This window comes from Streptomyces sp. NPDC007929 (assembly GCF_042959065.1).
GTDB lineage: Bacteria > Actinomycetota > Actinomycetes > Streptomycetales > Streptomycetaceae > Streptomyces.
Genome location: NZ_JBIBKD010000001.1, coordinates 784,422 through 840,693, shown reverse-complemented (window position 1 = coordinate 840,693; position 56,272 = coordinate 784,422). Strand labels below are relative to the sequence as shown.

52 protein-coding genes and 1 pseudogene (2 of these 53 only partly in view) are annotated in these 56,272 nt (G+C 72.4%); 32 read left to right on the top strand and 21 right to left on the bottom strand.

Annotated features, from left to right (window positions below):
• Together ACFZDE_RS03850 and ACFZDE_RS03845 are read right to left on the bottom strand one after the other, a co-directional pair.
• Positions 1-881: the 5' portion of an NAD-dependent epimerase/dehydratase family protein gene (locus tag ACFZDE_RS03850; protein WP_391197082.1), read on the bottom strand. It extends 85 nt beyond the left edge of the window; the window shows 881 of its 966 coding nt (coding positions 1-881); the start codon lies at positions 879-881; its stop codon lies beyond the left edge, outside the window.
• Between the two features lie 184 nt (positions 882-1,065).
• Positions 1,066-1,593, bottom strand: coding sequence for a hypothetical protein (locus ACFZDE_RS03845; protein ID WP_391197080.1), 528 nt, complete (start codon positions 1,591-1,593; stop codon positions 1,066-1,068).
• Positions 1,594-2,701: 1,108 nt separating this feature from the next.
• On the opposite strand from ACFZDE_RS03845, the gene ACFZDE_RS03840 reads away from it, so the two are divergent.
• On the top strand, positions 2,702-3,325 hold the full coding sequence (locus tag ACFZDE_RS03840; RefSeq protein ID WP_391197464.1) for a hypothetical protein: 624 nt from the start codon (positions 2,702-2,704) through the stop codon (positions 3,323-3,325).
• Positions 3,322-3,855: a hypothetical protein gene (locus ACFZDE_RS03835; RefSeq protein ID WP_390990277.1), complete on the top strand. Its 534-nt coding sequence runs from the start codon at positions 3,322-3,324 to the stop codon at positions 3,853-3,855. Before ACFZDE_RS03840 ends, ACFZDE_RS03835 begins: the two co-directional genes overlap by 4 nt.
• 15 nt (positions 3,856-3,870) lie before the next feature.
• Here the strand turns inward: ACFZDE_RS03835 and ACFZDE_RS03830 are convergent, their stop codons facing one another.
• Positions 3,871-4,194 carry a hypothetical protein gene (locus tag ACFZDE_RS03830; protein ID WP_390990279.1) on the bottom strand — a complete coding sequence of 108 codons (324 nt, stop codon included), beginning with the start codon at positions 4,192-4,194 and terminating at the stop codon, positions 3,871-3,873.
• Positions 4,195-4,349: 155 nt separating this feature from the next.
• On the opposite strand from ACFZDE_RS03830, the gene ACFZDE_RS03825 reads away from it, so the two are divergent.
• Entirely contained in the window at positions 4,350-5,204 is an 855-nt protein-coding gene (locus ACFZDE_RS03825) for a fructosamine kinase family protein (RefSeq protein ID WP_391197078.1), read from the top strand.
• 4 nt (positions 5,205-5,208) lie between these two features.
• Here ACFZDE_RS03825 and ACFZDE_RS03820 read toward each other — a convergent pair whose 3' ends face one another.
• Complete coding sequence (locus ACFZDE_RS03820) at positions 5,209-6,867, bottom strand: catalase (RefSeq protein ID WP_391197076.1); 1,659 nt, start codon at positions 6,865-6,867, stop codon at positions 5,209-5,211.
• 146 nt (positions 6,868-7,013) lie between these two features.
• On the opposite strand from ACFZDE_RS03820, the gene ACFZDE_RS03815 reads away from it, so the two are divergent.
• The 7 genes from ACFZDE_RS03815 to ACFZDE_RS03785 all read left to right on the top strand — a co-directional run bounded on the left by ACFZDE_RS03815 (position 7,014) and on the right by ACFZDE_RS03785 (position 13,491).
• Positions 7,014-7,664 (top strand): hypothetical protein, encoded by a 651-nt coding sequence (locus ACFZDE_RS03815; RefSeq protein ID WP_391197073.1) that lies wholly within the window; start codon positions 7,014-7,016, stop codon positions 7,662-7,664.
• Between the two features lie 313 nt (positions 7,665-7,977).
• A complete protein-coding gene (locus ACFZDE_RS03810) occupies positions 7,978-9,657 on the top strand; it encodes an ATP-binding protein (protein WP_391197071.1) in 1,680 nt (559 codons plus the stop codon).
• Complete coding sequence (locus ACFZDE_RS03805; protein WP_142166142.1) at positions 9,654-10,076, top strand: roadblock/LC7 domain-containing protein; 423 nt, start codon at positions 9,654-9,656, stop codon at positions 10,074-10,076. Before ACFZDE_RS03810 ends, ACFZDE_RS03805 begins: the two co-directional genes overlap by 4 nt.
• On the top strand, positions 10,073-10,435 hold the full coding sequence (locus tag ACFZDE_RS03800) for a DUF742 domain-containing protein (protein ID WP_391197068.1): 363 nt from the start codon (positions 10,073-10,075) through the stop codon (positions 10,433-10,435). The genes ACFZDE_RS03805 and ACFZDE_RS03800 overlap by 4 nt, the downstream gene beginning before the upstream one ends.
• A complete protein-coding gene (locus ACFZDE_RS03795; RefSeq protein WP_391197067.1) occupies positions 10,407-11,033 on the top strand; it encodes an ATP/GTP-binding protein in 627 nt (208 codons plus the stop codon). The genes ACFZDE_RS03800 and ACFZDE_RS03795 overlap by 29 nt, the downstream gene beginning before the upstream one ends.
• Positions 11,030-12,268, top strand: a complete 1,239-nt coding sequence (locus ACFZDE_RS03790; protein ID WP_391197066.1) for a cytochrome P450 — start codon at positions 11,030-11,032, stop codon at positions 12,266-12,268. Before ACFZDE_RS03795 ends, ACFZDE_RS03790 begins: the two co-directional genes overlap by 4 nt.
• Complete coding sequence (locus ACFZDE_RS03785; protein ID WP_391197065.1) at positions 12,265-13,491, top strand: cytochrome P450; 1,227 nt, start codon at positions 12,265-12,267, stop codon at positions 13,489-13,491. Before ACFZDE_RS03790 ends, ACFZDE_RS03785 begins: the two co-directional genes overlap by 4 nt.
• Positions 13,492-13,722: 231 nt before the next feature.
• Here the strand turns inward: ACFZDE_RS03785 and ACFZDE_RS03780 are convergent, their stop codons facing one another.
• Entirely contained in the window at positions 13,723-15,216 is a 1,494-nt protein-coding gene (locus ACFZDE_RS03780) for a helix-turn-helix domain-containing protein (RefSeq protein ID WP_391197063.1), read from the bottom strand.
• Positions 15,217-15,388: 172 nt separating this feature from the next.
• On the opposite strand from ACFZDE_RS03780, the gene ACFZDE_RS03775 reads away from it, so the two are divergent.
• From ACFZDE_RS03775 to ACFZDE_RS03760, 4 genes are all read left to right on the top strand, one after another.
• The gene (locus ACFZDE_RS03775; RefSeq protein ID WP_189593455.1) at positions 15,389-16,009 is read left to right on the top strand and encodes an L-threonylcarbamoyladenylate synthase; all 621 of its coding nucleotides are present in this window, start codon (positions 15,389-15,391) and stop codon (positions 16,007-16,009) included.
• A gap of 156 nt (positions 16,010-16,165) precedes the next feature.
• Positions 16,166-16,921, top strand: a complete 756-nt coding sequence (locus ACFZDE_RS03770) for a dienelactone hydrolase family protein (protein ID WP_390992267.1) — start codon at positions 16,166-16,168, stop codon at positions 16,919-16,921.
• 121 nt (positions 16,922-17,042) lie between these two features.
• Complete coding sequence (locus tag ACFZDE_RS03765; RefSeq protein ID WP_390990319.1) at positions 17,043-17,876, top strand: MHYT domain-containing protein; 834 nt, start codon at positions 17,043-17,045, stop codon at positions 17,874-17,876.
• A gap of 46 nt (positions 17,877-17,922) precedes the next feature.
• Entirely contained in the window at positions 17,923-19,443 is a 1,521-nt protein-coding gene (locus tag ACFZDE_RS03760) for a metallophosphoesterase (RefSeq protein WP_391197062.1), read from the top strand.
• A gap of 46 nt (positions 19,444-19,489) precedes the next feature.
• On the opposite strand, the gene ACFZDE_RS03755 is transcribed toward ACFZDE_RS03760, so the two are convergent.
• Positions 19,490-20,464 carry a TauD/TfdA family dioxygenase gene (locus ACFZDE_RS03755; RefSeq protein WP_391197059.1) on the bottom strand — a complete coding sequence of 325 codons (975 nt, stop codon included), beginning with the start codon at positions 20,462-20,464 and terminating at the stop codon, positions 19,490-19,492.
• Between the two features lie 102 nt (positions 20,465-20,566).
• Positions 20,567-22,108: a GH32 C-terminal domain-containing protein gene (locus tag ACFZDE_RS03750; RefSeq protein ID WP_391197057.1), complete on the bottom strand. Its 1,542-nt coding sequence runs from the start codon at positions 22,106-22,108 to the stop codon at positions 20,567-20,569.
• Between the two features lie 163 nt (positions 22,109-22,271).
• Here ACFZDE_RS03750 and ACFZDE_RS03745 point away from each other — a divergent pair, with 163 nt between their 5' ends.
• The 4 genes from ACFZDE_RS03745 to ACFZDE_RS03730 are packed head-to-tail and all read left to right on the top strand — an operon-like array spanning position 22,272 to position 26,879.
• Positions 22,272-23,681 carry an extracellular solute-binding protein gene (locus tag ACFZDE_RS03745; protein ID WP_391197056.1) on the top strand — a complete coding sequence of 470 codons (1,410 nt, stop codon included), beginning with the start codon at positions 22,272-22,274 and terminating at the stop codon, positions 23,679-23,681.
• Positions 23,678-24,634, top strand: a complete 957-nt coding sequence (locus ACFZDE_RS03740) for an ABC transporter permease subunit (protein WP_391197054.1) — start codon at positions 23,678-23,680, stop codon at positions 24,632-24,634. The genes ACFZDE_RS03745 and ACFZDE_RS03740 overlap by 4 nt, the downstream gene beginning before the upstream one ends.
• A gap of 17 nt (positions 24,635-24,651) precedes the next feature.
• Positions 24,652-25,506: an ABC transporter permease subunit gene (locus tag ACFZDE_RS03735; RefSeq protein ID WP_390990337.1), complete on the top strand. Its 855-nt coding sequence runs from the start codon at positions 24,652-24,654 to the stop codon at positions 25,504-25,506.
• Positions 25,503-26,879 (top strand): GH32 C-terminal domain-containing protein, encoded by a 1,377-nt coding sequence (locus ACFZDE_RS03730; protein WP_391197051.1) that lies wholly within the window; start codon positions 25,503-25,505, stop codon positions 26,877-26,879. Before ACFZDE_RS03735 ends, ACFZDE_RS03730 begins: the two co-directional genes overlap by 4 nt.
• Here ACFZDE_RS03730 and ACFZDE_RS03725 read toward each other — a convergent pair.
• Positions 26,842-27,906 (bottom strand): substrate-binding domain-containing protein, encoded by a 1,065-nt coding sequence (locus ACFZDE_RS03725; protein WP_391197462.1) that lies wholly within the window; start codon positions 27,904-27,906, stop codon positions 26,842-26,844. The two genes, ACFZDE_RS03730 and ACFZDE_RS03725, sit on opposite strands and share 38 nt — an antisense overlap.
• Before the next feature lie 97 nt (positions 27,907-28,003).
• Between ACFZDE_RS03725 and ACFZDE_RS03720 the strand changes: the two genes are divergently transcribed.
• Positions 28,004-28,834 (top strand): aldo/keto reductase, encoded by an 831-nt coding sequence (locus ACFZDE_RS03720; RefSeq protein ID WP_391197049.1) that lies wholly within the window; start codon positions 28,004-28,006, stop codon positions 28,832-28,834.
• A gap of 40 nt (positions 28,835-28,874) precedes the next feature.
• Positions 28,875-29,489 (top strand): DNA polymerase ligase N-terminal domain-containing protein, encoded by a 615-nt coding sequence (locus ACFZDE_RS03715; RefSeq protein ID WP_391197046.1) that lies wholly within the window; start codon positions 28,875-28,877, stop codon positions 29,487-29,489.
• A gap of 9 nt (positions 29,490-29,498) precedes the next feature.
• On the opposite strand, the gene ACFZDE_RS03710 is transcribed toward ACFZDE_RS03715, so the two are convergent.
• Genes ACFZDE_RS03710 through ACFZDE_RS03700 form a run of 3 tightly spaced genes read right to left on the bottom strand, consistent with a single transcriptional unit; the run spans position 29,499 to position 32,746 of the window.
• Positions 29,499-31,841: a SpoIIE family protein phosphatase gene (locus ACFZDE_RS03710; protein ID WP_390990348.1), complete on the bottom strand. Its 2,343-nt coding sequence runs from the start codon at positions 31,839-31,841 to the stop codon at positions 29,499-29,501.
• Positions 31,842-31,901: 60 nt separating this feature from the next.
• Entirely contained in the window at positions 31,902-32,369 is a 468-nt protein-coding gene (locus ACFZDE_RS03705) for a redoxin domain-containing protein (RefSeq protein WP_391197044.1), read from the bottom strand.
• Complete coding sequence (locus ACFZDE_RS03700) at positions 32,366-32,746, bottom strand: DoxX family protein (protein ID WP_391197042.1); 381 nt, start codon at positions 32,744-32,746, stop codon at positions 32,366-32,368. The genes ACFZDE_RS03705 and ACFZDE_RS03700 overlap by 4 nt, the downstream gene beginning before the upstream one ends.
• Before the next feature lie 77 nt (positions 32,747-32,823).
• Here ACFZDE_RS03700 and ACFZDE_RS03695 point away from each other — a divergent pair.
• From ACFZDE_RS03695 to ACFZDE_RS03685, 3 genes and pseudogenes are all read left to right on the top strand, one after another.
• A pseudogene (locus tag ACFZDE_RS03695) lies at positions 32,824-33,123 on the top strand (MarR family transcriptional regulator); the annotation flags it as partial.
• Between the two features lie 205 nt (positions 33,124-33,328).
• Positions 33,329-34,309 carry a non-homologous end-joining DNA ligase gene (gene ligD / locus ACFZDE_RS03690; protein WP_391197460.1) on the top strand — a complete coding sequence of 327 codons (981 nt, stop codon included), beginning with the start codon at positions 33,329-33,331 and terminating at the stop codon, positions 34,307-34,309.
• A 142-nt stretch (positions 34,310-34,451) separates the two neighbouring features.
• Positions 34,452-35,228 carry an NPP1 family protein gene (locus ACFZDE_RS03685; protein WP_391197040.1) on the top strand — a complete coding sequence of 259 codons (777 nt, stop codon included), beginning with the start codon at positions 34,452-34,454 and terminating at the stop codon, positions 35,226-35,228.
• Positions 35,229-35,289: 61 nt separating this feature from the next.
• On the opposite strand, the gene ACFZDE_RS03680 is transcribed toward ACFZDE_RS03685, so the two are convergent.
• The 3 genes from ACFZDE_RS03680 to ACFZDE_RS03670 all read right to left on the bottom strand — a co-directional run bounded on the left by ACFZDE_RS03680 (position 35,290) and on the right by ACFZDE_RS03670 (position 37,803).
• Positions 35,290-35,901 (bottom strand): TetR family transcriptional regulator, encoded by a 612-nt coding sequence (locus tag ACFZDE_RS03680; protein WP_391197038.1) that lies wholly within the window; start codon positions 35,899-35,901, stop codon positions 35,290-35,292.
• A gap of 61 nt (positions 35,902-35,962) precedes the next feature.
• A complete protein-coding gene (locus ACFZDE_RS03675) occupies positions 35,963-36,679 on the bottom strand; it encodes an ATP-binding cassette domain-containing protein (protein ID WP_391197036.1) in 717 nt (238 codons plus the stop codon).
• Positions 36,676-37,803, bottom strand: coding sequence for an ABC transporter permease (locus tag ACFZDE_RS03670; protein ID WP_391197034.1), 1,128 nt, complete (start codon positions 37,801-37,803; stop codon positions 36,676-36,678). Before ACFZDE_RS03670 ends, ACFZDE_RS03675 begins: the two co-directional genes overlap by 4 nt.
• A gap of 289 nt (positions 37,804-38,092) precedes the next feature.
• Between ACFZDE_RS03670 and hemC the strand changes: the two genes are divergently transcribed.
• On the top strand, positions 38,093-39,028 hold the full coding sequence (gene hemC, locus ACFZDE_RS03665) for a hydroxymethylbilane synthase (RefSeq protein WP_391197032.1): 936 nt from the start codon (positions 38,093-38,095) through the stop codon (positions 39,026-39,028).
• Between the two features lie 24 nt (positions 39,029-39,052).
• On the opposite strand, the gene ACFZDE_RS03660 is transcribed toward hemC, so the two are convergent.
• The 4 genes from ACFZDE_RS03660 to ACFZDE_RS03645 form a co-directional block, all read right to left on the bottom strand.
• Positions 39,053-39,574, bottom strand: a complete 522-nt coding sequence (locus ACFZDE_RS03660; protein ID WP_390990366.1) for a hypothetical protein — start codon at positions 39,572-39,574, stop codon at positions 39,053-39,055.
• Between the two features lie 193 nt (positions 39,575-39,767).
• Positions 39,768-40,739: an ABC transporter permease gene (locus ACFZDE_RS03655; RefSeq protein ID WP_391197030.1), complete on the bottom strand. Its 972-nt coding sequence runs from the start codon at positions 40,737-40,739 to the stop codon at positions 39,768-39,770.
• The gene (locus ACFZDE_RS03650) at positions 40,699-41,580 is read right to left on the bottom strand and encodes an ATP-binding cassette domain-containing protein (protein ID WP_391197028.1); all 882 of its coding nucleotides are present in this window, start codon (positions 41,578-41,580) and stop codon (positions 40,699-40,701) included. Before ACFZDE_RS03650 ends, ACFZDE_RS03655 begins: the two co-directional genes overlap by 41 nt.
• Positions 41,577-42,032, bottom strand: coding sequence for a MarR family transcriptional regulator (locus ACFZDE_RS03645; RefSeq protein ID WP_391197025.1), 456 nt, complete (start codon positions 42,030-42,032; stop codon positions 41,577-41,579). Before ACFZDE_RS03645 ends, ACFZDE_RS03650 begins: the two co-directional genes overlap by 4 nt.
• A gap of 278 nt (positions 42,033-42,310) precedes the next feature.
• On the opposite strand from ACFZDE_RS03645, the gene ACFZDE_RS03640 reads away from it, so the two are divergent.
• A complete protein-coding gene (locus ACFZDE_RS03640; protein WP_097214716.1) occupies positions 42,311-43,102 on the top strand; it encodes an RNA polymerase sigma factor SigF in 792 nt (263 codons plus the stop codon).
• Between the two features lie 53 nt (positions 43,103-43,155).
• Here the strand turns inward: ACFZDE_RS03640 and ACFZDE_RS03635 are convergent, their stop codons facing one another.
• The gene (locus tag ACFZDE_RS03635; RefSeq protein ID WP_391197023.1) at positions 43,156-43,476 is read right to left on the bottom strand and encodes an ANTAR domain-containing protein; all 321 of its coding nucleotides are present in this window, start codon (positions 43,474-43,476) and stop codon (positions 43,156-43,158) included.
• A gap of 246 nt (positions 43,477-43,722) precedes the next feature.
• Between ACFZDE_RS03635 and ACFZDE_RS03630 the strand changes: the two genes are divergently transcribed.
• A complete protein-coding gene (locus ACFZDE_RS03630; RefSeq protein WP_390990377.1) occupies positions 43,723-44,526 on the top strand; it encodes a VOC family protein in 804 nt (267 codons plus the stop codon).
• A gap of 95 nt (positions 44,527-44,621) precedes the next feature.
• On the opposite strand, the gene glgX is transcribed toward ACFZDE_RS03630, so the two are convergent.
• Positions 44,622-46,775 (bottom strand): glycogen debranching protein GlgX, encoded by a 2,154-nt coding sequence (gene glgX, locus ACFZDE_RS03625; protein WP_391197022.1) that lies wholly within the window; start codon positions 46,773-46,775, stop codon positions 44,622-44,624.
• On the bottom strand, positions 46,772-47,284 hold the full coding sequence (locus ACFZDE_RS03620) for a pep a2 (RefSeq protein ID WP_391197018.1): 513 nt from the start codon (positions 47,282-47,284) through the stop codon (positions 46,772-46,774). Before ACFZDE_RS03620 ends, glgX begins: the two co-directional genes overlap by 4 nt.
• A 362-nt stretch (positions 47,285-47,646) precedes the next feature.
• On the opposite strand from ACFZDE_RS03620, the gene ACFZDE_RS03615 reads away from it, so the two are divergent.
• The 6 genes from ACFZDE_RS03615 to ACFZDE_RS03590 form a co-directional block, all read left to right on the top strand.
• Entirely contained in the window at positions 47,647-48,015 is a 369-nt protein-coding gene (locus ACFZDE_RS03615) for a DUF5133 domain-containing protein (RefSeq protein ID WP_390990385.1), read from the top strand.
• Positions 48,016-48,089: 74 nt separating this feature from the next.
• Complete coding sequence (locus ACFZDE_RS03610; RefSeq protein WP_391197016.1) at positions 48,090-50,087, top strand: maltotransferase domain-containing protein; 1,998 nt, start codon at positions 48,090-48,092, stop codon at positions 50,085-50,087.
• Entirely contained in the window at positions 50,084-51,802 is a 1,719-nt protein-coding gene (gene treS, locus ACFZDE_RS03605) for a maltose alpha-D-glucosyltransferase (RefSeq protein WP_184907016.1), read from the top strand. The genes ACFZDE_RS03610 and treS overlap by 4 nt, the downstream gene beginning before the upstream one ends.
• A 28-nt stretch (positions 51,803-51,830) precedes the next feature.
• The gene (locus ACFZDE_RS03600) at positions 51,831-53,201 is read left to right on the top strand and encodes a maltokinase (RefSeq protein WP_391197013.1); all 1,371 of its coding nucleotides are present in this window, start codon (positions 51,831-51,833) and stop codon (positions 53,199-53,201) included.
• A 3-nt stretch (positions 53,202-53,204) separates the two neighbouring features.
• Positions 53,205-55,412, top strand: coding sequence for a 1,4-alpha-glucan branching enzyme (gene glgB / locus ACFZDE_RS03595; protein ID WP_391197010.1), 2,208 nt, complete (start codon positions 53,205-53,207; stop codon positions 55,410-55,412).
• A gap of 111 nt (positions 55,413-55,523) precedes the next feature.
• On the top strand, positions 55,524-56,272 hold the 5' portion of the coding sequence (locus tag ACFZDE_RS03590) for a glutamate--cysteine ligase (protein WP_390990395.1). 340 nt of this gene lie beyond the right edge of the window; 749 of the gene's 1,089 nt are visible here — the first part of the coding sequence; the start codon lies at positions 55,524-55,526; its stop codon lies off the right edge, out of view.

Genomic DNA, 56,272 nt, shown 5'->3' with positions numbered 1-56,272 from the left:
TTGTCGCGGGCCAGCGTGATGTCCGGGCAGCACACGGCCGGGTCGTCCGCCGGGCGGTCGATGTGGCGGATCTCCGAGGAGGACTCGGCGAGTTCGACGACCAGGCGGGCCAGGTCGAGGATCGTGATCTCCGTCGGGCTGCCGATGTTGACGGGGCCGGGCATGCCGTGGGCGGCGGCGGCCAGGATGCCGCGCACGGCGTCGTCGACGTAGGCCAGCGACCGGGTCTGGCGGCCGTCGCCGGTCACGGTGAGCGGCTCACCGGCGAGGGCCTGCCGTACGAAGGTCGGCACCGCGCGTCCGTCCCGGCCGCGCATCCGGGGGCCGTAGGTGGTGAACAGCCGCACGATGCAGGTGTCGGTGCCCCGTGCGTCGGCGTGGGCGGTGGTCAGCGCCTCGCCGAAGCGCTTGGCCTCGTCGTGGACGCCGCGCGGGCCGACCGGGTCGGCGTTGCCCCGGTAGCGCTCGTCCTGGGGGTTCTGCTGCGGGTCGCCGTAGACCCCGGAGGACGAGGCGAGGACGAAGCGGGCGCCGGCGGCGTGCGCGAGGTTCAGGGCGTTGCGGGTGCCGGTGCTGCCGGTCTCCAGGGTGTGCAACGGCAGGCGCAGGTAGTCCGCCGGGGACTCGGGCGAGGCGAAGTGCAGGACGAGGTCCGGTGTTCGTTTGAGGCGCAGTTCTTCGGCGACGTCGGCCTGGACGAGGGTGAAGCCGGGCTGTTCGAGCAGCGGCGAGATGTTCTCGGGCCGTCCGCTGCTGAAGTCGTCCACACAGGTGACGGCCGCGCCCGCGCCCAGCAGCGCGGCGCACAGGTGGGAGCCGAGGAACCCGGCGCCGCCGGTGACGACGGCGTGTTCCCAGCTGTGCGAGGGGGCGGTGGTCATGTCGGCTCTCCTCCGTCGGCGGCGCGGCACGACTGCCGCCCCGGGCCGGCGAACACGGGCCCGAGGGCCGTCGAGCCACGCTCAGCCTCCGCCCGCCGCGCGGGCAGGGCACGGTCGCGTACGGCAAACCGGTGAGTCACGGAGGGTGAGAGGCGCCGGGTCGGGCGTGGTCGCGCGGTGGGAGTCAGGCGATCAGCGTGCGGCCCGGGTTCAGCCGGTCGAGGAGCTGGGCCTGGTGCAGATCGGCGACGGGGGCGAGCAGATCGGGGTGGCGCAGCAGGGCGGCGGCGTTCCGGTCGCTGTCGTCGGGGTCGACGAGCCGGCGGAACTCGGCCCGGGTGCCGGTGCTGTGGCTGCCGTCGGCGAGGGCGGCCACGGCCCGGGCCGCCAGCTCCGGGTCGGTGAGCAGGCAGGCCGCCCAGCTGGCCACGACCTCGTCCACCCAGGTGCGCCAGGCGTGCGCGTCCGGGTCGTCGCCGAGGGCCGCGTCGGCGCCGGTGACCCAGTCGAGCCGCCCGGAGCCGCCGGGACCGGAGACGCAGAGGAGCGCGGCGTCCATCGCCGTCGGGTACCTGAGCCAGGCCGCGACCGTCACGGCCTGCTGGGCCTGGACCTCGCACAGGGCGCAGGCCAGCGCACCGCCGGAGGCGGGGAAGGCGCGGGTCAGCCACTGGGCGGTCGCCGCGATGACAGGGGAGAGATCTGCGTGCACTGCCGGGCCGTCCGGGGGGAAAGGGGCGGGGATCTGGTCGTAGACGGTAACCGCCCCTTCCCGCCCCCGGACGTGACGAGGACCTCGTCCAGAACGTGGCCTCGGCCACATCGCCGCCCGGCTAGGACGGGCTCGGGCGCTCCCGACGGCCCCGGGCCGAGGCGGATCCCGGGTTCTCGACGCAACCGGACCGGGGACGCACCCCGGGGCTCTCACCGGAACCGCGCCGGAGACGGACCCCGGCATTCCCGACGCAGCCGGGCCGGGGACGCACCCCGGCTCCTTCGGCGCAGCCGGGCCGGGACGGATCCCGCACTCTGACCGGAACCGGACCGGGGACGGACCCGGGGCTCTCACCGCAACCGCGCCGGAGACGGACGGACCCCGGCACCCTCCACGAACCCCTGCCCGGGGACTGCCCCCAGCCCTCTCCACCAGCCAGGCCTGGAACCGGCCCCGCCGCTCTCGACGCAACCGGACCGCGACGCACCCCGGAGCACTCGCCGCAACCGGACGAGGGACGGACACCGGAGCACTCGACGCAACCGCGCCCCAGACGGACCCCGACACCTCCCATAGACCGCCGCCCGGGGACAGGCCCCAGCCCTCCCCACCAGCCAGGCCTGGAACCGGCCCCGGCGCTCTCGACGCAACCGGACCGGGACGCACCCCGGAGCACTCGACGCAACCGGACCGGGACGGACCCCGGGGCTCTCGACGCAACCGCGCCGGAGACGGACCCCGGCGCCCTCCACGGAACCCGGCCCGGGACAGGCCCCGGTCCTCTCCACCAGCCGGGCCTGGGGCCGGACCCGGCGTTTTCGGCGGAGCCGGGTCGGCGGCGTGCCGTGCCGTATCGCCTCGCCGAGAGCCGTCGGCCGTACGCCGACCCGGGCCGACCCGCGGGCGGCAGCACGGCGCCCCTCGGCCTCGGCCGCCCGGGGCCGCGAGCCCGTCCTCCTGGGCGGTGTCGCGGGTCGGCCCGGGTGCCTGCGCGCGGCGGCCGTTTCGCCGCAGGGGCGCCGGGCACCCGGCCCGCGTGCTCTCTCACCGACCCGAATCCGCAGGTCCGGCCGCGCGCGCGGACGGCCGGGCGCCAGTCCGGGCGCTGCGTTTCGACGGCTGGATCGCCGGGATCGGCACGGCGTCCGGCGTCCGTGTGGTGCTCGGCCACTGGCCGCGCTCGCCGCTCGGGCCGTTCAGCGACGTGATGGTCGAGGCGGCCGACGGACACCGGACGCTGCTGGCGCCGACGCGCGAGACGGCCGACTTCGTCGCCGGTACCTACGTCTTCGACGAGGTGCGCCTCGTACCGGTCGAGGTGCGGGTCTGCGGCCGCCGGTACTGGACGGTCACCGCCCCGCCGCTCCACCTGCGGTTCGCCACCGGCCGCCGGGGCCTGCCGGGCCTCGCGCTGCGGGCGGTCCCTGGCGCGCTCGCCGCCCGCCCGGGCTGGATCGCGCTGTGGGACCGGCCCGCCCGTCTGCTGCTGGGATCGCACACCCACGCCGGCGCCCGGGCCGGACGGCACCAGTGGTACGGCGCCCGGGACCTGCACCCGGTCACCTCGGCCACCGCCACCTACCGGGGCGACAGCCTCGGCGCCCTCGCCCCGGTCGAGCCCCCGGTGCGCTTCGGAACCGGCTCGACTCCCCGCCGTCCCTGCCTCGTACGGATCACCACGACGGTGGCCGTGGGGCAGGACCGGAGTACGACAGGAGCTGCGTCATGACGGAACAGCGAGCGGATTCCCCGGACGCCCGGCGTGCCCCGGCCACCGACACGTCCCTGCTCGGCATCTACCTCAACGACCATCTCGCCGGTGCCACCGCCGCGACCGCCCGGGTACGCCATCTGCTGCGGTCGTGCGGTGGTACGGCGCTCGCCGACGCGCTGGCCCCGGTCGCCGCCGGGATCGCCGAGGACCGGACGAGCCTGCTGCACATCATGCGGCGCCTGGACGTGCCGGTGCGCCGCTACAAGGTCTACGCGGGCCGCGCCGCCGAGCAGGTGGGACGGCTGAAGAGCAACGGCGCCCTGGTTCGGCGCTCTCCGCTGAGCACGCTGTGGGAGCTGGAGGCGCTGGCGCTGGGGGTGGAGGGCAAGCTGGCGGGCTGGGAGACGCTCCGCGACCTGGCCGCCACGGACACCCGGCTCGACCCGCGGCAGCTCGACGACCTCATCGAACGCGCCGGGCGGCAGCACGCCACGCTGGAGGGGTTGCGCCACAAGCAGGTCGTGGTCGCCTTCCGCGGAACCTGACGAACGGGCCCCGGCTCACCAGAACCTGCTGCTGAGGGCGGGTTGGTGGGCCAGTTGCACGGCGTCGCGCAGCCGCAGCGCGACGCTGATGGTGGCACGCAGGGCGGACGGGGGGACGCTCTGGGCGGTCTCGGTGGCGAGGACCAGCAGGCAGGCCGCCGCCTGCTCGACGACCGGGACGGGCAGGGTGAAGTCGTTGTCGGCGGCCGTGCGGAACGCCTTCAGGGGGATCGCGACGCCGTCGATGGCCCGGTGCGCGGCCTGCTCCAGATGCTGTGCGGCCTGTTCGCACACGGGGGCGGGCAGGGCGATGGTGCGCTGGAACGGTGAACTCGTCATGCCCCACTGCTTCCCCGGCGGTGACCGGTTCTGTCGGCCCTCGGCGGGATTTCACCGCCCCGCGTGACCGGCGCGTGGTGAACGTCCGCCGCAGCGGGAACCGGTCGCCGTCGTACGGTGGGTGCCGGTCGGCACGGCGCTGAGAGGGAGTGCGTATGACCGCCCGTGCGGAGGTCGTGGCCCGGCTCACCGGCCGGGCCGTCAGGGATGTCAGTGCGCTGTCGGGGGCGCTCGCCGAAGTCGCCCTGGACGACGGGCGGGTCGTGGTCGTGAAACGGTCCGGCACGCCGGGCGCCGCGCGGGCCGAGGCGGCCGGGCTGCGCTGGCTGGCCGCGGCGGGCAGCGTACGGGTGCCGGCGGTGCACGGCGTTGAGGAGGGCTGGCTCGTCATCGACCGGGTTGCGCCGGGGCGCCCGGACCCACGGGCGGCGGTGCGGTTCGGCCGGGAGCTCGCCGCGCTGCACGCCGCGGGGGCGCCCGCGTTCGGCGCGCCGCCGCCGGACGGGCCGGTGGACGCGTTCATCGGGCTCGCCCCGATGCGCAACGAGCCCGCTACCGACTGGCCGCACTGGTACGCCGAGCAGCGCGTGCTGCCCTATCTGCGGCGGGCCGTCGACCAGGGCGTCGTCCGGGCCGGTGAGGCGGTCGAGGTGGAGCGGCTGTGCGAGCGGCTGCCGGAGCTGGCGGGGCCCGCCGAGCCGCCGGCGCGGCTGCACGGCGACCTGTGGAGCGGCAATGTGCTGTGGGCGGCGGACGGGAGGGTGTGGCTGATCGACCCAGCCGCGCACGGCGGGCATCGCGAGACGGATCTGGCGATGCTGCGCCTCTTCGGCTGCCCGCATCTGGAGCGGGTGCTGGAGGGCTACCAGGAGGAGGCGCCGCTCGCCGGGGGCTGGACGGAGCGCGTCGGCGTGCACCAGCTCTTCCCGCTGCTGGTGCACGCCGTGCTGTTCGGCCGGGGCTACGCCGAACAGGCCCTCGCGGTGGCCCGTACGGCGTCGGCGGGGTGAGGGGTCAGCGCGTGACGACGTGCCGTGTGTCGGGGACGCAGTGGGTCATGGTGAGGCCCTCCACGTCGCGCGGCTTGTTGTTGCCCAGGTCGGCCAGGCGTTCCCGGTCGTCGTCCGTGAGGTCCTGGCTCGCCAGCGGTTGCAGGGAGGCGACGTCCTCCGGTGTGATGCCCAGACCCTCCCCGACCCGCAGGCCGAGGTCGTTGTCGGCCAGGAGGAAGTGCCAGACCATGCGCTCCTGGATCGGCCGGTCGCACCCGGAGAGTTGACCGATGAGGTTCCTCACCAGGTCTTCACGCTCCCAGTCCTCCAGCAGCTGGTAGCGCTGACCGGCCTGGAGGTAGTCGTTGGTGCGGGGGATGCGCGCACGGGTCAGCCGGCCGTGGATCTCGGGGCCCTGCTCGTCGAGGGTCGGGTAGCGGGCCTCGCGCAGGCCACCGTTGATGGACGGCTCGTAGTTGACCTGGGGGTTCTCGCCACCGCCGTCCACGTAGTGGGCCATCTGGCCGTCGCGCTGGTTGGTGCGCACGGCCGCGTTCCTGGCCTGGTTGACGGGGAGCTGGAGGTAGTTCGGGCCGACCCGGTAGCGCTGGGTGTCGCTGTAGGAGAAGGTGCGGCCGACGAGCATCTTGTCGTCGGAGAAGTCCAGGCCGTCGACGAGGACGCCGGTACCGAAGGAGATCTGCTCGTTCTCGGCGAAGAAGTCCTTCGGCATCCGGTCGAGCACCATCCGGCCCACAGGCAGGGGCGGGAAGTCCTGCTCGGGCCAGGTCTTGGTGTCGTCCAGCGGGTCGAAGTCGAGCTCGGGGTGGTCGTGGTCGTCCATCATCTGGACGAGCAGCTCCCACTCCGGGTGGTCACCGCGGGCGACGGCCTCGTACAGGTCCTTGGTGGCGTGGCCGAGGGTGTCGGCCTGGACGTTGGCCGCGTCCTCCTCGGTCATGCTGCGCACGCCCTGTTTGGGCATCCAGTGGTACTTGACCAGCTTGGTCTCGCCCTCGGCGTTCACCCATTTGTACGTGTTGACGCCGAAGCCCTGCATATGGCGGTAGTCGGCGGGGATGCCGCGCGGGCTGAACAGGTTGACCAGCATGTGCATGGCCTCGGGCGTCTGCGACATGAAGTCGAAGATGCGGTTCGGCTGCTGCTCGAAGGTCACCGGGTCCGGCTTGAGGGCGTGGATGACGTCCGGGAACTTGATGGCGTCGCGGATGAAGAAGACGCCCAGGTTGTTGCCGACGAGGTCCCAGTTGCCGTCCTCGGTGTAGAACTTGACGGCGAAACCACGCGGGTCGCGGGCGGCCTCCGAGGAGTCGCGGCCGCCGATCACGGTGGAGAAGCGGACGGCGACATCCGTTCGCTTGCCCCGTTCCTGGAACAGCTTCGCCCGGGTGTAGCGGCTGATCGGCTCGTCGCCCCAGGTGCCGTACGCCTCGAAGTGCCCGTATGCCAGGACACCGCGGGCGTGCACGACGCGTTCGGGGATGCGTTCCCGGTCGAAGTGGCTGATCTTCTCGAGGAACTGGTAGTTCTCCAGCGTGGCCGGGCCGCGGGCGCCGACGGTGCGCTGGTTCTGGTTGTCGTGGACCGGATGGCCCTGGCGGTTGGTCAGTACCTCGCGTTCGTCGCCCGGTGCGGGGCCGGTACCGGATACGTCCGTCATAGGGGTGGGCTCCTTCGGCTCGGGGCCGCTGCCGACCGGGGTCGGTGCCGCGCGCGGCGCCCGGCCGGTCCTGGCGGGACGGGCCGGGTACCCGGAGGCGCCGAGTCACTCACATGTCAGGGGATGGCAGGGTGAGAGCCGGCATCGTGGCATCCGGGAGCGATAACGGCAGGAGGAGCGCCATACGGAACGTCTACTGGATCGGCGGCGGCAGCGGCGCGGGCAAGTCCACGATCGCCCGCCGCCTGGCCGACCGGTACGGCTGGCGCCGCTACTCGACCGACGACGTGATGGCCGACCACGCGCGCCGGACCACCGCCGACGAGGCGCCGTTCCTGCACGCGTTCATGGCCATGGACATGGACGAACGGTGGGTCGACCGGTCGCCCGGGACCATGCTCGAGACGTTTCACTGGTTCCGGGGCGAGGCCTTCGAGCTGATCGTCGAGGATCTCGCGCGGATGCCGGGGCGGACGCCCGTCGTCGTCGAGGGGTTCCGCCTGCTGCCCCACCTGGTGGAGCCGCTGCTCGACGGCCCCGGGCACGCCGTCTGGTTGCTTCCCACCCCTCGATTCCGCCGGCTCGCGTTCACCAGCCGTGCCACTCCGGAGGGCGGGTTCACGCGGCGGACCCGTGACCCCGCGCGGGCCGATCGGAACCTCGCCGCACGGGACGCGCTGTTCACGCGGCGGCTGCGCGAGGAGACCGCGCGCCGGGGACTGCCGGCCATCACCGTGGACGGCACGATGACGACGGACGAACTCACCCGGCGGGTCGGCGAGGTCTTCCGCCTCTGAGACCAGCGGAAGGCCCGGATCCTTCACGCGTCCGGGCCTGTCGGGACGAGGCACACAGCCCGCGCCCATCCCATACGGCGACCACCCGTACGGCGCCGGACCGGGCGGTCAGACCCAGACGCACCGTCAAGTCCCGCCTCCTGTACGGCAATTCAGACAGTTGCCCCGGAAGCCCACAGACCCCGATCACTTTCGGAACGAAGTGGCACTCCACCGTGCGAGACCGGTCGATGACGGTGTGTACTGTGCTGCGGGTGGTTCGCCAGAGCCCCTCCGATCCCGCCCTGCCCGACTCCCTCCTGGAATCGACTCGATGATCGAAGTACCGGACCTGGCCGTCGGCGCCCTCGCCCTCGGCACACTGTCCGCGTTCGCCCTCGGCGGCGGGCTGTTGCGCTCACGACGGCACCTGGCCGCGCAGCGCGCCAAGACGGCCGCACTGCGGGCGCAACTCGACGGCACCTCACGGACGTTCACCTCCGAGGTCGAGCATCTGGCGGCGCGCCGACTGCCCGCCGCGGCCCGGCGGACCGCGCATCCCCACGTCACCGTGCCGGGCCCGCTGAACCCGCAACTGGCGGGCGCGCCCCTGGGTCTGGCCCTGGATCAGGTGCTGAACGGGCTGCACGCCGAGCTGGCCGCGCAGCGCACCCGGATCGACGCGGCGGCGCAGGCCGGGATGCGCGGGGCCACCCGGGAGATCCAGGCGGCCCTGTACCGGCTGCAGGACGCCCTGCGCGGACTGCAACAGCGCTACGACGATCCCGAGTTGGCGCAGACCCTGTTCGAGCTGGACCACGAGAACGAGCAGTCGCTGCGCCGTGCGCAGATCGCCGCCGTGGTGTGCGGGGCCTGGGTGGGACTCGCCCGGGAGGAGTCCCATCTGGTGGACGCGGTCACGGGCGGCCAGGCCCGGCTCGCGGGCTACCGGCGCGTCCGGGTCAGCAACCACCTGGACGCCGGTACGGCCCTGGTCTCCCACGCCGTCGAGCCGGTCGCCATCATCGTCGCCGAGCTGCTCGACAACGCGCTGCGGCACTCCGCGCCCGACACGGACGTCGTGGTCAATCTGGAGGCGGTCCACCACGGGGTCTGTGTCACCGTGGACGACGCCGGTCTGGGCATGACGCACGACGAACGGGCCCGGGCCCAGCGGATGGTCGCCGGTTCGGATCCGATCCTGCTGACCGAGCTCGGGGATCCGCCGCGCATGGGTCTCGCGGCGATCGGCCAGCTGACCCGGCAGTTCGATCTGTCCGTGGACGTGTCGTCCCCGTCGCCGTACGGCGGGGTGCGAGCGGTACTGCGGGTCGACAGCCACCTGCTCACCCGCATCGACCCCGAGGAACTGCCGCCGGCGGCCAGCGCCCCGCGTACCACCCGCAAGGCGATACGGGCCTCCGGCAGCGGCACCGGCCCGACCCGGGCACCCGACGCCGCGCCGCCGCACGAGCCCGCACCCGCCCCGGCCGCAGCCGCCGTCGCGTCCGACGGCTCCCAGCAGCCCGCCGAGCCCGGGAACCCCGACCCGCTCCCCACCCCCGCCACCACTCCCCCGAGCCACGAGCACGAGCAGCGCCACGAGGACGACCCGCGCCCCGGGCACGGCGACGACCACGACTACGGCTCCGAGCACGCGTCCGGCGACGACTCACCGCTCCCCGGTCACCACGGCCCGCGCGAGAGCGGCGGCCTCCCCCAGCGGCGGCGCCGAGGCCGCGCGACGAGCCCCGCCGGTCCCGCCCCGGCCGAACCCGCGACGCCGCACCGCCCCGCCGCCGACGCCGCGCCCCAGCGCCGCCCCCGCCGCCCCGAGGAGTCCGCCGCCGCCCTCGGCGCCCTCCAGTCCGGCACCGCCGCGGCCCGTACCGCCGCCGCACCGAACACCACAGCCGTCCCAGCCGTATCAGACGGTGCCCCGGTCGCGACCACGGCCGACGGGACGCCCGAGGACACCGACAGCAACGACCACGAAGGGGGAACGGCTCGATGACCAGCCGCGCAGCGGGGGACACGGCATGGGTGCTCGAACCGGTCCTGGAGGTGCCGCACGTCGTGGCCGCCGTCCTGCTCACCCGGGACGGGCTCGTCACGGGCTACACCGACGCGCTGTCCCGGCCGTCGGCCGAGCGGGTCGCGGCCATCACCAGCACCGTGCAGGGCGCCTGCCGTACCGCGGCGGCGGCGTTCGCCGACACCGACCGGGCCGACATCCGGCAGGTCGTCATCGAGTCGGACCACGGCTATGTGCTCATCGTGCCGACGGACCACGGCACCTGCGTCGCCGCCTACGGCGACCCCGAGGTGCGCCTGGACCTGCTCGCCCACCGGGTGCACTCGCAGGTGGCGCGGCTGGGCGAGAAGGCCATGGCCGCCGGGCCCCGAGGTGCCGACGGCGACACACCGGCATGACCGGCCGCCGAAGCGGCCGGCCCCTGGTTCCCGCGTACCTGTCGACCGGCGGGGTGGCGCGGCCCAGCCGTGCCCATCTGGAGCGGCTGTCGGTCCTCACCGGCAGCGGTGAACAGGCCCCGGCGGAACTGCCCGCCGCCCAGGCGGCGCTGCTGGAGGAGCTGGAGTACGGGTCGCTGACGGTGCAGGAGGCCGCGGCCCTGCTGCGGCTGCCGGTCTCCGCGGTGCTCGTGCTGGCCGCCGACCTCCTCGACCGCGATCTGGTACTGGCCCGCGCGCCGATCCCGCCCGCCCGGCGCTTCGACCCCGACCTGCTGAAGAGAGTGGCCAATGGCCTCCGCGACCTCAAGCACCGTTGACGACCTTCCCGGCGCAAGGGACGTCCATCTTCCCGACACCGCCCAGGACTTGGTGAAGATCCTGGTCACCGGGCCGTTCGGGGTGGGCAAGACCACCCTGATCCGCTCGGTCTCCGAGATCCGTCCGCTGCACACGGAGGAGCAGCTCACCGAGGCGTCCGCGCAGGTCGACGACCTCGCCGGTGTGCGGGACAAGTCGACCACCACGGTCGCCATCGACTTCGGCCGGATCAGCCTGCCGGGCGACGTCGTGCTGTACCTGTTCGGCACGCCCGGCCAGGAGCGGTTCCGGTCGCTGTGGGACGACATCGCCTACGGGGCGCTCGGCGCGCTCGTCCTGGTGGACGCCCGCCGGATCGACGCCTCGTTCGACGTGCTGGGGCTGGTGGAGGAGACGGGGCTGCCGTACGCGGTCGCCTTCAACACCTTCCCGGACGCGCCCCGCCACCACACGCCCGAGCAGTTGCGCGCCGCCCTCGACCTGGAGCCCACGACCCCGATGGTGATCTGCGACGCGCGGGAGGCGAACTCCTCGATCGACGCCCTGCTCGCGCTGGTGCAGCACCTGATCGACCACCACCCCCCGGAGCCCCGGTGACCCACCCGTCCCCCGCCGAGCAGGCCTTCTCCCTCGCGGCGCCCGTCCGCCTGTGGGAGGACGGCTTCGCCCGCGACCCGAACTCCTACTACGCCGCCCTGCGCGCCCACGGCCCGGTCGGCTGGGCGGAACTCGCCCCCGGCGTCCTGGCGTACGTCGTCACCGACCGGCGGGCGGCGCTGGAACTGCTGCACGACACGGAGACGTTCTCGCACGACCCCCGGCCGTGGCAGGCGACCGTGCCCGACGACTCACCGGTCCTGGGCATGATGCGCTGGCGGCCCAACACCCTGTTCGCGGACGGCGGCGCCCATCTGCGCTACCGCACCTCGCTGATCGACGCCTTCGACCTGGTCGAGCCGCATGATCTGCGGGCCCGCGTGCACCGGGCGGTGCACCTGCTGGTGAGCCGGATCGGGCCGCGCGGCGAGGCCGACCTGGTGGGCGACTTCACCCGGCCGCTGATGGCGCTGGTGTTCAACAGCCTGTTTGGGCTGCCGGACAGCGCGAGCGACCGGCTCGACGCCGCCCTGGGCAAGCTGATCGAGGGCGGCGCCCAGGCGGCCGAGGGCGAGGCCGAGTTCGGCGGGTACGTGCTGGAGCTGATCGCCGCCAAGAGCGAGCAGCGGGGCGAGGACCTGCCGAGCTGGCTGCTGGACCACCCGGCGGGGCTGACCCCCGAGGAGGTCACCTGGCAGGTGTTCCTCACCCTCGGCGCGGGCCACGAGCCGACGGCCAACCTGGTGTCCAACGCGCTCTCCCGGATCCTCGGCAACCCGGCCTACTACTCGACGCTGACCAGCGGCGCCCGCCCCGTGACGGACGCCGTGCTGGAGGTCCTGCACCACGAGACGCCGCTCGCCAACTACGGCATCCACTACGCCCGTACGCCCGTCACCTTCCACGGCGTGTGGATCAGGGCCGCGGTGCCGGTGGTGATCTCCTACGGGGCGCTCGCGCAGGCCGCCGAGCAGGAGCGCGGCGCGGACCGCCACCCGTCGGACGCCTCGCACCTGTCCTGGTCGGCGGGCCCGCACGCCTGTCCGGTCAAACAGCACACGTTGCTCATCGCCACCGAGGCGATCGAACGGCTCACCCAGTGGCTGCCCGACCTCGAACCCGTCCTGCCCCGCGAGCGCCTGACGTGGCGGCCCGGCCCGTTCCACCGCTCGCTGACGGCGCTGCCCGTCCGCTTCAGCCCCCGCTCCCCCGACCAGCCAGGAGGACGACCGTGACCGTCACCGACCGCATCGCTCTGGACCCGTTCGGCGCCGACATCGCCGCCGAGAGCGCCCGGTTGCGCGCTCTCGGCCCGATCGTGCCGGTGGAGCTGCCCGGGGGCATCCCCGCCTGGGCGGCCACGCGCTACGACACGCTCAAGGAGCTCATCCTCGACCCCCGGGTCAGCAAGGACCCGCGGCTGCACTGGCGGCTGTGGCCCGAGATCGGCACACACCCCTCCTGGGCCTGGATCCTCGGCTGGGTCGGCGTGGTCAACATGCTCTCCACCTACGGCCCGGACCACACCCGGCTGCGCAAGCTGGTCGCGCCCAGCTTCACGCACCGGCGCACCGAGGCGATGCGGCCCCGGGTGGAGGCGATCACCTCTGAGCTGCTGGCCGCGCTGGAGACCGCCGACGGCGAGGTCGTGGACGTGAAGGCGGGCCTGGCCCACCCGCTGCCGATGCGGATGATCTGCGAACTGATGGGTGTGCCGGACGCGTTGTGGGAGGACACCGCGCGGCTCATCGCGGACATCATGGACACCACCGACACCAGCCCGGAGCACGCGGAGTCGGTGCAACGGCAGATCGGGACGGTGCTGCCCGCGCTGATCGCCCACCGGGCCGAGCACCCGGGGGACGACATCACCACCGAGCTGATCCGGGTGCGCGACGAGGACGGAGACCGGCTGAGCGACGAGGAGCTGCTGTACACGCTGCTGCTGGTGATCGGCGCCGGGTTCGAGACGACCGTGAACCTCATAGGCAACGCGACCGTGGCCCTGTTGCGCCGCCCCGAGCAGCTGGCGGCGGTGCGCGCCGGGGAGATCGGCTGGGACGCCGTGGTGGACGAGACGCTGCGCGTCCACCCGTCGATCGCGTCGCTGCCGCTGCGGTTCGCCGTCGAGGACCTCACCGTCGGGGGCGTCACGATCCCGGCGGGCGACGCCATCATCACCACGTACGCCGCCGCCGGGCTCGACCCCGAGCACTACGGGCCGGACGCCGACCGGTTCGACGCCGCGCGCGCCCGCGAGGACCATCTGTCGTTCGGGATCGGCGTCCACCGCTGCATCGGGGCGCCGCTGGCCCGGCTGGAGGCCCTCACGGCGTTGCCCGCGCTGTTCGACCGGTTCCCCGGCCTGAGTCTGGCCGAGGGTGACGGGGGCCTGCGGCAGGTGCCGTCGTTCATCGCGTTCGGCTGGCAGGAGATCCCGGTGCGGCTGCGGGGCTGACGCCCCTGGGGGCGCGCCGCCCGGCAGAGCCGCGCGCGGGAGCGCGACCGGTCCCCCGTTCCGGTCGTGCCCCCGCGGTAGTTGAACTTACGTCCATGGCCGAGCCCTTGTGAACCGTGTCGGTGCCCGCTGCGCGCCCATCCGGACTCACCCGTGCACAGCTGCGTCCGGATGGCCCGCTTTCGTCCCGCCCGGAGCGGGGCAACCGGTTGTCCGGGAGGCAAAGCCGGCTCACGCGGGACGACGGAAATCCGGCACGTCGAGGTCGCCCACGGCCAGGTGGGCCAGCACGACCTCGTAGAGGTCGGTGCCCGCGGCGAGCAGCTGGCGCTCCAGAACGGGTTCGGCGCTGCGGACGTGTTCGCGCACGGTCTGGGCGTGCACGCCGAGGGCCTGCGCGGCCCGCTCGGCGTTTCCGCCGGCGGCGATCCAGGTGCGCAGCGTCCGGCGCGGGTTCCTGGCGTCGGCGTCCAGCCGGCCCAGCAGGTTTTGCGCCCAGGTGCGGACGCCGGGCCCGGACAGCAGGTCGGCGAGCCGCAGCCCCGGGTCGTCGGTGCCGTCGTCGAACCGGGCGTCGGCCAGGCCGATCTGGGTGTTGAGCGCCAGGTGGACGACGGCCCGGACGGTGAGGTCGGCGAAGTCGGTGCCGAGCAGCGTCTCGACGCGTTCCATGCGGGCGCGCACGGTGTTGCGGCTGACTCCGAGGACCTTGGCGGCGTTGACGGCGGTGAACTCCAGGCCGAGCCGGTTGGTGGCGAGGAGTTCGGCGCGGGTGTGGTGCGGCAGGTTGTCGAGCGGGCGCAGCACCCGGGACGTCCAGCCGCGCAGCGCCACGGGGTCCATCAGGCGTTCGGGGTGGGTGCGCTCGGCGTAGACGGCCGTCTTGTCGGGCCGGAAGTGGGCCACGGCCAGGGCGCTGACGGCCTGCCCGTAGGCGGTGGCGGTCCGGGCGAGGCTCTGCCGGACGCTGCCGCCGAGGAAGAGGTCCGGGTGCCGTCCCACCAGGGACCGCAGGGCGTCTGCCGTGGTCTCCCGGGGGCTGACGACGATCACGTGCCCGTCCATGGCGGGGCAGCGCACGACCAGGGCGTCCTCCCGGGTGCTGTCCAGGCATTCCTCTGCGATGCGGTCGCGTACGGCGGGGGCGGACTCCACGACGTACACGCACGCCGTCTCCGCGTCGAGCAGGCCGGGCCAGAGCCCGGCGGCGACGCGGCGGGCGGCGATGGTGTCCTCGACCATCAGCAGTTGCAGGATCGCCAGGCGCAGGTCGGCGGTGGCCCGGCGCAGCCGGTGCCCGGCCGCGGTCGACTCGCCCGCCGCCAGCAGCAGCTCGATCACCTGGGCGGTGCGCGTGACGATCTCGGAGGCCCGCCGGTCGAACGGGGTCTGCCGGGAGACGGCCAGCACGCAGGTGTGGGACGGGTGCTCCACCCTGACCAGCCGCAGGTGGCGTTCCCGGCTCTCCCAGGCCGCGGAGGCGAGCCGGCCGGCGGTGATGTCCCTGACCAGGTCCCCGTCCAGGGGGAGCCGGTTTCCGGCGACAAGGTTCCCGGCGGCGTCCTGGAGCGCCACGGTCGCGCCGACGGTGCCCGCCAGCCAGGCGACGACCCTGCGGACGTCGCGCCCTGCCGGACGCAGATGCTCCAGCAGCTCCGCCGCCCATGCCGGTTCCGTGCCGGCCCGCGTGTCCCGCTGCCTGCCGGCGTCCTCTCGGCCTGTCACCTCGGCCTTCCCCTCGCTCCTCGCGCCGCCTCCGGCGCACCGGTCGGGGACGTTACCTCACGTCCCCGGGGCCCTCACTCCGGCCGGACGCGGGAGAGGGCGGTGGCCCGCGCTCCGGGGGCCGGCCCCCTCCCTGCGCCGACGGCCCTGGCCGGCGGCATAAGCTCGGCGGATGGCGAAGTACTACGACGTGCACCCCGACAACCCCCAGCCCCGCACCATCGGCCAGATCGCCGACAGCATCCGTGCCGACGCTCTCGTCGCCTACCCCACGGATTCCTGCTACGCACTCGGCTGCCGCCTCGGCAGCCGCGACGGCATCGACCGCATCCGTACGATCCGCAAGCTGGACGACCGGCACCACTTCACCCTGGTGTGTCAGGACTTCGCCCAGCTCGGCCAGTTCGTACGGATCGACAATGACGTGTTCCGCGCGATCAAGGCGTCGACGCCCGGCAGCTACACGTTCATCCTGCCCGCGACGAAGGAGGTGCCGCGCATGCTGCAGCACCCCAAGAAGAAGACGGTCGGTGTGCGCATTCCCGACCATGTCGTCACCCAGGCCCTGCTGGCGGAGCTCGGTGAGCCGCTGCTGTCCAGCACCCTGCTGCTGCCCGGCGAGGAGGAGCCGATGACGCAGGGCTGGGAGATCAAGGACCTGCTCGACCATGTGCTGGACGGGGTGGTCGACTCCGGCGACTGCGGTACCGAGCCGACGACGGTCGTCGACTTCTCCGGCGGGGAGGCCGAGATCGTGCGGTACGGCGCGGGGGACGCCTCTCGGTTCGAGTAGACGGCAAAGCCGGAACCAAGGGTGGTTCATGATTCAACCAGGTGTCGCGGGTGGGGCGAAATGCCCTCGAACGGGCGTGTCACGATGAGCGTGATCCGCCCGGTCACGCACGCGGACGGGTTCCTGGCCCCCACCCCGCAGAGAGGCAGCCCCGCCATGACCGCCGTACAGGGAACCGCCGTCGACATCCCCACCGCGGACGGCACCGCCGACGCCTACCTGGCCCACCCCGGCGACGGGGCCGCCCACCCGGCGGTCCTGGTCTTCATGGACGCCTTCGGTCTGCGCCCGCAGCTGCGGTCCATGGCCGACCGGCTGGCCGCCGAGGGCTACACGGTGCTGGTGCCGAACGTGTTCCACCGGCACGGCCGCGCCCCGCTGTTCGACCTGCCCGAGTTCATCGACCCGGGGGCGCGCCCGGAGCTGTTCGAGCGCATCGTCCCGGTCATGCAGGCCCTGACGCCCGAGCTCGCGATGCGCGACGCCGGGGCGTACCTGGGCTGGCTGGACGGGCACCCGGCCGTGGCCGACGGCCCGGTCGCGCTGACCGGCTACTGCATGGGCGCCCGCCTCTCGCTGCTCACCGCCGGCACCTATCCGGAGCGGGTCGCCGCCGCGGCCGGATTCCACGGCGGGCGGCTGGCCACGGACACCCCGGACAGCCCGCACCTGGTGGCCGGCAAGATCGCCGCCGAGCTGTACTTCGGCCACGCCGACCAGGACCCCTCCCTGCCCGAGGAGCAGATCGAGCGCCTGGCGGACGCCCTGACGGCCGCCGGAGTCCGCCACCGGTGCGAGGTGTACACGGGCGCGCCCCACGGCTTCACGCAGGCCGACACCGCGTCGTACCACCGCGAGGGCGACGAGCGGCACTGGGCGGCGCTGCTCGACCTGCTGAAGCGCACATTCTGATCCCAATCGCCTCCCTGGGAACGTGAGTTGACGCCCTACCGACGGTAAGGGCTTGCTTTCCCGTGATCTGTGCGCGTAGACCTTGCTGGGAACTAGCCATGACTCTGGGGGGAGTTGGCTCATGGACGGCACGGTCGACGGGTTCCGCTACGGTGCGGTGACCCCGGTGGCGGCCTATCTGATGGCCTGTCTGGGAGGGGCGCTGGGGCTGCGGTGCATCGTGCGCTCGCTGCTCGACACGCAGTCGTGGAAGGCGGGCTGGCTGGCGTTAGGCGCCGCCTCCATCGGATGCGGCATCTGGACGATGCACTTCATCGCCATGATCGGCTTCCACGTGGAGGAGACCCGGGTCCGGTACGACGCGGCCACGACGGTGCTCAGTCTCGTCGTGGCCGTCGCCGTGGTGGGCGTCGGCGTGTTCATCGTCGGCCTGCGCGGCACCGGCGGTGGCACGCTGGCGGTGGCCGGCGCGATCACCGGACTGGGCGTGGCGGGCATGCACTACCTGGGCATGGCGGCGATGCGGCTGGACGGCGAGGTCGGCTACGACCCGGTCGGGGTCGCGCTGTCCGTGCTGATCGCCATCGGCGCCGCGACCGCCGCGCTGTGGTCGGCCGTCACCATCCGCGGCTTCCTGACGAGCCTGGGCGCGAGCCTGGTGATGGGCGTGGCGGTGTCCGGGATGCACTACACGGGCATGGCCGCCGTCAGCGTCCATGTGCACGACGCGACCGGCGGGACCTGGGAGGGCGACTCGCCCATGTCCCTGCTGCTGCCGATGCTGATCGGACCGGTGGTCTTCCTGCTGCTGGCCGGGGTCGTGGTGATGTTCGACCCCCTGCTGGTGCTGGGCGAGCGGCCGTCCACGTCCCGGCCGGACGCGCAGGACACCAACTCCCCGGCGGGCAAGCGCCCTTCGTGGCGTACGGCCGCCTCGTCCGCGCGGAAGCGGTGAACGGCCCGCCCGCCAAGGGTCATGAGCCGGTTGTTACGGTGCACCGGTGTCTGACTCCTCACGCGATACCGCCGAAGGCGCCGGCTGGGGCACCAGCGAACCGGGCGCGTACCGGAGGTTGATGCCGCCGAAGGCCGAGAAGATCTCCTGGCTGGACCCGAAGATGCTGTGGGTCGCGCGCAACGGCGTGCTGGCCTCCTGGTTCGGGGATCCGACCGGCCGCACGCGCAGCCGGTGGGTGGCGCGGCAGGCGGCCTGCGGCGCACCGGCGGACAAGGTGATCCGGCGCGAGGACCCGGACCGGTTCTCGTTCCTGGTGATCGGTGACACCGGTGAGGGCGACGACCCGCAGTACGCCGTGGTGCCGGGCCTGCTGAAGGTTGGTCAGGACACCCGGTTCGCCGTGCTGGCCAGTGACGTGATCTACCCGGTGGGCAGCGCGGACGACTACGACACCAAGTTCTTCCGCCCGTACCAGGACTACCGGGCGCCGATCTACGCGATACCCGGCAACCACGACTGGTACGAGGACCTCGACGGTTTCATGCGCGTCTTCTGCGACGACGCGCCGCCCCTGCCGCCCGAGCCCCGGCCGCGCCCGCTCACCCGGGCCTGGCTGCGCACCCTGCTGTGGCACCGGCCGCGCCCGGACGCCGGGCAGCACCTCGCCGAGGCACGCACATCGCGCTCCGCCCCCGAGCAACTGGCCGTCCAGCCGGGCCCGTACTGGGCGATCGACGCCGGTCCGATACGCGTCATCGGCATCGACACGGGTCTGCTCGGCACCGTCGACGCCGAGCAGGGCGCCTGGTTGCGCGAGGTCTCCCGGGGGTCCCGGCCGAAGATCCTGGTCACCGGCTCGCCCCTGTACGTGGACGGCCGGCGCGAGCCCTGCGCCATCGAAGGGGGCGGCACCGTCGACGACATCGTCCGCGACCCGGACCACCACTACGTGGCGGCGATCGGCGGCGACATCCACAACTACCAGCGCTATCCGGTGCGGTTGGAGGACGGGCGCACGCTCCAGTACGTCGTGGCGGGCGGGGGCGGCGCGTTCATGCACGCCACCCACACGATCCCCCGGGTCGACGTCGCGGGCGTCACCGAGCGGGACTTCCGCTGCTACCCGCTGCGCGGTGACTCCCTGGCCTTCTACAGCCGCCTCTACGGCCGACGGCTGCGCATGCCCCGCTTCTTCACGCTGACGGAGGCCGAGGCGACGGCCGTGATCGCCGAGCGCCTGGGCATCGGGCCCACCCGCGCGCCGGGCGCCCCGGCCCGTGTCACCCGGCGGGTCCGCCTGGTCGCCGGGCTGCTCGGCACCGGCCGCCGCCCCGACAGGGCCAGGCGCTTCCGGCTGCCGGTGCGGAAGATCTACACGTCCCTGTTCTCGCCGAGCTCGGCGACGTACAGCCCCCCGTTCTTCAAGTGCTTCCTGCGCCTGGACGTCTCCCCGGAGTCGGTCCGGCTGCGCTGCCACGCCGCCACCGGCAACCACGCCCAGGAGGTCGACCCGCCGATCGAGGACGAGGTGACGATCCCGCTGCGACGCCCCCGGGTCTCCTGACCATCGGGCTGTCCGGCGAGAGGGATCCACGCCGGTTCCCGTCAGGTCACCACTCCCCCGGGGCGGTCCCCGTGATCGGCTCCGACGGCGTGCCGTCCACCCCGACGGGCACGTCCCCCGCCAGCATCACCCGGTGCATGATGCGCGGGTGGTCGAGGTGGGCGGTGTCGCCGGGGGCCAGATGCATCGTGGCGCGGTTGTCCCAGAACGCCACGCTGCCCGGCTCCCAGCGGAAGCGGACCGTGTACTCGGGCCGGACCGCCTGCTCCAGCAGCATCTCCAGGATCGCGGCGCTCTCGGGCCGGGAGAGGCCTGCGATCTGCTCGACGTAGTAGCCGTTGACGTAGAGGATCCGTTCGCCGGTCTCGGGGTGGACGCGCACCAGCGGGTGCAGCGTGGCGACCTGACGGTTCAGCAGGTGCCGGACGTAGGCGTCGTCGCCGGGACGGGGCTGGTAGCCGACGCCGAGGCGGTGTTCGGCCCGCAGCCCGTCGACGAACCGCCGCAGCGGCGCGGAGAGCCCGGCGTACGCCGCCGCCAGGTTGGACCAGGTGGTGTCGCCGCCGTAGGGCGGTACGGTCTCGGCGCGCAGGATCGTCGCGGCGGGCGGGTCGACACGGGCGCCGTGGTCGCAGTGCCAGCCGCGCAGCAGGGTGTGGCGGCGGCGCCGCAGCCACTCGTCGTGCTCCATCCCGAACCGCCCGCCCAGTTCCAGCCGGTCGGCGGTCGTCTCGATCCCGGGGAAGTCCGGGGGCGAGGCCTTGCCCCGCCGGGGCAGCTCCACGATCTCGCCGAACCGGCGCGCGAACGCCACGTGCCCGGCGTGGTCCAGCCGCTGCCCCCGGAAGAACACCACCTTCCACCGCAGCACCGCTGCGCGGATCGCGGCGACCACGGCGTCGTCGAGACCGGCCGCCAGATCGACCCCGCTGATCTCGGCACCGATGTACCCGGCGGCCGGTTTCACCTCCAGCCCGGCCTCGCGCGCCATCTCGTCCGTCGTCCGGCTGTCCGTCGTCATGAGCGCTCCGCTGGTCGTGGGCGTGGTTCCTCGTCCCGAAGATCGTGACAGTGATCTCCGCCGAGGTGAAGCCGGCCCCGCCCCCCTTCGGCCGCCCGGGGCCTACACCCTGAACTCGCGGATCACGGTGTTCCGGAACACCGCCTTCCCGTCCACCGTGAAGAGCGCGAGACCCGTGTCGACCAGGTACGGGAAGGCCGCCGAGGAGTGCGTGTACCGGCCGTCGTCCACGAACATCTCCACGGAGGTGCGGTCGACCAGGATGCGAAGCCGCACCGAGCGCCGGGCCGGGTCGAAGGGGCTGCGGCTCTCCTGCCATCTGCCCGTCATGTCGGGGGACACGGTGGGGCGGCGGTTGAGGTAGGCGTAGTCGCGGTGGACACCGGCGTCGATGTGCCGGACGCCGTCCGGGGAGCGCCGCAGCTGCATCCCCACGCCCGTGACCTGGTCCCAGGTGATCTCGCAGCTCAGCTCGTACGCGGTGCCCCGGTAGTCGAGCAGGCGCGTGCCGTCGACCTCCAGATCGCCGAGCTTCACCGTGCGCGAGACGTACCGGTCGAGCGCGGCGACCGGCCGGGACGCCAGGAAGTACCCGCCGTCGCCCCCGCGCTCCAGCGTGATCTCACGGACGATCGAGTCGGTGCCGTTGAAGCCGTCGCTGTCGATGGTGGGCGTGATGTGGGAGTAGTCCCAGTTGTTCAGCCAGCCGATCGCGTAGCGGGTGCCCTCGTCGAGGGTGCCGTCGGGGCCGTGCTTGTCGAAGGTGACCGCGCCGTACCAGTCCCAGCCGTAGTCGAGCCACTGCGGATCGGTGGCGTCGGCGGTGAAGGCGCTGCCGTCGAAGGAGCCCGTCCAGTACGCGTACGTGTGGGGCAGCCCGGCGCCCTTGCCGTTGGCGCTCACCCCGAGCACCCACTTCCGCGTGCCGTCCCCGGCCCGGATCCGGAACAGGTCGGGGCACTCCAGCACACCGATGCCGCCCTTGACGAAGCCGCTGACGTAGGTCCAGGTCTTGAGGTCGGCGGAGTGGTAGAAGCCGACCTTGTCGTTCTCGGCGAGGGTCATCACCCACCGGTCGCGTTCCTCGTCGCGGATCACCTTCGGGTCGCGGAAGTCGCGCACGCCGGGGTTGGCCAGCACCGGGCCGGTGCCGTGCGGGGTGAAGGTGCGGCCGCCGTCGGTGGAGTAGTACAGGTACTGCGCCTGGTCGGCCGGACCGTCGTGCGGAGACATCGTGGCCAGCACGACCACCGCGCCCGCCCCGAAGCCGGCGGTGTCGTGCGTGTCGACGACCGCCGACCCCGACCAGACGTCGCCGTTCGGCGTGGTGTCCTTCGGCACCGCGATCCCCCGGTCCGTGAAGGAGACCAGGTCGGTGCTGGTGGCCAGGCGCCAGGCGGTGCCGATCTCACCGGCGAGGTAGTCGGCGTTGTGCAGGTAGTAGTAGTGATAGCTGCCGTCGATCCAGACCGGCCGCTGCGGATCGTTCTTCCACTGTTCGGGGACGGTGAAGTGGTACCCGGCGCGGTAGCTCGCGCGGGCCGCCTTCGCCTTGGCCACCGCCGGACCGGCCGTCGGCAGCACAGTGCCGGCCGCGCCCACGGCCGACCCGGCGAACAGCGCCCTCCTGGTGATCCCGCGCATCACGCACCTCGTCCCTCTCCTCGGAAACTGCGGCTCATGAGTTCAGGACTTTCGGACCTAACTCGTTAAAGGTCAAGCGCCCGCACGCCTTGACAGGTGCGTTCCGTCCTCACATCATCTGGGGCATCAACCCACGGCTAACACGAGTTAGGCCCCACACACGATGACCGACTCGCACCTCACCCGCCGCGCCCTGCTGCGGTACGGCGCCTATGGCGCGGGCGCCGCCGCCCTGGCCGGCACCGCCGCGAGCTGGGACCGGCTCACCGGAGCCGACATCCCCGGCCGGGACGACGGCTCCCTCGTCGTCGCCACGCTGGGCCCCGCCTACGGGCCGGAGGCCATCCGCACGCTCCAGGAGGGCTTCGCCGAACAGCACCCCGACATCAAGCTCCGGATCAACGCCGTCCAGGCCGTCGACTGGTCGGACTTCTTCGCGAAGATCCTCACCCAGGTCGCCGCGGGCACCGCCCCCGACCTCGTCTACGTCGCCACCGAGGGCGTGCAGCTGTTCGCGCAGCGGCTCGGGGTGGCCCTGGACAAGTGGGTGAAGCGGGACGCGGCCGAACTGAAGGAGTACTTCACCGACGTCCACCCCTCGCTGGTGGAGTCGATGATGTACGAGGGCAGCCTCTATCAGCTGCCGGTGGAGTTCAACGCGGCCGACATGTACTTCAACCGCCAGGTGCTGCGCCGGGCGGGGGCCCACTTCCCGCCGGCCGACTGGACCCGGGACGACTTCACGGCACTCCTGCGCGACATGAAGGAGTCCGGCGGCGCCCGCTTCACGCCGTACTTCTGGACCAACCGGCTGTGGGGCGGCGTGGTGCCCTGGCTGTTCGCGAACGACACCAACCTGCTCACCGAGTCCAAGGCACCCGGCGGCGACTGGCTGTGGAACGGCTTCTACCCCGCCGCGCAGCGCAAGGGCCGCGGCGGGGGCTTCCGCTGGACGACACCGCAGGCCACGCACGAGCGGGTGGAGGAGGTCTACGACTACCTCGCCTCCCTGATCCAGGACGGCCTGTGCACCCGCCCCGAGGGCGGCAACGGCCAGAACCTCATCGGCGTGTTCTCCACCGGCCGGGTCGGCGTCACCCCGGCGGGCGGCTTCTGGGCGGGCGGACTGCACCTGGCCGGCATGGAGCGGGACGGCTTCGACGTGCAGTACTTCCCGCGCTGGCGCACCCAGCGCATGCAGTACGGCGCGGCGGGCTACGCGCTGCTGCGCACCTCGAAGATGCAGGACGAGGCGTGGGAGTTCATCAAGTACGCCGCCCGCAAGGACACCCTGGAGCGGCTGTTCGCCACCAACCAGACCACCCCGGCCCGCCGCTCGCTGCTGACCGCCGACCGCTACGCGAAGACCGGCCCGGCGCACTGGCCGGTCTTCTACGACACCCTCGACCGGTTCCCCGACACGGGACCGATCCCGGCGCCGCCGCAGGTCGCCGAGGTCGAGCAGGTGCTGCTGAAGCACACCGGCACGGCCCTGGCCTCCGCGCGTTCGGTGCGTCCCGCGCTGCGCCGGATGCAGGGCGATCTGGAGAAGGCCATGGAGCGTGACGTATGACGAACACCCAGACACCGCCCGCGCGCGCCGAACGCCCCGTGGCAGCGCCCGCCCCGGCGCCGAAGGGCCCCTCGGCCCGGGACCGCGGCACCCGGCTGCTGGCCACGCTGTTCCTGACGCCGACGATCGTCGGGATCGTGGTCTTCACGGTGGTGCCGATCGTCGGCTCGGTGATCCTGAGCCTGTTCCACTGGAACGTCATCGACTCGCCGTCCTACGCCGGCCTCTCCAACTACGGCGAGGTCTTCGGCGACGAGACCGTGCTGGTCTCCTTCCGCAACACGCTGGTGTTCATGGTGTTCGCGGTGGCGCTGCAACTGCTCGTCGCGCTGACTCTCGCACTGGCCCTCAACGGCCGGATGCCGGTGTGGCTGCGGTCGGTGTTCCGCTCGGCGTTCTTCTTCCCGCTGGTGCTGTCCGCCGCGTCGATCTCGGTGGTGATGAAGTACCTGTTCAACCAGGACTTCGGAGTGATCAACTGGGCGCTCGGCTTCGTGGGGATCGCGCCGGTGCCGTGGCTGACGTCGGAGAACGCGGCGATGGCGACGGTGGTCCTGGTCTATGTCTGGCAGCAGTTCGGCTTCTCGTTCCTGCTGTTCGTCGGTGGGCTGAACAACATCCCCAAGGAGATCCACGAGGCCGCCGCACTCGACGGCGCGACCGGTCTGCGCAAGCACCTGACCGTCACGCTGCCGCTGCTCTCGCCGACGCTACTGGTCGCCTCGGTGGTCGGCATCATCAACGCCCTCCAGGTCTTCGAGCAGCCCTACGTCCTCACCAACGGCGGGCCCGGCGACTCCACCCGCACCGTCGTGATGGTCATCTACGAGACGGCGTTCGAGCAGCTGCGCTTCGGTGAGGCGTCCGCGGTGGGTGTGCTGCTGTTCGTGCTGATCATGGCGGTCACCGCCCTCCAGTTCCGGCTCAGCCGGCGTTTCGTCCACTACCAGTGAGCCGGGTGAGTCCTCCCATGAGCCAAGCAACCCTCTCCACCAGCCGCGTGCGGCACGGGCTCGCGCCCTGGGCGCGGATCGCGGGTCTTGCCGTGTGCGCGCTGCTCACCCTCGGTCCGGTGGTGTGGACGGTGTCCACCTCGCTGCGCACCCCCGCCGAGGCCTTCGACCTCCCGCCGCAGCTCATCCCGTCGAACCCCTCCGCCGAGGCCTACCGCGGGGTCTTCGACCAGATCGACGTCTGGCTGCTGGCGCTGAACTCCACGCTGGTCACGGCGTTGATCGCGGTCGGCCAGATGATCACGGCGGGCCTGGCCGGATACGCCTTCGCCCGGCTGGAGTTCCGCTTCAAGAAGCCGCTGTTCGGTCTGGTGCTGGCGACGATGATGGTGCCGTTGCAGGTCACCATCGTGCCGGTGTTCCTGGTGCTGAAGTCGATGAGCCTGACCGACACCCTGCTCGGGCTGATCATCCCGGCCTTCCCCACCGCGTTCGGCACGTTCCTGATGCGCCAGTACTTCCTCGGCATGCCCAAGGACCTGGGTGAGGCGGCGATGCTGGACGGGGCCGGGCCCTGGCGGACCTTCCGGTCGGTGTACGCCCCGCTGGCCGCGCCCGGCCTCGCGATCGTCGGCGTCCTGGCCTTCAACTACCACTGGAACGAGTTCTTCCGCCCGCTGATCCTGGAGACCTCGGGCCAGAACTACACGTTGCCGCTGGGGCTGGTCTCCCTCCAGGGCAACCTCGGCACCGGGTCCATCTCCGTGGTGCTCGCCGGTGTCGTCCTGTCCATGATCCCCGCCGTCGCCGTGTTCGTCGTCGGCCAGCGCCCTCTGCGTGAGGGCATCACGTCCGCTGGAGTCAACCGTTGAGCCTCGCCGCTCCCCCGCACGACCCGCACGCCCCGCGCTTCAGGGTCCGCCCGCCCGCCAACTGGATGAACGACCCCAACGGTCCCTTCCGCTGGCGTGGTCGCCATCACCTCTTCTACCAGCACAACCCGGACGCCCCGGTGCACGCCAACGTCCACTGGGGCCATGCCTCCAGCCCCGACCTCGCGCACTGGGAGCACCATCCGATCGCGCTCACCCCCACCCCGGGCGGCCCGGACGAGGCGGGCTGCTGGTCGGGGTGCGTGGTCGACGACGGGGGCGTGCCGACGGCCGTCTACACCGGCGTCGACCGGAACCACACCGGGCTCGGCACGATCTGCCTGGCCCGGGCGGCGGACCCGGACGATCCCGAGCTGACCGAGTGGACGCCCCTGCCCGTCCCGGTGGTCACGGGCCCGCCGGAGGGCCTGGACGTGGTGATGTTCCGCGATCCGTTCGTCTTCCGGCACGAGGGCCGGCGCTGGGCGCTGGTCGGCGCGGGGCACGCCGACGGCACGCCCTCGGTCCTGCTCTACGACTGCGACGACCTCACCGACTGGCGGTTCGCGGGTGTGCTGCTGGACGGCCACGACCCGGTCGCCCGGGCCACGTTCGGCGGCCGGGCCACCGGCTGGGAGTGCCCGCAGCTGTACGCCGCGCGGGACGGCGCGTGGGTGCTCGTGGTGTCCCTGTGGGACGGCCATCCGTGGACCACGGGCTACCTCACGGGCCGCCTGGACACGGACCTGCGCTTCACCGCCCGCACGGGCGGCCTGCTCGACCACGGCCGTGACTTCTACGCCCCGGCCGTGCTCCAGGAACCGGACCGGGCCCTGATGTGGGGCTGGTCGTGGGAGGCCCGCGAGCCGGGCGCGGCCGACTGGGCCGGAGTCCTGACCGCGCCGCGGGTCGTCGACGTCCACCCGGACGGGGCGCTGCGGGTGTCCCCGGCGCCGGAGCTGCACCGGCTGCGGGCCGCCGAGCCGTTCGTCACCGCCCCGGGCCGGGCCGCGCTGCCGGCGGCCTACGACCTGACGGTCGGCGCCCGCGCCCGCACCACGGTCGGGCTGCTGAGGTCGGCCGCGGGCGACGCACTGACGGTCGTTCTGGACCCGGACGCGGGCACGGTGACGCTGCACCGGGACGGCTGGCCCCGCGAAGAGGCCGCCGCACCGGTCGTCGTGCCGGTGCCGCCGGGCGAGGAGATCACCCTGCGCGTCCTGGCCGACGGCTCGCTGTACGAACTGTTCGTGGACGACCGGGCCACGGTCACCGAGCGGGTCTACGCACGCGCGGACGACATCAGGGAGCTGAGTGTGACGCCCGGCGCGTCCGTCACCGGATGGGCGCTGGTCCCACCGACGCGCGGCTGATCACCGGGCAGGCCAGACGCCGCACCGTGGCGGGCGGGGTCCGGCCGGTGGCGATGGAGTCGAGGAGCAGCCGCGCCGCGGCCTCCCCCATCGCCCGGTGGGGCAGCGCGACGGTGGTGAGGGGCGGCGCGAGGTGGGCGGCCATGTGCTCCTGGTCGTCGTAGCCCACCACCGACAGATCGCCGGGGACGGTGATGCCGAGCCGGGTCGCGGCGTGCAGGACGCCCGCCGCGACCCGGTCGTTGTAGGCGAAGATCCCGGTGGGCCGGAGCTCGGGCGGGGCGTCGTCGAGGAGGCGTGTGGCGCCCTCGTAGCCGCTGGAGATCTCCCCTCCGGTGCGCACCACCCAGTCGCGCGGGACCGTGATGCCCTCGGCGCGCAGCGCGTCGCGGAAGCCGCGCAGCCGCTCCACCGAGGCGATGTCGTCCTGGCCGCCGACGAGTGCGACCCGCCGGTGGCCCTGCTCCAGCAGCAGCCGGGCCGCCGTACGGCCGCCGGCCCGCTCGGCGGGGATGACGGCGGGCAGCGAGTCGTCCTCGGGCAGGCAGTTGGCGAGGACGGAGTGGGTGCGGTGCAGGCCCTCGGGGACGCGGACGCTGCGCAGCGACATGGCGGCGTAGATGATGCCGTCGACGCGCCGGTCGAGGAGCTCGGCGACCGCCGCGTCCTCCTTGGCCGGGTCGCCGCCGGAGTCGACGGTGAGGACCAGGTGCTCGCCCGCCCAGGCCGTGTCCATGGCGCCGCGCAGCAGCCGTCCGGCGAACGGGGAGGAGGCGATCTCGTCGGTGACCAGGCCGATCACGGCCGTACGGCTGCGGCGCAGGCCGCGCGCGACGGGGTCGGGCCGGTAGCCCAGCTGGGTGGCGGCCTGCCGGATGCGTTCCTGGGTCGCGGGCGAGAGGTTGCCGGCGGCCCGGCCGTTGAACACGAAGGACACGGCGGTGTGCGACACGCCCGCGAGCCGTGCCACGTCCCGCGAGGTGGGCCGTCCCGATCCCGTCGCCGGCTTGTCCTCGGCGCTGCCCATGCCGTCCGCCGCCTTCATCCCCCACCCGTCCGGTTGATCATTGCTCACCCTATCCGTGACGCTGGAGGGACGACACAGTCAACGGGAAGGTCCGACGGTGATCAGCATCCCGGCACACACGCTCCATGACGGTACGACGCTCCCCGCCCTGGGCCTGGGGACCTGGCCGCTCGGCGACGACGAGGCGCAGGCGGCGGTGCTCTCGGCGCTGGAGGCGGGCTACCGCCTGATCGACACGGCGACGAACTACCGCAACGAGAGGGGGGTCGGCCGCGGTGTGGCCTCCGGCGTGGTGCCGCGCGAGGAGGTCGTCGTGACGACGAAGCTCCCGGGCCGGCACCACGGCTACGAGGAGACCCTCGCCTCCTTCGAGGAGTCGCGGGCCCGGCTGGGCCTGGAGTACGTCGACCTGTACCTGATCCACTGGCCGCTGCCGCGCGTGGACCGGTACGTCGACTTCTGGAAGGCCATGATCAAGCTGCGCGAGGAGGGGCTCGTGAAGTCGATCGGCGTCTCCAACTTCACGGCGGCGCACATCGACCGGCTGGAGAAGGAGACCGGGGTGCTGCCCTCGGTCAACCAGATCGAGCTGCACCCGCTGCTGCCGCAGGAGGAGCTGCGCGCCTTCCACGCGGGCAAGGGCATCGTCACCGAGAGCTGGAGCCCGCTGGGGCGGGGCACGCAACTGCTTCGGGACCCCGCCGTGGCGCGGATCGCGCAGGCGCACGGGGTGTCGCCGGGGCAGGTCGTGCTGCGCTGGCACACGCAGGTGGGCGCGGTGCCGATCCCGAAGTCGGCGAACCCCGAGCGGCAGCGCGCCAACCTCGACGTCTTCGGCTTCGAGCTGGGCGAGGACGAGATGCGGTCCGTCGCGGACCGGGCGCGGCGGCGGCTCGGCGGGGACCCCGAGGTGCACGAGGAGTTCTGACGGGTACCCGGGGCGCCCGCGAGGCAGGAAGGAGCCGCAGGTGGCCGAGCGTGACCGGCTGCGGGACTACCGCGGCAAGCGCGACTTCGAGCGGACCGGCGAGCCCCGGGGGCGCGGCGCGTCCGCCGGAGCCCGGCCGCGGTTCGTGGTGCAGATCCACGACGCGAGCACGACGCACTTCGACTTCCGTTTGCAGGTGGGCGGGGTGCTGAAGTCCTGGTCGGTCCCGAAGGGCCCCTCGGCCGACCCGAAGGACAAGCGGCTGGCCGTGCCCACGGAGGACCATCCGCTGGAGTACGAGGATTTCGAGGGCGTGATCCCGCGCGGCGAGTACGGCGGCGGCACGGTGATCGTCTGGGACCACGGCACGTACGAGCCGCTGAGCCACGACCGCGAGGGGCGCCCCGTCGACTTCGCTCAGGCGCTGGAGCGGGGGCACGCCACGTTCCGGCTGCGCGGTTCCAAACTGCGCGGCGAGTACGCCCTGACCCGGTTCCGCGGCGGGAGGGACGGCGACGGCGAGCAGGCCTGGCTGCTGGTGAGGCGGGCCGGGGGCTCGGCCCGTGCGCACGGGGCCCCCGATCCCCGCCGGGCGCGCTCGGTCCGGTCCGGCCGTACGCTCGCCCAGGTCGCCTCGGAGGCGGCCGGGCGGTGAGCCGCCCGGTCAGAACAGCGGTGTGAGGGACTGTTCGCACCAGATGGTCTTGCCCCGGGTGGTCTGCCGGCTGCCCCAGCGCTGGGTGAGCTGGGCGACCAGCAGCAGGCCGCGGCCGCCCTCGTCGTCCTGGTGGGCCCGCCGCAGGTGCGGGGAGGTCGAACTGCCGTCGGACACCTCGCAGATGAGGGTCTGGTCCCGGATCAGGCGGAGCTGGATGGGCGGGGCGCCGTAGCGGATGGCGTTGGTGACCAGTTCGCTGACGACGAGTTCGGTGACGAAGGCCGTCTCGTCCAGGCCCCAGGCGGTGAGCCGCTCGGTGGCGGCCTGCCGGGTGGCGGCCACCTCCGCGGGGTCGGGCGTGACGTCCCAGGTGGCGACCTGGTCGGCGCCCAGCGCCCGGGTCCGGGCCAGCAGCAGGGCCACGTCGTCGCTGGGCTCCTCCGGCAGTACGGCCTTCAGCACGGTGTCGCACAGGGCGTCCAGCGACTCGGCGGGCGCGGTCAGGGCGCGGCACAGTTCGTCGGTGGCGTGGTCGACGTCGCGGTCGCGGTCCTCGACGAGGCCGTCGGTGTAGAGGGCGACGACGGAGCCCTCGGGCAGCTGGAGCTCCGTCGCCTCGAAGGGCAGGCCTCCCACGCCCAGCGGGGGGCCCGCGCTCATGGGGATCAGCCGGGCGGATCCGTCGGGCAGCACCAGGGCGGGCGCGGGGTGCCCGGCGGCGGCCAGGTTCAGCCGGCGGGTGACGGGGTCGTAGACGGCGTAGAGGCAGGTCGCGCCGAGCTCGGCGACCTCGTCGCCCTGGTCGTCCGAGGCGAGATGGGTGACCAGGTCGTCGAGGTGGGTGAGGAGCTCGTCGGGCGGCAGGTCCACGTCGGCGAGGGTGCGCACGGCCGTGACGAGCCGGCCCATGGTGGCCGTGGAGGGGATGCCGTGCCCCACGACGTCCCCGACGACCAGCGCGACGCGGCTGCCGGACAGTGGGATCACGTCGAACCAGTCGCCGCCGATGCCGGCCGCCGAGCCGGAGGGCAGATAGCGGTGGGCGACCTGGACGGCGGCCTGACCGGGCAGGCCCCTGGGCAGCAGGCTGTGCTGGAGGGCGAGGGCGGTGGTGCGCTCGCGGGCGAAGCGGCGGGCGTTGTCGACGCAGACCGCGGCCCGGCTGGCGAGTTCCTCGGCGAAGACGGCGTCGTCGTCGCCGTAGTCGTCGGGCTGGGCCACGCGCACCGCCACGGCGACACCGAGCGTGGTGCCGCGGGCCCGCAGGGGTACGGCCATCATCGAGTGGACGCCCTTGCGGTAGGGGCGTCCTTCCGGGGCGCGTGAGTTGCGCTCGGCGACCCAGCGCATGAACGCGGGCTCCCCCGCCTGGCTGATGATGGCCCGGCCCTCCCGCATGGCCCGGGCGATCGGCGAGAAGGAGGGGTAGACGTCCACCTGTCCCACGTGGACGGCCGCCTCCGGCGTGCCTTCGGTGACGGAGCCGTGGGCGACGCGCCGCAGTGTGATCTCCTCGGCGGCACCGGTGGGCGCCTCGTCCGCGCCGAGGACCCAGTCGAACAGGTCCACGCTCGCGAAGTCCGCGAACCGGGGCACCACGACCCCGATCAGTTCCTCGGCGGTGCGGACCACGTCCAGTGTGGTGCCGATGGCGGCGGCGGCCTCGTTCAGCAGGGCGAGCCGCTGGCGGGCCCAGTACTGCTCGGTGCTGTCGAACGCGGCCAGGGCGGTGCCCACGAGTGCGCCGGAGGCGTCCCGGACCGGCCACATCTCCGTGATCCAGGCGTGCTCCCGGTTGAGGGCCGGCGCCCCGGTGTAGCTCTCGTAGCGCAGCGGCCGGCCGGTCTCGACGACGTGCCGCAGGTGCCAGTTGAAGCCGCGGCTGTGCTCGGCCTCCTCGACGGTCTCGGGGAAGTGCCGGCCGAGCAGGGTCTCCTCGGACACGCCCATCACATGACAGGCGGCGTCGTTGAGCCGCAGGTAGCGCTGACTGGTGTCGAAGACGGACATCGACATCGACGCCTGCTGGAAGGCCTGGCCGGCCAGCGAGGTCTCCCCGCGGCCGGGCGGCGCCGCGGTGATCACGTATCCGCTCGCCCGGCCGTCCGGGCCGGTGACGGCGCAGGCCGTGACCCGTAGCCCGACGAGATAGCCGTCGCGGTGCCGGACCATGACCGTGCCGGACCGCGCGGTCACGGCCTCGGGCGGCACGGCGTCGGCGAGCAGTTCCCGGGCGGCCCGGCCCACGGCCTCATGGGCCGGATAGCCGGTCAGTCGCCGGGCACCCTCGCTCCACCCCGTCAGAATGCCGCGGGCGTCGATGATCGCAGCAGCGGCGGCGTCCTCCATTCGTCCAGGATCATCCCTTTGCGGCCTGCTATCAACCGCGGCGCCGCGATCGTGACGGTGTCAGGCCCGATGGGCGCGCAGCGCGGTGAGCGCACGGTCGGCGTGCGCGTTCATGCGCAGTTCACTGCGGACGACGTCGAGGACGGTGCGGTCCTGGGCGATGACGAACGTGCAGCGCTTGGTGGGCGCGAGGGAGAAGCCGCGCTTCACCCCGAACCGCTCACGGACCGCGCCGTCGGCGTCGGACAGCAGCGGCATGCCGAGGCCGTGCTGTCCGGAGAACTCCTGCTGGCGTTCGACGTCGTCGCCGCTGATGCCGACGGGGCGTGCGCCGACGGCGGCGAACTCGGCGGCGAGATCACGGAAGTGGCAGGCCTGGGCGGTGCAGCCGGGGGACAGGGCGGCCGGGTAGAAGAAGAGCACCACGGGGCCCTCGGCGAGCAGCTCGGTCAGGCTGCGGACCGTGCCGGTTTCATCGGGCAGGGCGAAGTCCTCGACCGTGTCCCCGGTCTCCACGCGCGCGCTCACGACCTGCCCTCCGCGTTCCGGGCGACGCCGCGGGCCCACAGCACGAGGGGCACCTGAAGGGGCAGGCGCCCGAAGGCGGCGGCCTTCTGCGGGGTGGGGCGGTGGCGCCAGTCGGCGGCCATCTTGACGTTGGCGGGGAACACCCCGACGAAGAAGGCGGCCGTGGCCAGTGCGGCGGCCTTGCGGGTGCGCGGCAGCGCCAGACCGGTGGCCAGCGCGAGCTCGGCGGCGCCGCTGGCGTAGGTCCAGGCCCTCGGAGTGCCGGGCAGCCCGTGCGGGATGGTGGCGTCGAACGGGCGTGGGGTGGCGAAGTGCGCGACACCCGCCGTGGCCAGCAGGCCGGCGAGCAGCAGGGGCGAGCGTTCGGACCGGGACACGGTTCCTCCTCTGAAGACCTGCCGCGCATTATTACCGTTCGGTATACCGATCGGTTCGCGGGGTCCCCGGTGGGCCGGTGGTGGGTGCCCGGCGTGCAGCCGAGACAGCGGCGGAAGACGTCGACGAAGGCACCGGCGGAGGACCCGCCGTCGCGCTGCTCCGCCAGATCGCCGACTCCGAGCCGCTGCGGCCCGGGGAACCGGCGGCTCGGCTGGGCGTGGAGGCCTCGCACGTCACGCGCACGGTGCAGCAGTCACCGAAGTCCGAGTACGTCACCCGCGTCCCCGCCCCGGACGACCGCCGCGCCCAGCGCAGCGAGCTCACCGACGCCGATGTAGAGGCCGTCGCCGCGGTTCGTGCGGCCGGGGTCCGCGGGCATGCAGAGGGCCGCCGCCAGGGCCATCAGCCGCTCATGCCGGCGGGCGCGTGTGCTCAGGTAGGTGATGCGGGTGAGCGCGCGCTCGATCTCCTTCGACCAGCATCTCGTTGCGTAGCTCAACTGAATCGGGGCGGGGGCGCCGTTCAGGGGAAGCCGGTCGCGAACACGCGTGAGCGCCGCCCGGCTCGTCGACACCTCACCCGTGGACCTGCCGCTGATCCCGCCCATGCTCGCCACGTCCGGCACCCTGCCGCCCGCGGCGCAGGACTCGCGCTGGGCCTACGAGACCAAGCAGGACGGCCAGCGCGTGGTGGTCTATCTGCCCGGGGACGGCGGCCTCCTGCTGCGCGCCCGCTCGGGGGACGACATCACCGCCGCCTACCCCGAGCTCAGGCCGCTGGGCACCGCGCTGGGCACCACACCCGCCGTACTGGACGGCGAGGTCATGGCCCTGGACGACCGGGGTCGCGCCAGCTTCCAGTTGCTCCAGTCCCGGATGGGCCTGGCGCACGCACCCGCCAGGGCCGCGCGGCGGGCCGCGGAGGTCCCGGTCCATCTCGTGCTGTTCGACCTGATGCACCTGGACGGCCGATCGCTTCTCCGGCTTCCCTACGCCCGGCGGCGCGCGGCGCTGGAGGACCTCGGGCTCTCCGGCCCGTCCTGGTCGACCCCGCGCGCGCTCGTCGGACACGGCGCCGAAGCCCTGCGCGCCACCCGGGAGCACGGCCTGGAGGGTCTGGTCTGCAAGCGGCTGGACTCGGTGTACGAACCGGGCGTCCGCTCCCGGGCCTGGATCAAGATCCGCAACATGCGCACCGAGGACGTCCTGGTCGGCGGCTGGCAGCCCGGCAAGGGGCGGCTCACCGGCCTGCCCGGCGCGGTGCTGGTCGGACAGCGCGCCGCGGGCCGTCTGCGGTACGTCGGCAGCGTCGGCACCGGCTGGAGCGAGGCCGAACGCACGGAACTGGCCGGGTTGCTGCGGTCCGCCGCGACCGACGTCTGCCCCTTCGACCCTCCGCCGCGCGCCCCGGGTGCGCACTGGGTCCTGCCCCGCCTGGTCGGCGAGGTCCGCTACAGCACCCGCACCCGGGAGGGACTGCTGAGGCAGCCGTCCTGGCTGCGGCTGCGGCCCGACCTGGCACCCGAGGAAGCGGCGGCGGACATCCCGGACGACCTGGTCTGAAACGGCGGCGGACGACCAACCGCCGGGCCGATATTCACCGTTGAGATCCTCCTCCCCTCTTGGCATGAACGCGTTCAACCTGGAAGCTGAACCCCCCTTTCCCCCACAGCCGTTGGGCTGCGCCCGGACCGAGGAGGACGCAGTGTCGTCACGCCCGATCGCCCACCACCGCAGGAGATGGCTCGCCGGAGCGGCCGGTGCCGCCATTCTCGTCCTCGCCACCCCGGCGACCGCCTTCGCGGCCCCGCCGCCGGCCCTGCCCACCAACGCGGACGCGCTGGAGCTGACGTACCAGCCCGCCTACGACTACGACACCGACGGCTGCTACTCGAGCCCCGCCGTCGGCCCGGACGGCGCCGTGAACGGCGGGCTCAAGCCGACCGGAGCCCTGAACGGCAACTGCCGGGACGCCTCCGACCTCGACAACACCAACGGCTACGCGCGCTCCAAGTGCAACAACGGCTGGTGCGCGATCCTGTACGCGCTCTACTTCGAGAAGGACCAGGCCGTGGCCGGCAGCAGCATCGGCGGCCACCGGCACGACTTCGAGCACGTCGCGGTGTTCGTGCAGGACAACCAGGTCAAGTACGTGTCGACGTCCGCCCACGGTTCGTTCGACGTGCACGCGGCGTCCGCGATCCGCTTCGACGGCACGCACGCGAAGATCGTCTACCACAAGGACGGCATCGGCACGCACTGCTTCCGCGCGGCCAACGCGGGCGACGAGCCGCCGGAGAACCACAAGCGCACCTGGCAGTACCCGGCACTGGTCGGCTGGAACGGCTACCCCGCCGGGGTGCGCGACAAGCTCACGTCGCACGACTTCGGCAGCGCCAACTTCGGCCTGAAGGACGGCAACTTCGCCAACCACCTGGCCAAGGCCAAGCCCTCCGGCATCCCCTTCGACCCGTACGCCTGACGCCTTCGAGTCCGGCCGGGTGCCGTCCCAGGGTGCGCGGCCGGACGTCGAGCACCGGGCTTCAGGCCCCTTCCTCCGTTGCGCGGGCGGTGCTGCCGGCGGGGGTGAGGCAGCGGCGTACGAGTGCGAGGGCGCGCTGGGTGACGGTATCGACAGGAGTGCCGTTCTCGACGGCGGCCAGGGCGGTGTGCAGCATTCCGGCGATCAGGTCGGCCGTGAGCGCGGGGTCAGGAGCGCCGAGCTCCCGGACGGCGGCGCGGAACGGTTCGACCTGTTCCAGGTGGAGTTCTATCAGTCGCTGCTGGCAGGCCGGGGGAAGACCGGCGTTCATGAGGGCGACGGCGGGCCGGTGTGCGCCTTCGGCGCCCAGGCGGAGGCTTTCCCGGAAGAATGCCTCGACGCGTTCCAGTGGGCCGTTCGCGGTGGCCATGGCGCGGGTGAGTGCCTCGTTGGAGCGCCGGAAGGCTTCCTCCGTGATGGTGGCCAGGAGGGCTGCCGAGGAGTCGAAGTACTGGTAGACGCTGGAGCGGGCCAGGCCCGCGCGGGCGCCGACCGCCGCCGGTGTGACGGCGGCGGCGCCCTCGTTGACCAGGATGTCGATCGCCGCCCCGATCAGCGCCTCGCGTTGCTGGGCACGGTGCTCGGCGACGGTGGAGGCGTTGATCTTCGGCATGCGGGGCGGGCTCCTGGGGGTGGACAGGGTCCGGGAGTGCGGTGCCGGTCGGCGGCCCCCGTCAGGACAGGCGGCCGTCGACCATCTCGTACACCCGGTCGGCAGCGTCCATTATCGCCGTGTCGTGGGTGACCATGACCGTGGCCGTGCCGCGCTCATGGGTCTGCTCGGCGATCATCCGCACCGCCTCGGCGGACCGTACCCGGTCCAGTGCCGAGGTGGGCTCGTCCACGAGCAGGACGGCGGGGGAGGTCATCAGGGCGCGCGCCAGGCCCGCGCGCTGGCGCTCGCCGCCCGACAGCTGGTGCGGTCGGCAGCCGGCACGGTGGGTCAGTCCGACGGCTTCGATGAGTTCGTCGGCGCGGGCCCGGGCAGTGGTGTCGAGGCGTCCGTCGATGTGCAGGGGCAGCAGGAGTTGTTCCCTGACGGTGAGGGAGGCCAGCAGGTTCGACTGCTGGAAGACGAAGCCGATGTGGCGCAGACGGGTGGCGGTGCGCTGCTTGTCCGAAAGGGCGGTCAGTTCGGTGCCGGCGATGCGCACGGTGCCCGAGGTGGGGCGCTGGAGGCCGCCGGCGACGGCGAGGAGGCTGGACTTGCCGGATCCGGAGGGTCCGACGACGGCGACGAACTCACCGGGGGCGACGGTCAGGCTGACGTGGTCGAGGGCGGTGACGGCGGTGTCGCCGTCACCGAGGGTGAGAGTGACGTCGTTCAGACGCAGCCCGCCGGGCTGGTCGGCGGCGGTGGCGGCCTGGTGGTCGGTGGCGGGTGTGGTCATCGGGTGGCTCCCAGGGCGGTCAGGGGGTCGACGGCGGTGATGCGGCGTACGGCGACGACAGCGCCCACGGTCCCGAGGGCGATGAGGAGGCCGGATGAGGTCGCGATGGCCGGGGCGGAGAGGGAGAAGGGGGCCTTGCCGATCATCGCGCTGCCCAGGGCCAGGCCGATGGCGGTGCCGAGGGCCGTGGCTGCGACGAGCACGGCGATGACCTGGGCGAGCGCGTCGCGCAGGATGTACCCGGTGGGGGCGCCGAGCGCCTTCAGCAGGGCGATCTCGGGCTTGCGCTGGACGGTCCAGACGGTGAAGAACGCACCGACGACCAGGGCGGAGATGACGTACAGGAAGCCCTTGATCAGGGCCATGGTGCTCGACTCGGCCTCGTAGCCGGGGGACGCGTTGTACGTGGCCTCCTTGGTCTCGGCGAGGGTCCCGGTCGCCTTCTCCACCGCGGCGATGTCGGCGCCCGGCTTCAGGGTCAGGGCGACGGCGGTGGCCTGCCGGCCGGCGGCCTCGGGCAGGTCACCGGGCAGGCCGTAGTGCAGATGCCGCCAGGTGTCGAGGTCCGCGTAGACGACGCCGATGTGGCCGTAGGAGACGGTCTCGTCGACCAGTCCCACGACCTTCAGCCGCACCCCGCTCTTGTCCGCGGTCAGCACATCGCCGACCGCCACGCCCAGGTCGGCGATCTCCCGGGTGATCACGATGCCCGCACTGCCCTCCTTCAGGCCCGCACCGTCACTGGGACGGGGTGCCATGGGGGAGTCCGGTGCCATGCCGAAGACGGCGAGGTTGACCTGCTCGCCCTTCTTGGCGCCCTGGGTCACCTGGGCATTGGCCAGGGTGTTCCCGAACGGCTCCGCGCGCTCCACTCCCGGGGTCCTGGACCATGCCTGCCAGTCCTCCTGCTCCACGGTCGAGCGGGAGAACTGATCGCTGGTCGCCTTCTCGTCGAAGGCCATGTGGGTCACGGGCAGCGCGCGCAGCCCGGATATGCCGGCGTCCGCCAGACCGGAGGCAAGCCCGGACAGCAGCACACCGAGTACGGCGATGAGCGCGACCACCGCGCCCATGAGGGCGAAGCGACCGCGGGCGAAGCGCAGATCGCGTAGGGCAAGGAACACGGAGCTCTCCGAGGGAAAGGGAAATGAGGGCACGGCAGGACGGCCACATCGCCTCTTTGCCTAAAATTGACGACGTGAGTGTCGGCATCTTATCGAAGGTTGCCGACACACCCGTCGGCATGTTGTGTCGCGTACGCCACCCGAACCCTTTCCTGCCGCTCGGCCGGAGCCGGTGCCGGGACGGCGGCTCTGTCGAGGCGCTCCACTCACGTCCGAACTGACGCCCGGCACCCGGCAGTCGGAGGAGGTACGGCACGAACGTGTCCGCGGAAGGGTCTATCGTGTCCGCATGTCCGTCCCCGAACTGATTCGCATCGTCTCCCGCGACTCCCCCATGGCCCTCGCCCAGGTGGAGCGCGTCCGGGCCGAGTGGGCCGCCGCCCATCCCGGAGTGCGCACCGAGGTCGTGCCGGTGAAGACCACCGGCGACAAGTGGATGGGGGATCTCTCCCAGGTCGAGGGCAAGGGCGCGTTCACCAAGGAGGTCGACGCGGCGCTGCTGGCCGGGGAGGCCGACCTCGCCGTGCACTGTGTGAAGGACGTGCCCGCCGACCGGCCGCTGCCGGCGGGGACGGTGTTCGCCGCGTTCCTCAAGCGGGACGACATCCGTGACGCCCTGATCCACCCGGGCGGGCTCACCCTGGACGAGTTGCCGGCCGGGACGCGGATCGGCACCTCCTCGGTCCGCCGGGTGGCGCAGCTGGCCGCCACGCATCCGCACCTGGACTGCGTGCCGTTCCGCGGCAACGCCAACCGGCGTCTGGCGAAACTGGCCGCCGGGGAGGCGGACGCCCTGCTGCTCGCGGTGTCGGGCCTGGAGCGCATCGGCCGCGAGGACGTGATCAGCGAGATCCTCTCGACCGAGACGATGATGCCGCCCATCGGCGCGGGCGTGCTGGCGCTGCAGTGCCGTGAGGACGACGCCGCGCTGATCGACGCGGTGAGCGGTCTCGGCGACCCGGACACCTACCGGGAGACCACCGCCGAGCGGATGTTCCTGCATGTGCTCCAGGGGCACTGCAACAGCCCGATCGCCGGGTTCGCACAGGTGGACCGCAGCGGCGAACTGTCCCTGCGGGCCTGTGTGTTCACCCCGGACGGCAAGACGCGCCTGAACGCCCACGAGTGGGCGGGCCGCCTCGACCCGGCCACGCTGGGCACCTCGGTCGCCGTGGCCCTGCTGCGTCAGGGCGCCCGCGAGATCATCGACGGCATCCCGCACTGACCTCCGCGACGCCCTGACGACGGATCAGGCGGTGCCTTCCTCCGCCTGATCCCGCAGGAAGACGCTCACCTGGTGCGCCAGGCTGTCCCGCACCGCGCCCTGCTGGCCGCCGGCGGCTCCTTCGTGCGCCCCGATGCCGCCCGCCCACAAGCGGCGGGCGGTCCACTCCTCCTCGACGCGCAACTGCACCTGGACGTCCACGAGGCTCAACAGGGCCTCGGCACCGGCCGCGTACAGCACGGCGGTGGCGCGGCGCAGCGGGTAGACGTCGAAGCCCTCGATGAACTGCGAGTTGCGCCAGTCGATGAAGGCGCTCTCGCCGTCCGGGCCGAGCCGGACGTCGATCTGGCCGTCCTCGAGGTGGACGCCGAGGTGACGGTTGCCGCGGTTCTCGACCGTCACCCGGAGGCAGAAGTACGTCAGTCCGTCGGCGGCGTCGTCCCGGCCGCGGGGCGGCTCGGCCGGTTCCAGACGGTGGACGCGGACGCGCAGGCCGGCATGCTCGTCGTACTCCTGCCAGTCCCCGACCACGTTCGGCTCGTACACGCTGCACCCTCTCGACCTCTGGAAGCTTGCTTCCTATCTGTGGTCTCAGCGCACTGTCAAATGAGCAGAATGCGCTGTGGCCAGGCAGTTCATCCGTTTTGATCGGTGATCAAGCCGTGCCCAGCGGTTATCCGCACACACGCGGGGAAAGCGCTTGCACCGGCGTGCCGCACATCACTTCCACGGGTGAAGATCAACGGGCCAGACGGCCCAGCAGGGCCGAGGCCGTCGTGACGCCGAGCGCCGCCGCCACACACAGCACCGCGAAGTCGGACACCAGATGGTGAGGGGTGCCGAGCAGGAGCCCGCGCAGGGCGTCCACCTCGTAGCTGAGCGGGTTGGCCTTGCTGACGGCCTGGAGCCAGCCGGGCATCACCGACACCGGGTACAGGGCGTTGGAGCCGAAGAACAGCGGCATGGTGATCGCCTGGCCGATGCCCATGAGGCGGTCCCGGCTGAGGACGATGCCGGCGATGGTCATCGACAGACAGGAGAAGAAGACCGAGCCGAGGACGACGATCGCGGCGACGGCGAGCAGCTTGAGGGGGTTCCACGTCAGGGCCACGCCGAGCACGGCGGCGATGAGGAGCACGACGACGGCCTGGACGAGCGACTTCACCCCGGCCGCGAACGCCTTGCCGGTGATCAGCGCCGACCGCGGGGTGGGGGTGACGAGGAGCTTGTTGAGGACGCCGGCGTCACGCTCCCAGATGATCTGGATGCCGTAGAAGATGGCGATGAACATCGCGGACTGGGCGATGATGCCGGGCGCCAGGTAGTCGACGTAGGGGATGCCGCCGGTGGGGATCGCCTTGATCCGGGTGAACGTCTGACCAAAGATCAGCAGCCAGAGGGCCGGCTGGACCGCGCGGGTGTACAGCTCGGTGCGGTCGTGGCGCAGCTTCTGCAGTTCGACCGCGCACATCGCGCCGACGCGGGCAGGCAGCAGCCGCCGGCCCGTGCGGGGCTGCGGGGGTTTCAGCAGCAGGTCGATGCGGGGTGCGGGGGCGTCAGCCGACCCGGCGGGCGCGGGGGCGAGGGCGGGGGCCGTGTCAGCCGACCTGGCGGGCGGTGCGAGGGCGGGGTCAGCCGACCCGGCGAACGGTACTGGGGCGGGGGCCGGGTCAGCCGACCCGGCGGGCGGTGCGGCGGGTGTTTCGGACATCGCGGAAATCTCCTGCCTCGTCGTCGAGACCGCTGCCGGCCACGTCCCGGAAGACGTCCTCCAGGGTGGGCAGCGCGGCCGGGGCCGCGCCCGCGGCGCGGCGGCGGGCGCCGAGGCCCTCCCTCAGCTCGGCCGGGGTGCCGAGGGCCCGGATCCGGCCGCGGTGCATCAGGGCGACCCGGTCGCAGTACTGGTCGGCCTCGTCCATGTAGTGGGTGGTGACGAGCACGGTCATGCCGGTGGCCGCGCGGACGGCGCCGATGCGCTCCCACACGCCGGTGCGGGCGATCGGGTCGAGGCCGATGGTGGGCTCGTCGAGAATCAGCAGCCGTGGGGCGCTGACCAGGGCCTGGGCGAGTTCGAGCCGGCGGACCATGCCGCCGGAGTAGGTGGCGGCCAGCCGGTCGGCGGCGTCGGTGAGGTCGACCGCCGCCAGGGCCTGGGCGACGCGCTCGGCGCGTTCGGCGCGGGGCACGTCGTAGACCCGGGCGAACAGCGCGACGTTCTCCCGCCCGGTGAGCCCGGCGTCCGCGGACAGCTGCTGCGGCACATAGCCGAGCAGGCGGCGTACGGCCATGCGCTCGCCTGCGGCGTCCCGGCCGAAGACGCGGACCGTCGCGGCGGGCACGGGCAGCAGGGTGGTGATGCAGCGGATGGCGGTGGTCTTGCCGGCGCCGTTGGGTCCGAGCAGCCCGAAGACCTCGCCCTGCCGGACGGTGAGATCGAGTCCGTCCACGGCGTTGTGGTCGCCGAAGGCGTAGCTGAGGCCGGTGCAGGCGACGGCGTCCGCCGGGGGCGAGCCGGTCCGGTCGATCCGGGGTGGGGCGGTGTCGGGCGTCATGATTCCCCGGCCTCCTCGTGCAGGGTTTCGGCCAGCTTGCGCAGGGCCGGGATGGCCTCCTGAAGTGCTCGGCGGTCCGGCTCGTCGAGGCGCGACACATGGCGGCGTACGAGCTCGGCGCGGCGCCGGCGCCACTCGCGCAGCCGTGTTCCGGCGGCGGGGGTGGGCAGCAGCCGGGCGGCCCGCCGGTCGGCCGGGTCGGTCTCGCGGACCAGGTAGCCCGCCTTCACCAGCTGGTTGACCAGGGTGGACACCGAGTTGGCCGCCAGACCGAGGTCCTTGGCCGCGTCGGAGATGCCGAGGCCGGGCCGGGTCACGACCAGGCGGAGCAGCTCCACCTCGGCGCCGCGCAGCCGCGGGTCGGGCATCTGCCGTCGCAGGCGCCGCCGGATCAGCCGCTGGACGCCGACCAGCGCGTCGGCCAGCTCTTCGGGGAAGGTCTCCGGCTCCATGCGGCCGAGATTAGCTCTGTGACAGAGGTAATCGGCCCAAGGCGGGGTCAAGTGAGGTCAAGAGACAGCCTCGAAGGAGAGCGCGTCCGCGAGAGCGCGTCCGCGAGAGCGCCCACATCCCCCAAATGCCGTATTGTCTGAATTGTCAGTGCTTCGGACAGGAGGCACGCGCGTGGGGAGCCGGTCGCCCGGGCCCCCGGTGCCTTTCCATGAGGTCCGAGGCCGCGTTTCCCACGGTGTCTGTCCATACTCAGCACCTGCTCAGGGAGGTACGCACCATGCGTATCGCCGGCAGCACCCGAACGCACCCCCACGACGACGCTCCCGACACCGCCGCGGCGTTCGCGCGACTCGCGCGACTGCCCGAGGGGCCCGAGCGCAAAGCCCTGCGGGACGAGCTGGTCGAGGCCTGGCTCCCCATGGCCGAGCGGATCGCCGTCCGCTTCCGGGGCCGCGGCGAGGCCCTGGAGGACCTGTACCAGGTGGCGGCCCTCGGCCTGGTGAAGGCGGTCGACCACTACGACCCGGCCCGCGGCAACGCCTTCGAGGCGTACGCGGTGCCGACCGTCACCGGCGAGATCAAGCGCCACTTCCGCGACCACATGTGGACACTGCACGTGCCCCGCCGGGTCCAGGACCTGCGCAACCGGGTGCGGCACGCGTCCAAGGAGCTGTCGCAGACCACCCCGGGGCGCTCCCCCACGGTCGCCGAGATCGCCGAGTACGCCCAGCTGACCGAGGGCGAGGTGCGCACCGGCATGGAGGCGCTCGAGTGCTTCTCCGCGCTGTCGCTGGAGGCGGAGATGCCCGGGACCGACGGGTACGCGCTCGGCGACGCGATCGGCGGGCCCGACCCGGCCTTCGACATCGTCGTCAACCGCGTGGCCGTGCGGCCCTGCCTGGAGGCGCTGCCGGAGCGCGAGCGGATCATTCTCTATCTGCGGTTCTTCAAGGGCATGACGCAGAGCCGCATCGCGGAGCAGCTCGGCATCTCACAGATGCACGTCTCGCGGCTGCTGAGCAGCTGTTTCGCCCATCTGCGCGAGGAGCTGCTGGCCGAGGCCCGGTGAGCCCGCGCAAGCCGCCGACCGGGGGCCGGTGAGCACCGGCTCGCCGTCGGGGGTCACGCATCCGGAGGCGAGCCGGGGATCTGGGTCGGCCCGGCGCGGTCGAGGGCGTCCTCAAGGGCGGCCCGGATCTCGTCGGGCATCACGCCGGTGCGCCCCCAGACGAGGATCAGTTCCGCGACGTTGCGCAGCTTGATGTTGGTGTGCTGGGAGACCTCCTTCAGCACGGCCCACCCCTGGTCGGGGGAGATCCGGCCGAGCGCGACCACCATGCCGATGGCCTGGTCCACGACGGCGTGCGAGGCGACCGCCGCCTTCAGCTGCTGGACCTCCTCCTGGAGGGCGAGCACGCGATCCGAGCCCCCGTCCGTGGGCATGGTCACCTCCGGGTCCGGTGCGCCGCTGCGTCCGGGGTACCGGCGGGTGCTTGAGTACCTTGACGCAGTGTCCGACCCGTCCATCGTCGTCACTCGGCCCGTCCGGTGCCACCGGGGCGGACCGGGCCCGGACGTCGTTTCGGCGCCCCCGCCGGGGTACTCGGCAGGCGCCCACAGCGGTTCCGGTCGGACACTGGTGTCAATGCTCCGGTGGCTGCCAGGCGACGAGATCAGGACGCGACTGCCATGAACCACGACATGCCCACCTCCTCCGGCACGAAGGACGTCATCTCCTCACACTCCGTGCTCGGCGCGCCCTGTTGGGTGAGCCTGACGAGCCGGGACGTCAAGGCGACCGAGGAGTTCTACGGCGCCGTGCTGGGCTGGCAGTGGCGTCCGGCCAAGCTCGGCGACCGGTTCCGGATCGCGCTGGTGGACGGCTCACCGGTGGCCGGGATCGCGGGGGTGGCGGCCATGTGGCAGATGGCCGTGGCGTGGACGCCGTACTTCGCGGTGCGCAGCGCGGACGAGGCGGTCGCGCGGGTGCAGGAGCGCATGGGCACGGTCGCGGTCGGGCCGATCTCCCTGCCGCCGGGGCGGGCGGCGCTGCTGGCCGACCGGGACGGGGCGACCTTCGGCATCTGGGAGGGCGACCTCTTCACCGACTGGGAGACCTGGCGCAACGCCCAGCCGGCCTTCATCACGCTCCACACCCGGGACGCGTTCGACGCGGCGATCTTCTACGGCGAGATCCTCGACTGGGCCACCCAGCGGCCGGGTTGCTGCGAGGTCCACTACGAGGGCGGCGAGGTCGTGCTGCGCAGCCGCGGGGACGTGGTGGCCCGGATCGAGTCCGGCGCCCTGGAAGCGGCCCCCGACCCCGCGATCCGGCCGCACTGGCAGGTCCACTTCTCCGTCGACGACGTGGCGGCCTGCGCCCGCGCGGCGGAACTGCACGGCGGCAGCGTTCTGTCCAAGGGCAGCGACGAGGCGGTGCTGCGGGACCACGACGGCGCGCAGTTCACGGTGACCGCGCGCCGCGAGCGCTGACCCGGGCCCGCTCCGAAAGCCCGGCCCGGGTCACCGCCCTCACGTCACCGCCCTCACGTCATCGCCCTTGTGTCACCGCCCTCGTGTCACCGCCCTCACTCCTGCTCGCGCGCCGCCCGCGAGGGCCGGCACAGCAGGACCAGGCTGCGGGCGTCGACGGTGAGGCTCGTGCCCGCCTTGTGCTCGGCCTCGTCGGGGGTGCCCTCGGGGTCGGCCGTGTCGATGAGGGCCGTCCACCGTTCGCCGTAGGAGGTCTTCGGGAGGCGGAAGTCGACCGGCTCCCAGTGGCTGTTGAGCAGCAGCAGGAACGAGTCGTCGACGACCGGGCGGCCCCACGGGTCGGGTTCGGCGATGGCGTCGCCGTTGAGGAACACGCCGACGGAGTGCGCGTCGCCGCGCTGCCAGTCGTCGTCGGTCATCTCGCGGGCGTCCGGAGCCAGCCACACCAGGTCGGGCAGCGGCTGGTCCGCCCGGGTCAGGGTCTCGCCGCGGAAGAAGCGGCGCCGGCGCAGCACGGGGTGCCCGGTGCGCAGCCGGATGAGGTACCGGGTGAACTCCAGCAGGTCGCGCTGTTCCTCGGTGAGCCGCCAGTCGATCCAGGAGATGTCGTTGTCCTGGCAGTAGGCGTTGTTGTTGCCGCCCTGGGTGCGGCCGAGTTCGTCGCCGTGGGAGAGCATCGGGATGCCCTGGGACAGCAGCAGCGTGGCGAGGAAGTTGCGCTGCTGGCGGGTGCGCAGCTCGCGCACGGCCGGATCGCGGGTCGGGCCCTCGGCGCCGCAGTTCCAGGAGCGGTTGGTGCTCTCGCCGTCCTGGTTGTCCTCGCCGTTGTCCTCGTTGTGCTTGTCGTTGTACGAGACGAGGTCGCGCAGGGTGAAGCCGTCGTGCGCGGTGACGAAGTTGACGCTGGCGCGGGGGCGGCGCCTGCTGTGCTGGTACAGGTCGGAAGAGCCCGTGAGCCGGGAGGCGAACTCGCCGAGGGTGTGGTCCTCGCCGCGCCAGAAATCGCGGACCGCGTCGCGGTACATGCCGTTCCACTCCGACCACAGCGGCGGGAAGTTGCCCACCTGGTAGCCGCCCTCCCCGACGTCCCACGGCTCGGCGATCAGTTTGACGGGGCTGATCACCGGGTCCTGCTGGATGAGGTCGAAGAACGCCGACAGCCGGTCCACCTCGTGGAACTGCCGGGCGAGGGTGGCCGCGAGGTCGAAGCGGAAGCCGTCGACATGCATCTCGGTCACCCAGTACCGCAGCGAGTCCATGATCAGCTGGAGGACGTAGGGGTGGCGCATCAGCAGGCTGTTGCCGGTGCCGGTCGTGTCGTAGTAGTGCTCCCAGTCGCCGTCGACCAGGCGGTAGTACGAGGAGTTGTCGATACCGCGGAAGGACAACGTGGGGCCCCTCTCGTTGCCCTCGGCGGTGTGGTTGTAGACCACGTCGAGGATCACTTCGAGCCCGGCCGCGTGCAGGGTCCTCACCATCTGCTTGAACTCGGCGACCTGTTCCCCGCGGGTGCCGTGGGCGGCGTAGCCGTTGTGGGGCGCGAAGAAGCCGATGGTGTTGTAGCCCCAGTAGTTCGCCAGGCCGCGGTCGTGCAGCACCCCGTCGTGGACGAACTGGTGGACCGGCATCAGCTCCACGGCCGTGACGCCCAGGGAGGTCAGGTGGTCGACGACCGCGGGGTGTGCCAGCCCGGCGTAGGTGCCCCGGAGTTCCTCGGGCACCTCGGGGTGGGTGCGGGTCATGCCCTTGACGTGTGCCTCGTAGATCACGGTGTCGGCGTAGGGCCGGCAGGGCCGGGCGTCGTCGCCCCAGTCGAAGGCCGGGTCGGTCACGACGCCGAGCATGGTGTGCCCGGCGCTGTCGGCCGGGTCGGGGCCGTCGGGGTCGCGTTCGTAGAGCGAGGGGTGGTTGTCGATCTGCCCGTCCACCGCGCGGGCGTACGGGTCGAGCAGGAGTTTCGCCGGGTTGCAGCGGTGCCCCGCGGCGGGGGCCCAGGGCCCGTGCACGCGGTAGCCGTAGCGCTGGCCGGGGCCGATGCCGGGGAGGTAGCCGTGCCACACGAAGCCGTCGACCTCGTTGAGCGGCACCGTGGTGTGGGTGCCGTCGTCGTCCACGAGGACCAGCTCGACGCGTTCGGCGACCTCGCTGAAGAGCGCGAAGTTGGTGCCCTCACCGTCGTAGGCCGCACCCAGCGGGTAGGGGCGCCCGCTCCAGGCGGACACCCCTTTCCGAGTCTGCCGGCGCGTCACCGGGCGTCCACCAGGACCTGGCCCGGAGTACTGGCCGGTCCGGCCAGTTGCGCGACGCGCTCCTCGCGGGGCACGTCGAGACCCTCGCTCTCGCGCGGCGCGGGCGCGGTCGGCACCAGCGGGACGCGTTCCCCGGCGCGGGCGCGCTGCGAGAACCAGATGACCTTGCTGCCCGTCTCGGTCGCGCAGCAGCCCCAGCCGTCGCTCATCGCCGCGAGGTGCTCCAGGCAGCCTCGCAGCTCCTGGTCCGGGCGCAGAGCGCGGTCGTTGTCCCCGATGGCGGTGATCAGGTGCTGCCCGTTCCACCACATCTCGATCGACGTGTTCTTGTCCGTGGCGTGTTCGTCGATGGCCTTGAGCAGCATCTCGGCACCGCCGCAGACGGGCTGGATCAGGTTGTCCAGGTCCCAGAACTTCAGGTGAGCGGCCAGAATGCGGCTGACCTGTCCCACCCGTTCCGGGCTGACTTCCACGTCGAGGTGGTAGTAGCAGGGCACTGCGGTCTTCATCGGTCGGCTCCTCACCGCGAAGCTCAGCTCCTTCTCGCTCCCGCGATCTTGCGGGCGAGCCCCGAACACGGAACGTGAGCGCCTATCGCTTCTGAGTCACCACTCAGCCTGAGGCCGCTAGCCCGTTCGTGCAACACGAGCGCACGGCTGAGGCGGTACGGCACACATGTGAGCAGGTCGAGGGGCTCGAACGGAGCAGCCGGGCCATCAATGGTTGAAGATCCAACAAGACGCTGTGTCGCCACGCGTGCACCATGTGTGAAGAACTCGATCGCCGTTACGGATCCGTGCCGCAGTGCGCACGGTCGCCGTCCGACCGTCGGGAGACCGTGCCCCTCGAGCCCCGAAAGGTGATCGGCGCCATGCTGCTACCCGCCAAAGCCGAAGTCGCCCGGCAGTTGCGGCGTTACCGGGCCTGGGAACGCGTGATGCTCGCGGCACCGAACGACCGCACGGTGCGGACCACGTTCGAGGACTCCGGCTACACGCTCTGTGTGCTGATGGGCAAGCGCTGCGCACGGGAGGCGGCGGACGCGGCCGAGCGGTACCTGCGCACGAATCACGTCGCGTATCTGGAGGAGCAGCAGATCACCTGTCTCCAGGAGCAGCACGTCACCTGTCTGCAGGAACCTCTCGAACGGCCTCGTCCGGCCGCGGCGGTCCGTCGCAGACCGCCGGCGGCGGAGCGCAGACCTCCGGCCACCGAGCGGAGATCCACCGCGGGAAGGTAACGCCCTTCCCGCACTTCTTGTCCCCAGGACCGGGCCCCGCGGCCCGGCTTTCGAGCACGGTGGAGGTGAGGACCATGAGGAGGACCCGGGCCATCGGCCGTATCCCGGTACGGGACGTCCGCCCGGCCGTGGAGAGCGGCAACCGGCCGGCGAAGGCGGTCGTGGGCGAGACGTTCGAGGTCACCGCCACCGTGTTCCGGGAGGGGCACGACGCGGTGGCCGCCAATGTCGTGCTGAAGGATCCCGAGGGCCGTCCCGGGCCGTGGACGCCGATGCGCGAGCTCGCCCCCGGCAGCGACCGGTGGGGCGCCGAGGTCAGCGCGAACGCCGTCGGCCACTGGTCGTACCGGGTGGAGGCCTGGAGCGATCCGGTGGCCACCTGGCGTCACACGGCGGGCATAAAGATCCCGGCGGGCATCGATCCGGGCCTGGTTCTGGAGGAGGGCGCGGACCTGTACGAGCGGGCCGCGGCCGGCGTGCCGAAGGAAGCCGGCCGCGATGTGCTGCTCGCCGCCGCGCGGGCCCTGCGCGACGACTCGCTGCCCACGGCCGACCGGTTCGCGGCGGCGTTGACGCCGGAAGTGGGCGCGGTCCTGGACCGGTATCCGTTGCGGGACCTGGTCACCAGCAGCGAGCCGCTGCCACTGCTGGTGGAGCGGGAGCGGGCCCTGTACGGCTCCTGGTACGAGTTCTTCCCGCGCTCCGAGGGCACCCCCGAGCAGCCCCACGGCACGTTCCGCACGGCCGCCCGGCGGTTGCCGGCGATCGCGGCGATGGGCTTCGACGTGGTCTACCTCCCGCCGATCCATCCCATCGGCACCACCTTCCGCAAGGGCAGGAACAACACCCTCTCCCCCGGCCCCGACGACGTCGGCGTGCCGTGGGCGATCGGCTCGCCCGAGGGCGGGCACGACGCCGTGCACCCGGATCTGGGCACCCTGGAGGACTTCGTCGAGTTCGTCGGGCGGGCACGGGAGCTGGGCATGGAGGTGGCGCTGGACTTCGCGTTGCAGTGCTCACCGGACCATCCCTGGGTGCACAAGCACCCGGAGTGGTTCCACCACCGCCCCGACGGCACCATCGCCTACGCGGAGAACCCGCCGAAGAAGTACCAGGACATCTACCCCATCGCCTTCGACGCCGACATGGACGGGCTGGTCGCGGAGACGGTACGGGTGCTGCGGCACTGGATGGACGCCGGGGTGCGGATCTTCCGGGTGGACAATCCGCACACCAAGCCGGTGGTGTTCTGGGAGCGGGTGATCGGGGAGGTCAACCGCGCCGACCCCGATGTGATCTTCCTGGCCGAGGCGTTCACCCGCCCGGCGATGATGCACACCCTGGCCCAGATCGGCTTCCAGCAGTCCTACACCTACTTCACCTGGCGCAACTCCAAGCAGGAGCTGACCGAGTACCTCACCGAACTGTCGGGGGAGGCCGCCTCCTACATGCGGCCCAACTTCTTCCCCAACACCCCCGACATCCTGCACGCCTACCTCCAGCAGGGCGGCCGGCCCGCCTTCGAGGTCCGGGCGGTGCTCGCCGCGACGCTGTCACCGTCCTGGGGCATCTACTCCGGCTACGAACTGTGCGAGAACACCCCGCTGCGCGAGGGCAGCGAGGAGTACCTCGACTCGGAGAAGTACCAGCTCACCCGCCGCGACTGGGAAGCCGCCGCACGCGAGGGCCGCACCATCGCCCCGCTGCTCACCCGCCTCAACACCGTCCGGCGGGAACACCGGGCACTGCACCAGCTCAGAAACCTCCGCTTCCACCACACCGACAACGACGCGCTCATCGCGTACAGCAAGCGCAGCGGAACCGATGTCGTCCTGGTGGTCGCCAACCTCGACCCGCATCACGCCCAGGAGGGCACGGTCTCGCTCGACATGCCGCAACTCGGCCTGGACTGGCACGAGTCGGTGCCGGTGCGCGACGAACTCACCGGCGAGACCTACCACTGGAGCCGGAACAACTACGTGCGTCTGGAGCCGGGGCGGGCTCCCGCGCACGTCCTTCACCTCCAGTCCCCGCCCGCCGCGCACGCGACCCCAGGGGCAGGAACGTCATGACCGTGAACGAGCCCGTGCTGGACACCTTCGAGGACACTCCTGCCAGGGACCGTGACCCCGACTGGTTCAAGCGCGCCGTCTTCTACGAGGTGCTCGTCCGCTCCTTCCAGGACAGCAACGGCGACGGCGTCGGCGACCTCAAGGGCCTGACCGCCAAACTCGACTACCTCCAGTGGCTGGGCGTCGACTGCCTGTGGCTGCCGCCGTTCTTCAAGTCCCCGCTGCGCGACGGCGGCTACGACGTCTCCGACTACACGGCTGTCCTGCCGGAGTTCGGCGACCTCGCGGACTTCGTGGAGTTCGTCGACGCCGCCCACCAGCGCGGCATGCGCGTGATCATCGACTTCGTCATGAACCACACCAGCGACCAGCACCCGTGGTTCCAGGAGTCACGCAAGGACCCCGACGGGCCCTACGGCGACTACTACATGTGGGCCGACGACGACAAGGGCTATCCGGACGCGCGGATCATCTTCGTCGACACCGAGACCTCGAACTGGACCTTCGATCCGGTGCGCGGCCAGTACTTCTTCCACCGCTTCTTCTCCCACCAGCCGGACCTCAACTACGAGAACCCGCGCGTCCAGGAGGAAATCCTGGCCGCCCTGAAGTTCTGGCTGGACCTGGGCATCGACGGGTTCCGGCTGGACGCGGTGCCCTACCTCTACGCGGCCGAGGACACCAACTGCGAGAACCTGCCCGCCTCGCACGCGTTCCTCAAGCGCGTCCGCCGCGAGATCGACGCCCTGTACCCGGACACGGTGCTGCTGGCCGAGGCCAACCAGTGGCCGGAGGACGTCGTCGACTACTTCGGCGACTACGCCAGCGGCGGCGACGAGTGCCACATGGCCTTCCACTTCCCGGTCATGCCGCGCATCTTCATGGCCGTACGGCGCGAGTCCCGCTACCCCGTCTCGGAGATCCTGGCCAAGACCCCGGCCATCCCCTCCGGCTGCCAGTGGGGGATGTTCCTGCGCAACCACGACGAGCTGACCCTCGAGATGGTCACCGACGAAGAGCGCGACTACATGTGGGCCGAGTACGCCAAGGACCCCCGCATGCGCGCCAACATCGGCATCCGCAGGCGCCTGGCCCCGCTGCTCGACAACGACCGGCACACCATCGAGCTGTTCACCGCGCTGCTGCTCGCCCTGCCCGGCTCGCCGATCCTGTACTACGGCGACGAGATCGGCATGGGCGACAACATCTGGCTCGGCGACCGGGACGCGGTCCGGACCCCCATGCAGTGGACTCCGGACCGCAACGCCGGCTTCTCCACCTGCGACCCGGGCCGCCTCTTCCTCCCGGCCATCATGGACCCGGTCTACGGCCACCAGGTGACCAACGTCGAGGCGTCGATGTCGTCGCCGTCCTCGCTGCTGCACTGGACCCGCCGCATGATCGAGATCCGCAAGCAGAACCCCGCCTTCGGGCTCGGCTCGTACACCGAACTGCCGTCCTCCAACCCGGCGGTGCTGGCGTTCCTGCGCGAGTACGAGGACGACCTGGTCCTGTGCGTCAACAACTTCGCGCGGTTCGCGCAGCCCACCGAACTGGACCTGCGCGAGTTCGCGGGGCGGCACCCGGTGGAGCTGTTCGGCGGGGTCCGCTTCCCCGCCATCGGCGAACTGCCGTACCTGTTGACCCTCGGGGGCCACGGCTTCTACTGGTTCCGGCTCACTCGAGTCGCATCCCGCATCGGCCGGCGACTGTGAGCCTGCGCCGAGACAAGGAGGCGTGACCATGCCGAAGACCGCATCCCTGCGCCCGGACCTCCCGCGCCTGGCCGAGCCCATGGAGTCGCTCGGCGGGCTGCTGCGCGACTGGCTGCCCCGGCAGCGCTGGTTCGCGGGCAAGGACCGGCCGGTCACCGAGCTCGGCCTGCTGTCGATGACCGAGCTGTTCCCGGGCTGTCTGCATCTGCTGGTCCACGCCGGACACGCCGGACACACGGGCGTGCCCTCGCCCGGCGGGGCTCCCCCGGCCGGCGACTGCTACCAGCTGCTGCTCGGCGTGCGCGAGCACCCCGCGCCGCGGCTCGGGCGGGCCCTGATCGGGCAGGTGCAGGACGGGCCTCTGGCCGGGCTGACCGTCTACGACGCGCTGCACGACCCCCGCTCCGCCCAGCTGCTGCTGGACCGGCTGCGGCACCCGGGCACCGCGGGCCCCCTGCGCTTCGACTGCGACCCGGACCAGCACGTGCCCGCCGGGCTGGTGCCGCGGCTGCTGGACGCCGAGCAGTCCAACTCCTCGCTGGTGTACGGCGACGAGTACATCCTGAAGGTCTTCCGGCGCATCCAGCCGGGCGTCAACCCGGACCTGGAGGTGCCGGGCGCACTGGCCCGGCAGGGCTGTCACCGGGTGCCCGCGCCCGTGGCCTGGTTCCAGACGAACCACCCCTTCAAGGCCACCCTCGGCGTCCTCCAGCCGTATCTGCGGGACGCCTCCGACGGCTGGACTCTGGGGCTGGACGCGCTGGCTGCCGGGGACGATTTCACGGTCCAGGCCCGGGCGCTGGGCGCCGCCACCGCGGAGGTGCACCTCGCGCTGGCGTCGGCGTTCCCCGTCGGCGGGCCCGGGGAGAACGGGCAGACGGCGACCGCGATGATCGAGCGGCTGGACGCCGCCGCGCACTGCGTGCCCGCGCTCCAGCCGTTCGTGCCGGGGCTGCGGACCGCCTTCGCGGCCCTCACCAGCTGCGACCCCGGGCCGCCCGCCCAGCGCATCCACGGTGACCTGCACCTGGGGCAGGTGCTGCGGGCGGGGCGCGAGTGGTTCGTCATCGACTTCGAGGGCGAGCCGTCCCGGCCGCTCTCCGAACGGCGCAGCGCCCACTCCCCGGTGCGGGACATCGCCGGGATGCTGCGTTCCTTCGACTACGCCGCCCGGCAGCGCCGCCCCTGGCGCCCGGAGTGGGCCCGCCGCTGCCGCGAGGCCTACTGCGCGGGCTACGCGGCCCGCGCCGGCTGGGACCCACGCAAGAAACACGGACTGCTCCGCGCCTATGAGACGGACCGGGCCGTGTACGAGGTGCTGTACGAGGCACGGCACCGCCCCGACTGGCTGCCTGTACCGATGGCGGCGATCGAGCGCCTCGCCGTGAGAGGAGACTGAGCCGTGGCCCTGCGCGACACCTCAATCCCGGAGCCGTCCGGCCCGGTCCCGAGCACCACCGCCCCCGCACTGAGTCCCGAGGACCGAGGGCGCCTGCTGGCGGGCGCCCATCACGATCCGCACGCGCTGCTGGGTGCCCACCCGGCGCCCGGCGGGATCGTGTTCCGGGCGCTGCGCCCCTTCGCCCGCGCGGTGCACGTGGTGATCGGCGGCCGGCGCACCGCCCTCGTCTCGGAGGGCGACGGCCTGTTCTCGGGCGTGCTGGCGCTGGACGAGATCCCCGCGTACACGCTGCACGTGGCGTACGAGGGCGGTGAGCAGGAGACGCACGACCCGTACCGCTTCCTGCCCGCGCTCGGCGAGCTCGACCTGCACCTGATCCGCGAGGGCCGGCACGAGGAGCTGTGGCAGGCGCTCGGCGCGCAGCCCATGACCCACGAGGGCGTGACCGGCACCCGGTTCACGGTGTGGGCGCCGAACGCGCAGGGCGTGCGGGTCGCCACGGACTTCACCCACTGGGACGGCACACAGTTCCCGATGCGGTCGCTGGGCGCCTCGGGCGTGTGGGAGCTGTTCCTGCCGGGCGTCGGCGAGGGCACCGCGTACAAGTTCGAGATCCACTCCCGGCACGGGCACCGCTTCCTCAAGGCCGACCCGATGGCCCGGCGCTGCGAGGAGCCGCCCAACACGGCGTCGATCGTGACGGCCTCGCACTACGAGTGGGGTGATGCCGAGTGGATGGCGCACCGCGCCGACACGCCCGTGCACGAGGCGCCGTTGTCGGTGTACGAGGTGCACCTGGCGTCGTGGCGGCCGGGGCTGACCTACCGGCAGCTCGCCGAGGAACTCCCGAAGTACGCCAAGGACATGGGCTTCACGCACGTGGAGCTGATGCCGGTCGCCGAGCACCCCTTCCACGGGTCGTGGGGCTACCAGGTCACGGGGTTCTACGCGCCGACGTCGCGGCTGGGCACGCCGGACGACTTCCGGTTCTTCGTCGACGCCTGCCACCGGGCCGGGATCGGCGTGATCATGGACTGGGTGCCGGCGCACTTCCCGAAGGACGACTGGGCGCTGGCCCGGTTCGACGGTGAGCCGCTGTACGAGCCCGGGGACGACCGGCGCGCCGAGCACCCGGACTGGGGCACGTACGAGTTCGACTTCGGGCGCACCGAGGTGCGCAACTTCCTGGTCGCGAACGCCGTGTACTGGTGCGAGGAGTTCCACATCGACGGGCTGCGCGTGGACGCGGTCGCCTCGATGCTCTACCTGGACTACTCGCGCGAGGACGGCCAGTGGGAGCCCAACGCCTACGGTGGCCGGGAGGACCTGGCGGCGATGGGGTTCCTCCAGGAGATGAACGCGACCGTGTACCGGCGGGCGCCTGGCGTGGTCACCATCGCGGAGGAGTCCACCGCCTGGGGCGGTGTGACCCGGCCGACCGACACCGGCGGGCTCGGCTTCGGGCTGAAGTGGAACATGGGCTGGATGCACGATTCGCTGGAGTACATCTCCCACGAGCCGGTGCACCGCAAGTACCACCACCACGAGATGACGTTCTCGATGGTGTACGCCTACAGCGAGAACTACGTGCTGCCGATCTCCCACGACGAGGTCGTGCACGGCAAGCAGGCGCTGGTGTCGAAGATGCCCGGCGACTGGTGGCAGCGGCGCGCCACGCACCGTGCCTACCTCGGCTTCATGTGGGGCCACCCCGGCAAGCAGCTGCTGTTCATGGGGCAGGAGTTCGCGCAGGGGGCCGAGTGGTCGGTGGAGCAGGGCCCGGAGTGGTGGCTGCTCGACGACGGCTACCACTCGGCGGGCGACCACCGGGGCGTGCGCGATCTGGTCCGCGACCTGAACGCCGTCTACCAGGGGACGCCCGCGCTGTGGCAGTGCGACACCCGTCCGGAGGGCTTCCGCTGGGTGGCGGTGGACTCGGCCGACGACAACGTCTTCGCGTTCCTGCGCTACGACGCCGAGGGCCGTCCGCTGCTGGCGGTGTCGAACTTCTCCCCCGTCGTGCGGCAGGACTACGGCCTGTGGGTGCCGGGTGACGTCGTCGCCTGGGAGGAGCGCCTCAACACCGACGACACGCGCTACGGCGGCAGCGGCGTCACCAACCCCGATCCGGTCAAGCCGGAGGACGGCCGGGTCCGTCTCACGCTGCCTCCGCTCGCCACGGTGTGGCTGACGCCGTTCGCGATGTGAAGTCCTGTCGCCCCGGCAGGTGTCCCACCCGCCTGTGAGGGGCACTGGGGGTCGTACCACCGGAAGCACCCGGTGGTACGACGCGGCAGGGCACAGAAGGGCGGGCATCAGGTGCGCACCGTGGGAGTGGAGGAGGAACTCCTCCTGGTCGATCCGGAGACCGGGGAACCGCGGGCGCTGTCCGCAGCGGTGCTCGCCCGGGCGGAGAAGGACGACGCGGATCAGGACGTCTTCGAGAAGGAACTCCACGAGCAGATGCTGGAGTTCGCCACCCATCCGCAGTCGTCGATGGAGAGCCTGCGCGCGGAGATCGTCCGGTGCCGCAAGGAGGCCGCCCGGCACGCGGGGGAGATCGGCTGCACCGTGGCGGCGCTGGCCACCTCGCCGCTGCCCGTCAGCCCGGCCGTCGGGGTCAACCGGCGCTACCGGTGGATGGCGGAGCAGTACGGCATCGCCACCCGGGAGCAGCTCGTCATGGGCTGCCATGTGCATGTGTCGGTGGAGTCCGACGAGGAGGGCGTCGCGGTCGTTGACCGGCTGCGGCCGTGGCTGCCGGTGCTGCGGGCGCTCAGCGCGAACTCGCCGTTCTGGCAGGGCAAGGACACCGGGTACAGCAGCTATCGCAGCCGGGTCTGGCTGCGCTGGCCGTCGGCCGGACCGACCGAGATCTTCGGCTCGGCCGAGCGATACCACCGTCTGATCGCGGACATGGTGGCCACCGGCGCCATCCTCGACGACGGGATGATCTACTTCGACGCCCGGCTGTCCCGGCAGTACCCGACCGTGGAGCTGCGGGTCTCGGACGTCTGTCTGCACTCCGGCACGGCCGTGCTGATCGCCACGCTCGTGCGCGCTCTGGT

Coding starts and splice junctions, on each gene's coding strand:
- ACFZDE_RS03650 (WP_391197028.1), bottom strand. CDS start 41,580: ATGACGCCCGACACCGCCCCACCCCGGATCGACCGGACCGGCTCGCCC.
- ACFZDE_RS03635 (WP_391197023.1), bottom strand. CDS start 43,476: ATGCCCACGGACGGGGGCTCGGATCGCGTGCTCGCCCTCCAGGAGGAG.
- ACFZDE_RS03795 (WP_391197067.1), top strand. CDS start 10,407: ATGGCCTCCGCGACCTCAAGCACCGTTGACGACCTTCCCGGCGCAAGG.
- ACFZDE_RS03640 (WP_097214716.1), top strand. CDS start 42,311: ATGCGTATCGCCGGCAGCACCCGAACGCACCCCCACGACGACGCTCCC.
- hemC (WP_391197032.1), top strand. CDS start 38,093: ATGTCCGTCCCCGAACTGATTCGCATCGTCTCCCGCGACTCCCCCATG.
- ACFZDE_RS03810 (WP_391197071.1), top strand. CDS start 7,978: ATGATCGAAGTACCGGACCTGGCCGTCGGCGCCCTCGCCCTCGGCACA.
- ACFZDE_RS03775 (WP_189593455.1), top strand. CDS start 15,389: ATGGCGAAGTACTACGACGTGCACCCCGACAACCCCCAGCCCCGCACC.
- ACFZDE_RS03725 (WP_391197462.1), bottom strand. CDS start 27,906: ATGGGCAGCGCCGAGGACAAGCCGGCGACGGGATCGGGACGGCCCACC.
- ACFZDE_RS03680 (WP_391197038.1), bottom strand. CDS start 35,901: ATGCCGAAGATCAACGCCTCCACCGTCGCCGAGCACCGTGCCCAGCAA.
- ACFZDE_RS03820 (WP_391197076.1), bottom strand. CDS start 6,867: ATGACGGACGTATCCGGTACCGGCCCCGCACCGGGCGACGAACGCGAG.
- ACFZDE_RS03745 (WP_391197056.1), top strand. CDS start 22,272: ATGACCGACTCGCACCTCACCCGCCGCGCCCTGCTGCGGTACGGCGCC.
- ACFZDE_RS03610 (WP_391197016.1), top strand. CDS start 48,090: ATGAGGAGGACCCGGGCCATCGGCCGTATCCCGGTACGGGACGTCCGC.
- ACFZDE_RS03710 (WP_390990348.1), bottom strand. CDS start 31,841: ATGGAGGACGCCGCCGCTGCTGCGATCATCGACGCCCGCGGCATTCTG.
- ACFZDE_RS03655 (WP_391197030.1), bottom strand. CDS start 40,739: ATGTCCGAAACACCCGCCGCACCGCCCGCCGGGTCGGCTGACCCGGCC.
- ACFZDE_RS03765 (WP_390990319.1), top strand. CDS start 17,043: ATGGACGGCACGGTCGACGGGTTCCGCTACGGTGCGGTGACCCCGGTG.
- ACFZDE_RS03835 (WP_390990277.1), top strand. CDS start 3,322: ATGACGGAACAGCGAGCGGATTCCCCGGACGCCCGGCGTGCCCCGGCC.
- treS (WP_184907016.1), top strand. CDS start 50,084: ATGACCGTGAACGAGCCCGTGCTGGACACCTTCGAGGACACTCCTGCC.
- ACFZDE_RS03675 (WP_391197036.1), bottom strand. CDS start 36,679: ATGACCACACCCGCCACCGACCACCAGGCCGCCACCGCCGCCGACCAG.
- ACFZDE_RS03755 (WP_391197059.1), bottom strand. CDS start 20,464: ATGACGACGGACAGCCGGACGACGGACGAGATGGCGCGCGAGGCCGGG.
- ACFZDE_RS03615 (WP_390990385.1), top strand. CDS start 47,647: ATGCTGCTACCCGCCAAAGCCGAAGTCGCCCGGCAGTTGCGGCGTTAC.
- ACFZDE_RS03770 (WP_390992267.1), top strand. CDS start 16,166: ATGACCGCCGTACAGGGAACCGCCGTCGACATCCCCACCGCGGACGGC.
- ACFZDE_RS03805 (WP_142166142.1), top strand. CDS start 9,654: ATGACCAGCCGCGCAGCGGGGGACACGGCATGGGTGCTCGAACCGGTC.
- ACFZDE_RS03735 (WP_390990337.1), top strand. CDS start 24,652: ATGAGCCAAGCAACCCTCTCCACCAGCCGCGTGCGGCACGGGCTCGCG.
- ACFZDE_RS03830 (WP_390990279.1), bottom strand. CDS start 4,194: ATGACGAGTTCACCGTTCCAGCGCACCATCGCCCTGCCCGCCCCCGTG.
- ACFZDE_RS03600 (WP_391197013.1), top strand. CDS start 51,831: ATGCCGAAGACCGCATCCCTGCGCCCGGACCTCCCGCGCCTGGCCGAG.
- ACFZDE_RS03800 (WP_391197068.1), top strand. CDS start 10,073: ATGACCGGCCGCCGAAGCGGCCGGCCCCTGGTTCCCGCGTACCTGTCG.
- ACFZDE_RS03740 (WP_391197054.1), top strand. CDS start 23,678: ATGACGAACACCCAGACACCGCCCGCGCGCGCCGAACGCCCCGTGGCA.
- ACFZDE_RS03630 (WP_390990377.1), top strand. CDS start 43,723: ATGAACCACGACATGCCCACCTCCTCCGGCACGAAGGACGTCATCTCC.
- ACFZDE_RS03645 (WP_391197025.1), bottom strand. CDS start 42,032: ATGGAGCCGGAGACCTTCCCCGAAGAGCTGGCCGACGCGCTGGTCGGC.
- ACFZDE_RS03620 (WP_391197018.1), bottom strand. CDS start 47,284: ATGAAGACCGCAGTGCCCTGCTACTACCACCTCGACGTGGAAGTCAGC.
- ACFZDE_RS03750 (WP_391197057.1), bottom strand. CDS start 22,108: ATGCGCGGGATCACCAGGAGGGCGCTGTTCGCCGGGTCGGCCGTGGGC.
- ACFZDE_RS03825 (WP_391197078.1), top strand. CDS start 4,350: ATGACCGCCCGTGCGGAGGTCGTGGCCCGGCTCACCGGCCGGGCCGTC.